At 53.2% G+C, this 49,337-nt stretch carries 43 protein-coding genes and 3 tRNA genes; 19 read left to right on the top strand and 27 right to left on the bottom strand.

Annotated features, from left to right (window positions below; translation table 11 throughout):
- The 5 genes from Q0P86_RS09410 to dapF form a co-directional block, all read right to left on the bottom strand.
- The coding region (locus Q0P86_RS09410; RefSeq protein WP_295038998.1) for a hypothetical protein at positions 1 to 211 on the bottom strand (211 nt) is incomplete at its 3' end.
- A gap of 21 nt (positions 212 to 232) precedes the next feature.
- Entirely contained in the window at positions 233 to 628 is a 396-nt protein-coding gene (locus tag Q0P86_RS09405) for a hypothetical protein (RefSeq protein ID WP_291023288.1), read from the bottom strand.
- Positions 629 to 709: 81 nt separating this feature from the next.
- Positions 710 to 2,230 carry a sigma 54-interacting transcriptional regulator gene (locus Q0P86_RS09400; protein ID WP_295038995.1) on the bottom strand — a complete coding sequence of 507 codons (1,521 nt, stop codon included), beginning with the start codon at positions 2,228 to 2,230 and terminating at the stop codon, positions 710 to 712.
- A 148-nt stretch (positions 2,231 to 2,378) separates the two neighbouring features.
- Entirely contained in the window at positions 2,379 to 3,587 is a 1,209-nt protein-coding gene (locus tag Q0P86_RS09395; RefSeq protein WP_295038993.1) for an LL-diaminopimelate aminotransferase, read from the bottom strand.
- 117 nt (positions 3,588 to 3,704) lie between these two features.
- Complete coding sequence (gene dapF / locus Q0P86_RS09390; RefSeq protein WP_295038991.1) at positions 3,705 to 4,592, bottom strand: diaminopimelate epimerase; 888 nt, start codon at positions 4,590 to 4,592, stop codon at positions 3,705 to 3,707.
- 295 nt (positions 4,593 to 4,887) lie between these two features.
- On the opposite strand from dapF, the gene orn reads away from it, so the two are divergent.
- From orn to lgt, 3 genes are read left to right on the top strand one after another with little or no spacing between them, the layout of a single operon-like run.
- Positions 4,888 to 5,442, top strand: coding sequence for an oligoribonuclease (gene orn, locus Q0P86_RS09385; RefSeq protein ID WP_290991195.1), 555 nt, complete (start codon positions 4,888 to 4,890; stop codon positions 5,440 to 5,442).
- Between the two features lie 13 nt (positions 5,443 to 5,455).
- Entirely contained in the window at positions 5,456 to 6,853 is a 1,398-nt protein-coding gene (locus Q0P86_RS09380) for a penicillin-binding transpeptidase domain-containing protein (RefSeq protein ID WP_295038989.1), read from the top strand.
- 1 nt (position 6,854) lies between these two features.
- A complete protein-coding gene (gene lgt, locus Q0P86_RS09375) occupies positions 6,855 to 7,730 on the top strand; it encodes a prolipoprotein diacylglyceryl transferase (RefSeq protein WP_290991200.1) in 876 nt (291 codons plus the stop codon).
- Positions 7,731 to 7,886: 156 nt separating this feature from the next.
- On the opposite strand, the gene Q0P86_RS09370 is transcribed toward lgt, so the two are convergent.
- The 4 genes from Q0P86_RS09370 to Q0P86_RS09355 all read right to left on the bottom strand — a co-directional run bounded on the left by Q0P86_RS09370 (position 7,887) and on the right by Q0P86_RS09355 (position 11,297).
- On the bottom strand, positions 7,887 to 9,215 hold the full coding sequence (locus tag Q0P86_RS09370) for a TldD/PmbA family protein (RefSeq protein ID WP_291023231.1): 1,329 nt from the start codon (positions 9,213 to 9,215) through the stop codon (positions 7,887 to 7,889).
- A 26-nt stretch (positions 9,216 to 9,241) separates the two neighbouring features.
- The gene (locus Q0P86_RS09365; RefSeq protein ID WP_290991204.1) at positions 9,242 to 9,484 is read right to left on the bottom strand and encodes an XRE family transcriptional regulator; all 243 of its coding nucleotides are present in this window, start codon (positions 9,482 to 9,484) and stop codon (positions 9,242 to 9,244) included.
- Positions 9,485 to 9,573: 89 nt separating this feature from the next.
- Complete coding sequence (locus Q0P86_RS09360) at positions 9,574 to 11,178, bottom strand: hypothetical protein (protein ID WP_295038986.1); 1,605 nt, start codon at positions 11,176 to 11,178, stop codon at positions 9,574 to 9,576.
- Positions 11,179 to 11,224: 46 nt separating this feature from the next.
- Positions 11,225 to 11,297: transfer RNA gene (locus Q0P86_RS09355), tRNA-Arg, on the bottom strand.
- 308 nt (positions 11,298 to 11,605) lie between these two features.
- Here Q0P86_RS09355 and Q0P86_RS09350 point away from each other — a divergent pair.
- The 3 genes from Q0P86_RS09350 to purF all read left to right on the top strand — a co-directional run bounded on the left by Q0P86_RS09350 (position 11,606) and on the right by purF (position 16,973).
- Positions 11,606 to 12,883 carry a GTP-binding protein gene (locus Q0P86_RS09350; RefSeq protein WP_295038983.1) on the top strand — a complete coding sequence of 426 codons (1,278 nt, stop codon included), beginning with the start codon at positions 11,606 to 11,608 and terminating at the stop codon, positions 12,881 to 12,883.
- 187 nt (positions 12,884 to 13,070) lie between these two features.
- A complete protein-coding gene (locus Q0P86_RS09345; RefSeq protein WP_294984273.1) occupies positions 13,071 to 15,344 on the top strand; it encodes an aconitate hydratase in 2,274 nt (757 codons plus the stop codon).
- Positions 15,345 to 15,587: 243 nt separating this feature from the next.
- Positions 15,588 to 16,973 carry an amidophosphoribosyltransferase gene (gene purF / locus Q0P86_RS09340; protein WP_295038981.1) on the top strand — a complete coding sequence of 462 codons (1,386 nt, stop codon included), beginning with the start codon at positions 15,588 to 15,590 and terminating at the stop codon, positions 16,971 to 16,973.
- An 80-nt stretch (positions 16,974 to 17,053) separates the two neighbouring features.
- Here purF and Q0P86_RS09335 read toward each other — a convergent pair whose 3' ends face one another.
- Complete coding sequence (locus Q0P86_RS09335) at positions 17,054 to 17,974, bottom strand: NAD(P)-dependent oxidoreductase (RefSeq protein WP_291023225.1); 921 nt, start codon at positions 17,972 to 17,974, stop codon at positions 17,054 to 17,056.
- A 173-nt stretch (positions 17,975 to 18,147) separates the two neighbouring features.
- Positions 18,148 to 18,408, bottom strand: coding sequence for a 30S ribosomal protein S20 (rpsT, locus tag Q0P86_RS09330; protein ID WP_072978925.1), 261 nt, complete (start codon positions 18,406 to 18,408; stop codon positions 18,148 to 18,150).
- A 102-nt stretch (positions 18,409 to 18,510) separates the two neighbouring features.
- On the opposite strand from rpsT, the gene Q0P86_RS09325 reads away from it, so the two are divergent.
- The 6 genes from Q0P86_RS09325 (at position 18,511) to Q0P86_RS09300 (ending at position 28,046) form a co-directional block, all read left to right on the top strand.
- A complete protein-coding gene (locus Q0P86_RS09325; protein ID WP_295038979.1) occupies positions 18,511 to 19,629 on the top strand; it encodes a DegT/DnrJ/EryC1/StrS aminotransferase family protein in 1,119 nt (372 codons plus the stop codon).
- A gap of 87 nt (positions 19,630 to 19,716) precedes the next feature.
- Positions 19,717 to 21,015, top strand: a complete 1,299-nt coding sequence (gene hisS, locus Q0P86_RS09320; RefSeq protein ID WP_294111770.1) for a histidine--tRNA ligase — start codon at positions 19,717 to 19,719, stop codon at positions 21,013 to 21,015.
- Complete coding sequence (locus Q0P86_RS09315) at positions 21,012 to 22,595, top strand: GDSL-type esterase/lipase family protein (protein WP_294111768.1); 1,584 nt, start codon at positions 21,012 to 21,014, stop codon at positions 22,593 to 22,595. The genes hisS and Q0P86_RS09315 overlap by 4 nt, the downstream gene beginning before the upstream one ends.
- Positions 22,592 to 24,334, top strand: a complete 1,743-nt coding sequence (locus Q0P86_RS09310) for a GDSL-type esterase/lipase family protein (RefSeq protein WP_294984285.1) — start codon at positions 22,592 to 22,594, stop codon at positions 24,332 to 24,334. The genes Q0P86_RS09315 and Q0P86_RS09310 overlap by 4 nt, the downstream gene beginning before the upstream one ends.
- 62 nt (positions 24,335 to 24,396) lie before the next feature.
- A complete protein-coding gene (locus Q0P86_RS09305) occupies positions 24,397 to 26,247 on the top strand; it encodes an MBOAT family O-acyltransferase (RefSeq protein WP_295038976.1) in 1,851 nt (616 codons plus the stop codon).
- A gap of 266 nt (positions 26,248 to 26,513) precedes the next feature.
- Positions 26,514 to 28,046, top strand: coding sequence for an RNA methyltransferase (locus Q0P86_RS09300; RefSeq protein ID WP_295038974.1), 1,533 nt, complete (start codon positions 26,514 to 26,516; stop codon positions 28,044 to 28,046).
- 351 nt (positions 28,047 to 28,397) lie between these two features.
- Here Q0P86_RS09300 and Q0P86_RS09295 read toward each other — a convergent pair whose 3' ends face one another.
- Positions 28,398 to 28,934 (bottom strand): DUF5662 family protein, encoded by a 537-nt coding sequence (locus Q0P86_RS09295; protein WP_294111758.1) that lies wholly within the window; start codon positions 28,932 to 28,934, stop codon positions 28,398 to 28,400.
- A gap of 111 nt (positions 28,935 to 29,045) precedes the next feature.
- Between Q0P86_RS09295 and ilvD the strand changes: the two genes are divergently transcribed.
- The 4 genes from ilvD (at position 29,046) to trmFO (ending at position 33,995) form a co-directional block, all read left to right on the top strand.
- Complete coding sequence (ilvD, locus tag Q0P86_RS09290) at positions 29,046 to 30,905, top strand: dihydroxy-acid dehydratase (RefSeq protein ID WP_295038972.1); 1,860 nt, start codon at positions 29,046 to 29,048, stop codon at positions 30,903 to 30,905.
- A 41-nt stretch (positions 30,906 to 30,946) separates the two neighbouring features.
- Positions 30,947 to 31,999 carry an IMP cyclohydrolase gene (locus Q0P86_RS09285; protein WP_290991243.1) on the top strand — a complete coding sequence of 351 codons (1,053 nt, stop codon included), beginning with the start codon at positions 30,947 to 30,949 and terminating at the stop codon, positions 31,997 to 31,999.
- Between the two features lie 9 nt (positions 32,000 to 32,008).
- On the top strand, positions 32,009 to 32,464 hold the full coding sequence (locus Q0P86_RS09280; RefSeq protein ID WP_290991246.1) for a hypothetical protein: 456 nt from the start codon (positions 32,009 to 32,011) through the stop codon (positions 32,462 to 32,464).
- A gap of 157 nt (positions 32,465 to 32,621) precedes the next feature.
- Positions 32,622 to 33,995, top strand: a complete 1,374-nt coding sequence (trmFO, locus tag Q0P86_RS09275; protein ID WP_295038970.1) for a methylenetetrahydrofolate--tRNA-(uracil(54)-C(5))-methyltransferase (FADH(2)-oxidizing) TrmFO — start codon at positions 32,622 to 32,624, stop codon at positions 33,993 to 33,995.
- Positions 33,996 to 34,901: 906 nt separating this feature from the next.
- On the opposite strand, the gene Q0P86_RS09270 is transcribed toward trmFO, so the two are convergent.
- Positions 34,902 to 34,975: transfer RNA gene (locus Q0P86_RS09270), tRNA-Pro, on the bottom strand.
- A gap of 364 nt (positions 34,976 to 35,339) precedes the next feature.
- A tRNA-Lys gene (locus Q0P86_RS09265) sits at positions 35,340 to 35,412 on the bottom strand.
- A 125-nt stretch (positions 35,413 to 35,537) separates the two neighbouring features.
- On the opposite strand from Q0P86_RS09265, the gene Q0P86_RS09260 reads away from it, so the two are divergent.
- Entirely contained in the window at positions 35,538 to 36,548 is a 1,011-nt protein-coding gene (locus tag Q0P86_RS09260; RefSeq protein ID WP_290991251.1) for a hypothetical protein, read from the top strand.
- Positions 36,549 to 36,557: 9 nt separating this feature from the next.
- Positions 36,558 to 37,319 carry a hypothetical protein gene (locus tag Q0P86_RS09255; RefSeq protein ID WP_290991253.1) on the top strand — a complete coding sequence of 254 codons (762 nt, stop codon included), beginning with the start codon at positions 36,558 to 36,560 and terminating at the stop codon, positions 37,317 to 37,319.
- A gap of 51 nt (positions 37,320 to 37,370) precedes the next feature.
- Here Q0P86_RS09255 and Q0P86_RS09250 read toward each other — a convergent pair whose 3' ends face one another.
- Genes Q0P86_RS09250 through Q0P86_RS09220 form a run of 7 tightly spaced genes read right to left on the bottom strand, consistent with a single transcriptional unit; the run spans position 37,371 to position 42,622 of the window.
- Complete coding sequence (locus tag Q0P86_RS09250; protein WP_290991254.1) at positions 37,371 to 37,832, bottom strand: hypothetical protein; 462 nt, start codon at positions 37,830 to 37,832, stop codon at positions 37,371 to 37,373.
- Positions 37,829 to 39,601 (bottom strand): NrfD/PsrC family molybdoenzyme membrane anchor subunit, encoded by a 1,773-nt coding sequence (gene nrfD / locus Q0P86_RS09245; RefSeq protein WP_295038967.1) that lies wholly within the window; start codon positions 39,599 to 39,601, stop codon positions 37,829 to 37,831. The genes Q0P86_RS09250 and nrfD overlap by 4 nt, the downstream gene beginning before the upstream one ends.
- A complete protein-coding gene (locus tag Q0P86_RS09240) occupies positions 39,601 to 40,542 on the bottom strand; it encodes a 4Fe-4S dicluster domain-containing protein (RefSeq protein ID WP_295038965.1) in 942 nt (313 codons plus the stop codon). Before Q0P86_RS09240 ends, nrfD begins: the two co-directional genes overlap by 1 nt.
- Before the next feature lie 16 nt (positions 40,543 to 40,558).
- Positions 40,559 to 41,095: a cytochrome c3 family protein gene (locus Q0P86_RS09235; protein WP_295038963.1), complete on the bottom strand. Its 537-nt coding sequence runs from the start codon at positions 41,093 to 41,095 to the stop codon at positions 40,559 to 40,561.
- A 53-nt stretch (positions 41,096 to 41,148) separates the two neighbouring features.
- Entirely contained in the window at positions 41,149 to 41,484 is a 336-nt protein-coding gene (locus Q0P86_RS09230; RefSeq protein ID WP_291025604.1) for a hypothetical protein, read from the bottom strand.
- Positions 41,485 to 41,500: 16 nt separating this feature from the next.
- On the bottom strand, positions 41,501 to 42,085 hold the full coding sequence (locus tag Q0P86_RS09225; protein WP_290991260.1) for a hypothetical protein: 585 nt from the start codon (positions 42,083 to 42,085) through the stop codon (positions 41,501 to 41,503).
- A gap of 12 nt (positions 42,086 to 42,097) precedes the next feature.
- Positions 42,098 to 42,622: a sulfurtransferase TusA family protein gene (locus Q0P86_RS09220; RefSeq protein ID WP_290991262.1), complete on the bottom strand. Its 525-nt coding sequence runs from the start codon at positions 42,620 to 42,622 to the stop codon at positions 42,098 to 42,100.
- 136 nt (positions 42,623 to 42,758) lie between these two features.
- Between Q0P86_RS09220 and Q0P86_RS09215 the strand changes: the two genes are divergently transcribed.
- Positions 42,759 to 44,318 carry a glycosyltransferase gene (locus Q0P86_RS09215; RefSeq protein ID WP_295038960.1) on the top strand — a complete coding sequence of 520 codons (1,560 nt, stop codon included), beginning with the start codon at positions 42,759 to 42,761 and terminating at the stop codon, positions 44,316 to 44,318.
- On the opposite strand, the gene Q0P86_RS09210 is transcribed toward Q0P86_RS09215, so the two are convergent.
- The 6 genes from Q0P86_RS09210 to Q0P86_RS09185 form a co-directional block, all read right to left on the bottom strand.
- Complete coding sequence (locus tag Q0P86_RS09210) at positions 44,308 to 44,568, bottom strand: PilW family protein (RefSeq protein ID WP_290991265.1); 261 nt, start codon at positions 44,566 to 44,568, stop codon at positions 44,308 to 44,310. The genes Q0P86_RS09215 and Q0P86_RS09210 overlap by 11 nt on opposite strands.
- Positions 44,550 to 44,882, bottom strand: coding sequence for a type II secretion system protein (locus Q0P86_RS09205; protein ID WP_290991266.1), 333 nt, complete (start codon positions 44,880 to 44,882; stop codon positions 44,550 to 44,552). The genes Q0P86_RS09210 and Q0P86_RS09205 overlap by 19 nt, the downstream gene beginning before the upstream one ends.
- On the bottom strand, positions 44,879 to 45,799 hold the full coding sequence (locus Q0P86_RS09200; protein WP_295038958.1) for a hypothetical protein: 921 nt from the start codon (positions 45,797 to 45,799) through the stop codon (positions 44,879 to 44,881). Before Q0P86_RS09200 ends, Q0P86_RS09205 begins: the two co-directional genes overlap by 4 nt.
- Complete coding sequence (locus Q0P86_RS09195; RefSeq protein WP_295038955.1) at positions 45,792 to 46,898, bottom strand: hypothetical protein; 1,107 nt, start codon at positions 46,896 to 46,898, stop codon at positions 45,792 to 45,794. The genes Q0P86_RS09200 and Q0P86_RS09195 overlap by 8 nt, the downstream gene beginning before the upstream one ends.
- Positions 46,895 to 48,625: a type II and III secretion system protein gene (locus Q0P86_RS09190; protein ID WP_295038953.1), complete on the bottom strand. Its 1,731-nt coding sequence runs from the start codon at positions 48,623 to 48,625 to the stop codon at positions 46,895 to 46,897. Before Q0P86_RS09190 ends, Q0P86_RS09195 begins: the two co-directional genes overlap by 4 nt.
- A gap of 142 nt (positions 48,626 to 48,767) precedes the next feature.
- Entirely contained in the window at positions 48,768 to 49,280 is a 513-nt protein-coding gene (locus Q0P86_RS09185) for a GNAT family N-acetyltransferase (RefSeq protein WP_294111727.1), read from the bottom strand.
- Positions 49,281 to 49,337: the final 57 nt, after the last annotated feature.

Below are 49,337 nucleotides of genomic sequence, written 5' to 3'. Positions count from 1 at the left end.
GAACCCTGGCTCTCTGACACCGGACTCGTGGCTCAACATACCCCGGAATAATCACACATCTTAAATAAATTGACATCTCCAATCTATCAGGATGTTCTTTCAAAACTTCTGAACATCCATCATGGATATTTCCCACAGTCGAAAACAATTCAGAAAAACCGCAAGAACAAAAAAATACAAAAGATCCAACAATCCAAAAATTACGATTCATACAAAGAATATTCCTTTCTTTCTAATGACGTAGCAAGATGATGTTAGCTGGCAAATAAACAGAATTATGTTTCCGAGAAACAGCGGAGCCATCTATTTTTTTGTAGGAAAAACTCTTTCGAGAAAGTGTCACTGACTCAAGTTTTACTTCGGTTCCATTTTCTTCAGTTATTAAGTCACCGTCTAAAATAAAACCAAGGCCAGTGTTCCACTTGGCGTCGGAAGATTTTACGAACATTGTAATTGCAGAAGATTTTCCTGATCCTGTGCACTCACTTTTGGGAACAGCATCGCACAATTCAAACATTTCATTCAATGGAGGGACTACCAAACGTTTATTTTTTGCCTTATTTTCAAAACACTGACTATTCTTAGGACAATTTTCAGCCAACAACACCGATAGGCCCAATTTTTTCATACGATAGTCCTTCTTATACACTATCGTATAATAAAAATCTTCTCTTATTTCGTCAAGCAACAAACAGGGTTTCAGAACAGATCAATGTCCGGACTTGATTCCGAGTTTGTTCATGCGATAATTCATCATACGCGGAGACACGCCCAGGTCGCGGCCAGCAGCAGAAAGGTTGCCGTTGTTGCGCTTGATGGCCTCGGTGATGATTTCCCGTTCATAATTGTTCATCATGACATCCAGAGGAGCCATCTTCGAAGTCACCGCGCCGACCGTTCCCGCACTCAGGCTTGTCTGCAGCGAAGGCGGCAAGTTGTAGCTGTGAATGCAGTCGTCGCTTGCGGTAAGCACCGCGCGTTCCATGCAGTTTTCCAGTTCACGCACGTTGCCCGGCCAGTGGTAACTCATGAGCAAGTTGATCGCCGTCGTCGAAAGGCGAACAATCTTCTTGTTGTAGCGAAGGTTCATCTTTTCGATGAAATGTTCCGCCAGCAAGATGATATCGGACTTACGCTTTGCAAGATCCGGCATGGTAATCGGGAAAATGTTCAGGCGGTAGAACAAGTCTTCGCGGAACTTGCCCTGTAAAATCAGCTCTTCCAGGTTACGGCTCGTGGCCGCCAAGAAACGCACATCGGAATGGAGTTCTTCGTTGCTACCCACACGGCTAAAGGTGCGCTCCTGCAAGAAACGCAAGAGTTTCACCTGCGTTTGCATCGTCAGGTCGCCAATTTCGTCGAGGAAAAGCGTTCCCCCGTCGGCAGCCTCGGCGCGACCGATACGGCGGTTCATCGCCCCCGTAAAGGCGCCCTTCTCGTGGCCAAAAAGTTCGCTTTCTACAAGGTTCTCGGGGAGGGCTGCGCAGTTGAGCGTAATGAAGGGCTTGTCCTTTCTTGCAGACAAATTCACAATCGCGCGGGCAATCATTTCCTTACCCGTACCGCTACCGCCGCGAATCAAGACAGTCGCATCGCTCGAAGCCACCTGGCGTACCTGTTCGTAAATCTGCTGCATTTCGCGGCAATTGCCCACGAGTTCGCCGGGGTTGTTCGAAAGCATATCGCGAAGCTTGCGGTTTTCTTCAAGCATGGCCTCGCGTTCATTGTGCAACTCAATGCATTCGTTCGCCGCATCGCCGGTGATGTTTGCGATAATTTCAAGGAGCGCCACATCGCGATCCAAGTCCGTAGAACCGTCTACCGGGCGGTCAATCGAAAGAGTCCCGATGACCTGGCCATCGTGAATCAGGGGCACGCAAATAAACGCCACCTGGGAATCATAATGACGGCTACCCGTGCGGTTCAAGAAGCGGGAATCCTTGCGCAAGTCCGGAATCACGTGACTGATGCCGCGTTCTGCGACATGGCCCGTAATACCTTCGCCCATACGGTAAAGGCCCTTTTGCTTTTCGGATTCGTCAAGCCCGCGGGAGGCTTCAATCTTCAAGGTATCACCAAACAGAAGCGCGAACGTTCCGCGCAACATGCCAAGTTCGGATTCCAGAATGCCAAGGACGTTTTCCAGCAACTTTTCCACATTGCGTTCGTGAATAATCGCGACGCTAATCTTCTGGATGACAGAAATTTCGGAACCTATTGGAGATGGCATGGACATAAGATAGCAAAAGAGGTTTGAGGTGTGAGGACGTGCCTACGGCACTTTGAGGTACGAAAACGATCAGTTATTTTTTTTTGCTCAGAGTGAGCCGACAAGGCGAACGACCTCATAGCTCAAAGCCTTGCATAGCAAGGCGAGCTCAGAGCCTTTCCTTTATTCGCTGGAGAGCGACTTTCGTGCGCTCGTAGTCACCGAAGGCGGTCAAGCGGAAGTATCCTTCGCCGCAGGGGCCAAAGCCGCTGCCCGGGGTACCCACGACTTCGCAGGAGGCAAGCAGGCGGTCAAAGAAATCGAAGGATTTTTCGCCGTCCGCGATTTTCCACCAAATGTACGGGGCATGTTCGCCACCGAACACCGTGTAACCGGCGGCTGTCAGTTCCTTGCGGATTACGCCTGCGGTACGCATATATCCCGCAATGACTTCTTTTGTCTGTAACCAGCCCACCGGCGAATAGATCGCCTCGGCAGCACGCTGGGTCACGTAGCTTACGCCGTTGAACTTGGTGCACTGTCTGCGGTTCCACATGGCACGGAGTTTCGAAAGTTCGTGCGGAATCACCGTATAGGCGCAGCGCACGCCCGTAAAGCCGGCCGTCTTGCTGAAACTGCGGAATTCAATGGCGCAAGTGCGCGCCCCCGGAATTTCAAAGATGGAATGCGGCAGGGTTTCGTCCTGGATGTAGCAGTTATAGGCGCCGTCGAACAGAATCAATGCTCCGTTTTCGTTTGCGTAGTTGACGAACTTCTGCAAAGTTTCGCGGCTAAGGACTGTACCCGTGGGGTTGTTCGGGCTGCAAAGGTAAATCAGCTGCACCGGTTCCTTGGGCAAATCCGGCTGGAAATTGTTATCGGCGGTAGAAGCCAGGTAGGTTACCTTAGAAAAATGTCCGTCACTTTGCAACACGCCAGCACGGCCAGCCATCACGTTGGAGTCCAAATAGACCGGGTAAACCGGGTCCGGAATCGCAATCTTTACATTTTCTGTAAAAAGTTCCTGGATATTTGCCACATCGCACTTGGAACCGTCGCTCACGAAGATATCGTTCGGGTCCATTTCGATGCCGCGGGCGGTGTATTCGCCACGAACAATCGCCTCGCGAACAAAATCGTAGCCCTGCTCGGGGCCGTAACCGCGGAAAGTTCCCTTTTCGGCCATTTCGTCCACGGCCTTGTGCATGGCCTTGATGACTTCCGGGATCAAGGGCGTGGTCACGTCGCCAATACCCAGTCGAATGATGTCTGCATCGGGCTTTTTCGCCTGATATTCTGTGATTTTCTGGGCGATCGTCGAGAAAAGGTAGCTGCCAGGCAGCAAGTCGTAGTTAGTGTTGATGATTGATGAATTCATATTTTTTCCATTACGTCATTCTCGACCGAAGGGAGGGAATCCAGCACTGGATCCCGTCTCCCCTCCGCTACGCTTCGAGGATGACACGCTCCAGGATGACAGATCCGAATAACACATTTAAATAGTTCCTTTAAATACTTCTTCTGCGGGGCCAGTCATCAGAACGGGGCCACCTTCTTCGTGCTTGATGTGGAGAACACCGCCGTCGAGGATTACGTCGGCTTCGACGCCCACGCGGCCCGTGCGCTGGGCCGCAACGAGGGTTGCACAACTGCCGGTGCCGCAGGCCATGGTGACTCCGCAACCCCGTTCCCAAACCCGCATGCGGATTTGGGTGGGCGCCGCTCCCGCAGCGGGGATCACCTGGGCAAATTCAATGTTGCAACGGTCGGGGAACTGTTTATCCACTTCTAGAATGCTCCCCCACTTTTCTAGCTGAATCTTTTCGATGTCATCCACGAAAATCACCGCGTGCGGATTCCCCATCGAGACCGTCTCGGCGGTAAAGTCGAAGCTGTCTGCCGTGAGCTTGATCGAGCCCAAGAAGTTTCTCGGAAGTCCCATATCCACGCACACGCGACCGTCATCTAAAAGCGCGGGCTTCACCAAGCCGCTTTTGGTATGCAAATTAAACACTTTAGTATCAACGTCTTTTGCAAGACCGCGGCTGCGAATGTACTTTGCCACACAGCGAGTGGCGTTTCCGCACATGGCCGCTTCGGAACCATCGGCATTAAAGATGCGCATTTCAAAATCAACACCGTTCGGTGCTGATTTCGCAGCAGGCCCCACGCTAGCTCCGACGCCCGTACCGCCGAGCACCAGACAACCGTCGTTATCCATCGGAGTTACAATCACCACTCCATCGGCACCGATACCGAAGCGACGGTCGCAAAGCTTGACGACGCGATCTGTAAAGGCGGCACCGTATTCAGGAGTCTGTCCCGGTTCATACAACACGAAATCGTTACCCAATCCGGTCCATTTTGAAAAATTCAATGACATATATTACTCACCGTGTATTTTGTTCGCACTCTATTTTTATTCGCCCCCTATTTGCAAAAAATGTGCCAACTTTACAAAAATTGTTAAATCCATTCAAAACCGCCATTTTCAGCACAAATAAGCTAATTTCAAAAATTTTCTAATTTACATTTATTGTAAAATCCACACCCTTATTTTACATATTTTGTAAAATACTTTGTCATAGTATGTAAGTCTCCGTTCTAGACACCCAGGGGGCGACGCGGCAGATTCTCACTTAATCAACCCCAGCCCTTTTTTCTAAATTACGCGCATTATGGCAAGAATTAAAAGCGCACCGAACCTCGTCTGGATGGACCTCGAAATGTCGGGGCTCGAGCCGGAGAGGGACGTTATCCTCGAAATTGCGACAATCGTCACAGACCCAAACCTGAACATATTGGCCGAAGGACCCGTCTTGGCGATTCACCAGACCGAAAATGTCTTTGAGGGCATGGACGACTGGAATAAGCGTCACCACACCCAGAGCGGACTCGTGGAACGTTGCCGTAAGTCGACACTCAGCATGGCCGACGCCGACAAGATGACCCTCGACTTTATCAAGCCCTTCACCACCGAACGCGGGAACGTGCTCTGCGGAAATTCCATTACGCAGGACAGGCGTTTTCTGTACAAGTACATGCCGCGGATTTCAGGCTGGCTCAACTACCGCAATATCGACGTAAGCTCCATCAAGGAGCTGACTTTCCGCTGGTACCCCACGCTACCCGAATTCGAGAAGATGGAAAAGCACCAGGCCCTTGACGACATCCGCGAAAGCATCGCCGAACTCGAATACTACCGCAAGACGATTTTCAAGACAAGTTTATAAGTTTTTTTTCAAGATGGATTTCAACAAGTACCCCCGTCACAACTACAAGCCGATTGAACGGCTCCCCTACGCCGTGAGGATGCGTAACCGCATTATTGTTTTTGCAATCTTCATGGGAATCTGTGCCCTGCTGGGCACCTGCATTTTCGGTGGTCACGAACCCGAGAAAATCGAAAACGACACGGAAATCACAACCGAAAATACCAACGGCGACATCGAAGGTTCCCGCACAGACGCCCCCCGCACCGAAGCCGGTGAACAGCAGACACAAGGGGAAATCCCGACCGGGCTATTCCCTAAAGCCGACTCCGAAGACATCGCGAACATGCAGAGTGCCATTGCCGCTTCCGTCGCGCCGACCGAGATGCCCCCCGAAGTCGAAACAATCGACAGCACGCATATCAAAGCGCAGGCCGACGTGTTCCTGGCCGAAAAGATCGACAACCTGTTGCGCCGTTTCCGCCCCGAGCACGCCATCATATTGATGGTGGATCCGAAGAGCAACGAGATTATTGCCTGGGGAGAACGCCGCGACAATCACGTGCAGGAAAAACCGGACTATTTCATCAAGAACACCTTCCCTGCCGCGTCGCTTGCCAAGACGATTACGATTGCGGCCGCCATGGAAAGCAACCGCTACTCGCTCACGAGCCAGATTCCGATGATTGGCGCAAGCCACACGCTTTACCGCAACCAGCTGCGCGTAAGGGACGGATTCAAGGGACCGTTCATCGAGATGCAGGACGCCTACGCAAAATCCGCTAACCCGCCGCTCGCCCTGATAGGCATGAACGTGGGAGCTGACCGCCTGAAATCGGCAGCCAAGAAACTCGGCTACAACATGAATTTTCCCGCCGGGCTTCCCGGGCGCTCCACATACGCACCGCCCGATACCGGCTACGGACTCGCCGAGGCCAGCTGCGGTTTTACCGAAGCGACGACACTCACGCCGCTCCTGGCCGCCGCCCAGGTTCGCGCCATTCTCACGAAACAGCCTCTGGAAATTCCCTGGGCAAAGAACCTCGACAGTTACGCACCCAAGAGCCGTATCGCCCTCGATGTCGGCAAGTTCACCGAAAACACCTACTACGGGCTCCGCGAAGCGATGGTCCGCAGCGTGACCAACGGAACCGCCCGCAAGAACATATCGACCAAGCACATGGCCCGCAAGAATTTCAACGCACTCACCATCGGCGGCAAGACAGGCTCCCTCGACGGACACGACCCATACGGACGCTACGAGTGGTTCATGGGTTTTGCGCAGTCCAAGGAAAACCCGAACAAGGCGGCGGTACTCGTGATTATGCAGGTGCACGACTTGCAGGGTATGCGTTCGCAGCCGGCAACACAGGTCGCCGCGATGCTCTTTAACTACTGGGCTCACCAGAATCTCCCCAAACAAGGAAAATAAAATGGAACCGACTTGGTGGAACCTCATCCCTTCTTATTTTGACGGAACAGCCTTTACGCTCGGGAGCTTCCCGGTGCGCTGGTACGGCATCATGTACATTTTCGCCTTCGTGACGGGCTACCTCACGCTGATGCACGTGAACAAGAAAGAAAAGCTGGGCTACACCAAGGACCAGTTCGACAGCCTGTTCACCTGGATTATCGCAGGCATCATTATCGGTGCGCGCCTCGGCTACGTGTTCTTCTACAAGCCGGGCTACTACCTCGCGAACCCGACCGAAATCATTTTCCCGATGACCCACGATGCGCTCGGCTACCACTTTACGGGTATTTCGGGAATGAGCTACCACGGTGGCATGATCCTCGGAACGATTTTCACCTACATCGGCCTCAAGCGCAACAAGATGAAGGTGTGGGAAGGGTTGAACCTTTGCTTTATGCTTGCTCCGCTCGCCTACACCTGGGGCCGCTGGGGCAACTTCATTAACGGCGAACTTTTTGGCGAAGTCACCACTAGCGGAATCGGCATGTGGTTTCCGCTCGCCCACGACAGTCCCATTACCAACCCGATTCTGCACCATCCGAGCCAGCTTTATGAGATGCTTTTTGAGGGTGTTATCTTGTTTGCAATCTTGTACAACTTAAGGCGCATTCCGCTGTTACGCGACAAGATGCCCTGCCTGTATCTGATGGGTTACGGTTTCTTTAGATTCTTTATCGAATTTTTCCGCAGGCCCGACGCACACCTCGGCCGCATAGACCTGTTCGGCATGAGCCGCGGACAGACGCTTTGCAGCGTCATGTTCCTAACGGGCTTAATCTGGCTGATTGTGCTGATTTACAGGCAGAAGAAGAACGTAGTAGACAGTAGGAAGTAGGACAAATGCGTAAGGCGAGAGCCGCGCTCAAGTTTACTTGAGCATGGCCGAGCCGAGCATTTGGTACTTGGGCGAAGCGACGCCCCCCCCCCTAGATTCCCTCCCGCGTTACACTTGGTCGAGTATGACTTAAATACCAAGAAAAGCGATAGAGTACTAGCAACTCACTGCAAGTTCGCTGATGGCGAGCGCAGGCACCTTCACGCTAGAGAACGGATTGTAGTATTCGTTGCCGACACCAACTACATTCTGAATAATGTCGAAATAGTTTCCGGACAACGTAACGCCATCGACGGGGTGTTGAATCACGCCATTTTCGCACCAGAAGCCATGGGCCCCTATACTGAGTTCACCACTCACGGAGCTACAGCCCGAGCCGCCTTCGAGGCGCACCACCAAGAGACACTTGGGGAAAAGCTTTAAAAGGTCTGCCGACGAGAACACCCCAGCCGGAACGAGCATGTTCCAGAACGCCGTAGACATCTTGGAGCCGAAGTTGCGGGCTCCGTTGCCCGTTGTGGCACGGCCTGCCTTGGCGGCCGTTTCCAGATTATAGAGAGCTTCATTAAAGACGCCTTCCTTGATGACTTCGACACGACGCGTCAAGCAACCTTCGGAGTCAAAGAATACCCTGTGGCAGAAGTTTTCACCCAGAGGATCACTCCAAAGAGAAAGCTTTTCGGAAGCAATCTTCTGGCCTTCTTTACCAGCAAGGCGCGAAGTTCCTTTCTGCATAGATTCCGCAATATACGGCGATCCATACATTCCTATGAAACGTCCCGAAACTCGTTCCGAGAACACGACCGGAATCTTGCCACCTTCAATTTTCTTTGCACCGAAAAGTTCGGTGGCATAAGTGGCGGCCTTGTCGGCGATTTCACCCACGGTGAATTCACTCCAGTCGCGACCACTCTTGACAAAGTTGCCTAGTTTGCTGATTCCACCGCGCACGGCGACCGCACCCGCACCGACCGATACGGAATTATCCTTTTCGGTATAGAAAAGTCCCTTATGGTTAGCGACAATCGAAAAGTCACGATTCAGGTCGGCCCCCAGGTACGGAATATTCTTGATGTCGGCAGAACGCGCAAACGTTTCTTTTTCGAGTTCGATGCAGAAGTCCTTTAGGTCTGCCAATGTAAGCGATTCCAGTGCCGGATTATAATCGTGGCAATCTTCCGGAATCTTTGCAGGAGCAGGAAGTTCAATATCAACTTTTTCGGTCCACTGCGTATGGCAAACCGCATCCTTGATGGTCTGCGCAATAGCCTCTTTCGTCAAGCGTTCCGTATGCGCATAGCCCGGACGACCATCCTTGATGACGCGAATACCGAGTCCTACGGAATCAGAGATTTCAGTATTCTGCACCTGGCCCTGAAAAACAGACAAGCCCTCGGAATGGGAATTCGAGGCAATCACATCAAACTGTTCCGCCTCGCCCTTCGCGAGATCGCACATACAAGAAACAGCATCGGTAATATTCATAGTAAACAGTGGTTAGTGGTTGGTGGCTAGGATTGAGAGACGCGTTTTGCTTTCGACGCGAGCATGCGCCAGTAGGCGGCGGGGCTCCCCGTTACGGATTCAAGCGATTCGGCAAGTTCACGGGTAATTTCAACCGTTCCCGCAATCAAGCCCTCTAGAGTTTCCATCGGAACTCCGATGCGGCGGGCAAATTCCGCCTTGTCCATCTTGAGCCATTCTATGCCTTCTAAAATCGCCTGCCCCGGAGTGGGCGTTCCATGCCTTGCCATACTTTTGCGCCTCCAGCGCAGTTGGTAAAACTTAGTGGATAGAACTTAGAAAATTCAGCATCTAAGTTCTAAGATCTAAGTTCTAAGTTCTAAAAAATTACGTCCTTCCAGCCTTCGGCACCAAAGCGAAGGTCGCGTTCCACAAATTCCCAAATCAGGAGTTTCTTGCCCTTGAGTACGCCCGCCTTGCGGGCGAGTTTTTCACGCACAAGTGTAGAAGCGCCGCCATCGCTCACAATTGAGGACACCGGTCGACTGATATTCCTAGCAAAATGAGCAATCCAGCCAGCGTTTACAGGCGCATCCGTCTGGTAAATACGGCTAAAACTGTCGCCTAGAATCAAAATCTTTGACTTGCGGAAGTCGTCCTTGAATGGAGTCATGGTCGTATCGATTTCAAGCGCCACCGAATCGTCTACATCCAGAAGTCTCGACGCCAGAATACGTTCGTCCATCGCCTGTTGGTACACCACATGGCCCGTTACCTGCTGCGGCTTAAACACATCAAACTTGTTGAGTCCACTCATTTCGCCAATATCGCCCATGCGATCCGCCGAGCTATCGACCGGCACATAGCGCAACGCGCCTGAACCTAGATCAATCACTCCTGCCGCATTCATCTGTAAGACCGAGCCCGCAATTACCGCCGCCGCAAGTTCGGCCCCGCGCGGAGTCCAGTGCGTATCGTCGTCCAAGTACAGCGGGCCAAAACGCTCGTCGTATTTTTTAGCGGCCAAAAACGGCGTATACAAGTCAACCGTATTCAGCCCAAGCGAGGTCAACGAATCAAGAATCATCTTGCCGTGTCCAGGCGCCACAATGGAATCTACGATTCCGGTCAAACGTTCCGGATAAATACTCGGCTTGCCCGGAGTAACGACCACCAGGAGTTCTACGCCCTTCGCCTTGAGTTGATCCCGGAACTTGAGAATCGCCTGAATCGGGTTATCAAGCTTTGCGCTGCGCACATCCAGCGGCGACGGCTGCACCAGGAATTCCACGTCCTGCCGGTAGAAAAGCCAACGGCCCGGACGCTTAGCACAATTATTCTTTTCGGAATCGCAATCGGAACCTAGCACCACCTTTTCACCGGGGTCATTAAAAAGTTTCCAGACGGCGAGCTGGTACTGCGGCCTAAACTTGAGCACTAGCGCATTTTCGTCTTCAACCTTTTTTTCGAATGCTCGCAGGTAACGGCTTGTCCACACGCCATAATGCTTGACGCCACAAATCGCGCGCCAAACCGACAAATGACCAAATTCAGCCACCACAGCCTTCAGCGTTGAATCCACCATCTTGAATGATTCCGGTTCATCTTCAAGGGCGGCCAGCAAGGTATCAGCCAGTTTTAACAACTTGTAGTCAGCCTCGGCCGTATCAAGTTCAGCATAGTTGTTCACCGAAAGCGCAACGGCTTCTAGATCGGAAAGTGCACTGACCACGCCTTCCAGCGACTCGCCCACATCGCCACCACCGGCAATGGATTCACGAGCGGCAAGCCAGGCATCGTTCAACTTGGTGGACAAATCCACCATCCTAGATTCACGCACAAACGGCGTATAAACGATGTCCTTGAAAATATCTAAGCTAACGAACCGTTTTTCGCCGCGTAAATCAGCAACCGTCTGCACCGAAAACGGCAACAACAATAAAACTGCAAAAACGACGACAAAAAAGATATAGATTTTTTTCACAAAAGAAAAAATAAAAAAAAGCTGGCAGCCGAAGCTACCAGCGATATACCCGGATCGCGATTCGAACGCGAGTCTGATCCTTAGGAGGGACCCGTTCTATCCAACTGAACTATCCAGGCAACTAACTATTGGTTTCAATAGAGCGGGCAAAATATAGCAAACAAGCAAAAAATCATCAACTGACCTTTTTTTACATAAACGGAACTTTTTGTACCATTCATTTATTCCAAATCACATAAAAAAATCGCAAAATAATAATTTTGCAAGTTTTTTTTTAGCGGGGAAACACTTGCCTAGACTCAAAAATTTTATATTTTATTTCATAGAACTCTTTGTTCTCCTCCTAACCCCCAAAAAACTAGTCCGGCTCCGCTGGGCTAGTTTTTTTTTGCCTAAACAACCTTTTTTTTGCTATTTTTAAGACATCATGAAAAAGTCAGTACCTATTACGCTGCTCACCGGCTACCTCGGAGCCGGAAAAACAACCCTCCTCAACTTTGTACTCAACAACCAGCAAGGTTACCACGTCGCCGTGATTGTCAATGATATCGGCGAAGTGAATATCGACCAGACGCTCATCGAAAAGGGCGGAAACATCACTAAAGAAGACTCCGGCAAGGTGGTGCCGCTTTCTAACGGTTGCATTTGCTGCAGCCTGAAGACCGACCTTTTGGAACAAATTGCCGAACTTCTGGAAATGAACAAGTTCGACTATATTCTGATTGAAGCCAGCGGCATTTGCGAACCCATTCCTATCGCACAAACTATTTGCATGGCCGCTGCCCATCTCCAGAGCCGCGACGGCCGCCCGTTCCCCTTCCGCCTGGACAACATCGTTTCCGTGGTAGATGTGGCTCGTCTAGCCGACGAATTCGCCGGTGGTCAGAAGCTTTTGTCCAAGGATCTCGAAGAAGAAGACATTGCGAACTTGCTCATTCAGCAGATCGAATTCTGCAACACCATCGTGATGAACAAGGTTGATAGTTTGTCTAAAACCGACCTTGAACACGTGAAGGCCGTGGTTCGCGCCTTGCAGCCCGAAGCCAAGATGATTGAGACGAACTACGGCAAGGTCGACATGAAGGATATCTTGGACACCAAGCAGTTCGACTTCGAAAAGGTCGGCAACTCCGCCGCCTGGGCCAAGGAACTCATGAAGGAAACGTCGCCTGAAGACGATGACGATGACCACGACGAGCATGAGCACCACCATCATGACCACGATGACGACGAGCACGAACATCATCACCACGACCATGAAGATCACAGCCACTGCGACCATGAACACGGCGTGTGCCACTGCGGTCACCACCACGACAAGGATCATCCGCATGGTGACGAATACGGCATCAGCACGTTCGTGTACGAACGCCGCCGTCCGCTGTTTCGTGAACGTTTCAAAGTGTTGCTCGACGACTACCCGACCAGCATTATCCGCACCAAGGGTCTCGTGTGGTTCGAAGACGAACGCGATAACAGCTACCTGTTCGAACAGGCCGGCAAGCAGGCGTCCGCACAGAATTTCGGCCCCTGGTTCGCCAGCGAAAGCGAAGCGGAACAAAAGCGAATTCTGCGCGAAAATCCGGACCTTCTCAAGGTGTGGGACGAAAAGTACGGCGACCGCATTATCCGCCTCGTCTTTATCGGCCAGCACATGGACAAGAAGAAGATTATCGCTGCAATGGATTCCTGTCTCGGAGAATAAATACCGTTCGGCTCTATTGCAGATCAAAATGTGATATCGCCTCACTCGCGCCTCCGCCCCTGTTTAATAACAGGGGCTTTGTGGCTCACATAATAGACCGGACTGGTACACCATCTATTAGAAGAAATCCGCGCCTGAATGAAGCGGATTTTTTCTATCTTTACGCGCGAAAAATTAAGAGGTTATTATGCTTTTCAATTTCGACATGATCCAGGGCGTCTATGCCCGCATTCCCGCCCGCGTTGAAGCAGCCCGCAAGCAGCTGGGCCGTCCGCTCACCCTCGCCGAAAAGATTATCTACAGTCACCTGATCGATGGCGCCGAGAACAGGACTTACGAACGCGGCAAGGATTTTGCCGAATTCCACCCCGACCGCGTGGCCATGCAGGATGCAACCGCCCAGATGGCACTCCTCCAGTTCACCACCGCCGGTAAGGCCCGCGTGGCAGTGCCGAGTTCCGTGCACTGCGACCACCTGATTATCGCCCGCGAAGGTGTCGAAAAGGACCTCCCCCGCGCGAAGGAAGAAAGCAAGGAAGTGTATGACTTCCTCCAGTCCGTGTCTGCCAAGTACGGCATTGACTGCTGGCTCCCGGGTGCTGGTATCATCCACCAGGTGGTGCTCGAAAACTACGCCTTCCCGGGCGGAATGATGATCGGTACCGACTCCCACACCGTGAACGCCGGCGGCCTCGGCATGCTCGCCATTGGCGTGGGCGGTGCAGACGCCGTGGACGCCATGGTCGGCCTCCCGTGGGAACTCAAGTACCCGAAGATGATCGGCGTGAAGCTCACCGGCAAGCTCCAGGGCTTCGCTACTGCTAAGGACATTATCCTGAAGCTGGCTGGCATCCTCACCGTTAAGGGCGGCACCAACGCCATTATCGAATACTTCGGCGAAGGCGCTCGCAGCCTCTCCGCAACAGGCAAGGCGACGATTGCGAACATGGGTGCCGAAGTGGGCGCAACATGCTCCACCTTCAGCTACGACGATTCCATGAGCCGCTACCTGAAGGTCACTGGCCGCGCCGACGTTGCCGCCGCCGCCGACAAGATTGCAGAACACCTGAAGGCCGACCCCGAAGTGGAAGCTGAACCGGAAAAGTACTTTGACCGCGTCGTGGAAATCAACCTGAGCGAACTAGTGCCGCACTTCAACGGCCCGTTCAGCCCGGACCGCGCTTTTGCCGTGACCGACATGGCAGAAAGCCTCAAGGCCACCGAAACCAAGCCGGAATCCACTCCGGTCGTAAGCGCCGCCCTCATCGGCAGCTGCACAAACTCCAGCTACGAAGATTTGTTCATGGCCGCCAACATGATCAAGCAAGCCCTCGCAAAGGGTCTTAGCCCGAAGTGCCCGCTCCTCATCAACCCGGGGAGCGAACAGGTGCGCTACACCGCCGAACGCGACGGCCTCATCGACTTGTTCAAGCAGTTCGGTGCAACGATTATGACGAACGCCTGCGGTCCTTGCATTGGCCGCTGGGACCGTGCAGGTGCCGACAAGAAGGAACTCAACACCATCGTCCACAGCTTCAACCGCAACTTCGCCAAGCGCGCCGACGGCAACCCGAACACCCACGCCTTTGTGGCTAGCCCGCTCATGGCCGTGATTGCCGCCCTCTCTGGCGACATCCGCTTCAACCCGATGACCGACACCCTCGTGAACAAGGTCGGCAAGGCCGTGAAGCTCGACCCGCCGGAACAGTGCGAACTTCCGCCGAAGGGCTTCGAAGTCAAGGACGCCGGTTACCAGGCTCCCGCCGAAGACGGTTCCAAGATTACCGTTTCCATCAACCCGGAAAGCAAGCGCCTCCAGGCCCTCGCACCGTTCGCGGCTTGGGACGGCAAGGACATCGCCGGTGCCCCGCTCCTCATCAAGGCCAAGGGCAAGTGCACCACCGACCATATCTCCATGGCCGGCCCGTGGCTCAACTACCGCGGTCACCTGGAAAACATTTCCAACAACATGCTCATCGGCGCCGTGAACGCATTCAACGGCGAAACCAACAAGGTTCTCTGCCAGTGCGGTGAATACAAGGAAGTCCCCGAACTCGCGAAGATTTACAAGGCCAAGGGAACGGGTTCCATCGTCATCGGTGACGAAAACTACGGCGAAGGCTCCAGCCGCGAACATGCCGCCATGGAACCGCGCTTCCTCGGCGTGAAGGCCGTGATCGTGAAGAGCTTCGCCCGCATCCACGAAACGAACCTCAAGAAGCAGGGCATGCTCGCCCTCACCTTCAAGAACGCCGCCGACTACGACAAGATCCAGGAACAGGACGTGTTCGACATCGTTGGCCTCACCAAGTTCGCGACCGGTTGCGAGTTCACCCTCGTTGCCCACCACAAGGATGGCTCTGTGGATAACATCGCGCTCAGCCACACCTACAACGAACAGCAGTGGGCATGGTTCAAGGCGGGTTCCGCCCTCAACCTCATCCGCGCGAACAACAAATAAGTTTATCGAAAAATTTTTTCGATTTACACCTCATGTAAAAGATTTTCGCCATTCGCGAAAATCTTTTTCATATTATGTTAAACTTGGCGAAAAGGCTCAAAAAAAATTTTTTTTGACAGCTTTTTTAACCTATCCAACAAATAAAGTCCTTTTTATATTTGCCTTGTCCGCTTTCCCGCTTGCACCCGTACAGGTGGGCAATGACCATCGAGGTAAGGAAAGCACACATTCCAGAGAGGCGTTATGCTCGACGAATTGCACGAAGAATGCGGCGTCATCGGCATCTATAATGGCGATACCGTCGTAAGGAATATTACCATGGGGCTTTACGCCCTGCAACACCGCGGTCAGGAAAGTGCCGGATTCGCAGTCACCGATGGGGAAAAGATCCGCGTCCGCAAATCCATGGGACTTGTATCCACCCTGCTCCGCGAACACAATATCGACGAATTCGACGGTTTTGCAGGCATCGGACACGTGCGTTACAGCACCACCGGAGCCTCCACGCTCGCCAACGCACAACCGATTCTCGTAAGTTGCAAATGGGGCCAGATTGCAGTCGCCCACAACGGCAACATCACGAACGCCGCCGAGCTCCGCGCCGAAATGGAAGCCGACGGACACATTTTCCAGACCACCTCCGATTCCGAAATTCTTCTACACGAAATAGCACGCACCCAGGCCGATGACCTGGGTGAAGCCATTAAGAAGGCTATTGCAAAATTTACCGGTAGCTTCTGCCTCGTCTTTATCAGCAAGGATTCCATGTACGTGGCCCGCGACGGCTTCGGTTTCCGCCCGCTCTCGCTTGCCCGCATGGGCAAGGCCTGGTGCGTTGCCAGCGAAACATGCGCCTTCGACCTGCTCGGAGCAAACTACGTTCGCGACATCCAGCCCGGTGAACTCCTGACGATTACAAAGAACGGGCTCCATTCGGAACGCTTTACGCACAAGGACCGCCTCGCCCACTGCATTTTCGAATACATCTACTTCAGCCGCCCCGATTCCAAGATATTCGAGCAAAGTTGCGACAAGATCCGCCGCAAGATGGGCAAGCAACTTGCCAAGGAATGCCCCGTCGACGCCGACATCGTCATCTCCGTTCCCGACAGCGCCACCACGGCGGCATTAGGTTATTCGCAGGCCAGCGGCATCCGCTTCGAAATCGGATTGCTCCGTAACCACTATGTGGGCCGCACCTTCATCGACCCGACACAAAATGTGCGCGAGCAGAAGGTCAAGCTCAAGTTCAACCCAATCGAGGGCGTCCTCAAGAACAAGCGCGTCTGTGTCGTAGAAGATTCCATTGTACGCGGCACGACCCTCAAGATTCTTTCCAGGATGCTCCGTGACGCGGGCGCGCTCGAAGTGCATATCCGCATCGCATCGCCACCTGTCGCACACCCGTGCTTCTTCGGTATGGATTTTCCGAGCCAAGGCGAACTCGCCGCAAGTTCCATGACACCCGAAGAAATTGCGAAGATGCTCGGCGTCGAAAGCCTCGGCTACTTAAGCGTCGAAGGCATGAAGGAATGTACCGGCGAAGGCGAAAACTACTGCGCCGCCTGTTTCGACAACGACTACCCCGACTACATCGGCAGCGATTCCAGCAAAACAAGGTGCGGGTAAAAATTTACCGTTAAAAAATAAAAGGCGAGAGATTCATTCTCTCGTCTTTCTTCTGTAGTTACAAAGAGCCGTTCTTTCGTCTAAATTTGGTTATAAGTCCACCTGACGTGATCCATCATGAAATCATGCGCATCGAAGGCCAGTCCGAACTGGTCCTTGATTTTGCTGACATCGAAAAGCATCGGTTCATCACCCCAGCCCAGATCCGTTTCGACAATCTTCGACTTGCAGCCGGGCTTCTGGGAAATCATCATTTCGGCGATTTCCTTCCAGCTCATCCACACTTCACCGAGACCGAGGAAAATCTCCTCATTCTTTTCGGATTCAAGCAAGCTCAGGTAAAGCTGCGCCTGCTGACTGGCATGGATAAACTGCGTACCGTCATTCTTGATGACATTGATATCCTTGTTTTCCTTGACGGCCTGAGCCATGGCAAAGAATCGGCGGTCCGGTTGGCTACAGCCATCGGGCCAGGCGGGATTGCCAAACGTGTACCCGGGGCGAATAATGTTGCGGGTCATCTTGACTTCGGGGAACTGCGTCCCGTAACCGTGCGTAAAGCCGAGGACAAAAGCTTCACCCGCGGCCTTGGTAGCACCATAAAGATCCATCGGCAGGTTGCTCGTGATTTCGCGCATCGTAGGACGCATACGGCCCATGGCAGCGGTGCTACTCGTGTAAATAAACTTCTTGCAGCCGGCCTTTGCTGCATTTTCAAGAAGCATAACCGTCGCACGTGTATCGTTCATCATCATGGCACTCGGGGTATCGCCCCAGCCGAGCGCAATATGGATACAGGCGTCACAACCATGCAGGCCCTCGGCCATGGCATCGAAATCAGTCAGTGCACATTCTACAAAAGAAACATTGGGCATCGCCATGAGCGTGGGCACCTTGTTCGGATGCCTCGTGGCAATAACCACCTCATGGCCTTTTTCCAGAATGGCCTTGACGACGTAGTGACCAATAAAACCTGTTCCACCAGTAACGAATACACGCATAACAACCTCTTTTTCCCTAAAATACAAACCTTTTAGGATCAAGGCAACCCTTTTTTTGTGCAAGATTTCTAAACCCGCCAAGCAAAGGGCACACCTTATAAAACACGAACAAACCGACACACTCAGTGTATCGGCCTATTCAAAAGTTTCGGCAACTTGCCGAGATTCGCTAATTAAGCGAGGCTGTTGACGACCTTAGCGGCCTTAGCCTTGTAGTTAGCGGCGCGGTTGGCGCAGAAACCGGCACGACCCTTGGCGGCAGCCTTGTCAAGCATGCTGAACAGAGCCGGCATAGCCTTGAGGGCTTCTTCCTTAGAGGTTGCAGTACGCACAGCCTTGAGTGCGGTACGGATAGCAGAACGAGTCGAACGGTTCATGGCGTTGGCCTTTTCAGCCTGACGCAGACGCTTTTTGCAAGATTTGTGTTGAGGCACCTTATTATCTCCGGGTGAAAACCTACTTAAAAATGTTGGCACAAAGTTAGTAAATTATTCAAAGATTTCAAGGGGTAGTCAAAAAATTCTAACTTTGGAGGCATGATTCCCTTCGTAAACCTCACCGGACAGCGCGAAAAATACCGTTTTGAACTCGAAAATGCCGAACAGGCGGTGCTGGACAGCGGATGTTTTATCGGAGGGCCACAGGTCGAAGCCCTGGAAAACGAGCTTTCGGACTTCCTGGGCGGGTGCCACGTCCAGACCTGCGCAAGCGGGACCGACGCCCTGACGATAGCCCTGACGGCACTCAGACTACAACCGGAAGACGAAGTCATTGTTCCCGATTTTACCTTTATCGCTCCCGCCGAATGTGTCGCCTTTCTTGGAGCGACCCCGGTATTCGCCGATATTGACCGCGAAACCCTGCAAATTTCCCCCGAAAGCGTCCGTTCGCTGATCGGATCGAAAACCAGGGGTATCATCGCCGTTGACCTTTTCGGACAATGCGCCCCCTTCGAGGAATTAAGGAAAATCGCCAACGAGCACGGGCTTTGGGTTATAGAGGATGCCGCCCAAGCCTTCGGCGCCACCGTCCGTGAAGCAGGAAACGCCAGCAAAGCATGCACCTTCGGCGACATATCCATCACAAGTTTCTACCCGAGCAAGCCCCTCGGCTGCTACGGGGACGGCGGGGCACTCTTCACCGCGAGCAAAGAGCTCGCCGACAAAATGCGCATGATAGCGAACCATGGGTCTTCGGGTAGGTACTGCCACGAAATCATCGGGATCAACAGCCGATTGGACGCCCTGCAAGCAGCCGTCCTCCGGGTCAAGCTCGGGCACCTATCCGAGGAACTCCCCGTTAGACAGCAGAACGCGCAAAAATACGACCATTTTTTCACGGTTTACAACCGAACTGCACCTGACGGACAAAAGATTCTGTTGCAGAAAATCGCCCCAGGCAACACGAGCACTTACGCGCAGTACACCGTGCTCGCCGAAGACCGTGATTCGTTCATTGGCAAGATGAAGCAAGCCGAAATCCCCTACTGTATCCATTACCCCATGCCGCTGCACAAGCAGCCCTGCTTTTCGAAGGGGAACGAGCAACTCTGCTCAAATGCGGAATGGGCTTCGAAACACGTCGTGAGCCTCCCCGTCTGCGCCTTTACAGACGTAATCGGTATTATAGACAAATTAATACCAAATTTTCAATAAACAGTTCAAATCCGCCTGCAATTTAGGGCGTGAATCGCAGTAGGTTTACTATAGATAGCCCTAATATTTTCTAAATTGCGTGCCACTATGAGTATTTCTATCCCTCAGTTGCCCAAGGGCACACGCGATTTTTACCCGGAAGCCGAGCGCATCCAGAACTACATTTTTGACACCTGGCGTAGCGTCGCCGAATCTTTTGCCTACGAAGAATACGAAGGCCCGATGTTTGAACATCTGGAGCTTTATACGGGCAAGTCCGGCGAAGAAATCGTAAGCCAGCTTTACAACTTTAAAGACAAGGGCGACCGCGAAATCGCGCTCCGCCCCGAAATGACCCCGACGCTTGCACGCCTCGTAATCCAGAAGGCCCGCGAACTCAAGAAGCCTTTCAAGTGGTTCAGCATGCCGCGCCTGTTCCGTTACGAAAAGGCGCAGAAGGGCCGCCTCCGCGAATTCTTCCAGCTGAACATGGATATTATCGGCACCGAAAGCATTTACGCCGAAGCCGACCTGATGGCAGCCATTGCTACCATGCTCCGCAAATTCGGCCTCAAGGACGGCGAATTTGCGATCGGCGTTTCTAGCCGCAAACTTTTGGCCACCTACCTCGAAGAAATCGGCGCCCCGAATCCGGCGCTTGTTTACCCGGTGCTTGACCGCCGCTTAAAAATCGGGCCCGAAGCGTTTGCCAAGGCATTGGCCGATGCAGGTCTCAGCGAAGACCAGGTGAAAAAACTCGACGACTTCATGAGCTGCAAGAGCATCGAAGAAGTCAAGGCCAAGGTGCATAGCGAAAACGCGACTGCCGCCCTCGCCGAAATCGAAGACCTGTTCGCAACGCTTACCGCTGCAGGCTACGGCGAATGCGTGAACCTGGACCTCAGCATTGTTCGCGGCCTCGCCTACTACACCGGCATCGTGTTCGAAGTGTTTGACAAGGGCAAATCCATGCGCGCCATCGCCGGCGGAGGCCGTTACGACAGCCTCACCGAAAAGCTCGGTGGCGAACGCATCCCCGGAGTCGGATTCGGCATGGGCGACGTGGTGCTCGCCGACTTGCTTGCCGAGCACAAGTTGCTCCCGAGCCCCAAGCAGAGCGTAGACTTCTACATTGCAAGCTTTGGAAACGACATGAAGAAGGTGTTCGAAACCGCCCAAGTGTTCCGCAACGCCGCAGGTAACACGAACGCCAAGCCGTTCTCGGTCGCACACCCGCTCGCCGCCATGAAGATGGGTAAGCAACTGGACCAGGCCAACTATCAAGGCGCCAAAATCGTCGTGTACGTAGACGGTTCCAAGGCCGCCGAAGGTGAATTCGAATACAAGGACATGCGCACCGGCGAAATGTTCGTCGGAAACGTTGCAGCGATTATTGACCGTCTATGATGTCCCCTTTAAAAGTTCTCTTATCCATCATCAGCCTGTTCGCCGTGCTGGGGCTAATCGCCCTGATTTACCCCGACGGCGGCATCCATGTCGGAGATTACACGCTCCGTTACCCGAAGCTCACCGAAATCTTCGAGAAACAGAACTCCGCTACGGGGGATTCGCTTGCGGATTCTTCGGCGGCGGACCCCGAAGATGCCATTCGAGAAATGATGGAAGCGACCAAACGGAAGGAATTTGCAGCCTTCAGCGACTCGCTCAAATTCTACGAGGACTTTTTTAGAAAGGGCAAGACCCGTTTCGACTTGCCGAACAACGATCCGACTTGGTTCGACCGTTTCTTCTTGCATCTGGAATTGGCGAGCCTCGATTCGAACGTGGTCCACATCGTGCACTACGGCGACTCGCAGCTCGAAGAAGACCGCATTTCGGCGACCATCCGCGAAGACTTGCAGGACGAGTTCGGCGGCGCAGGCCCCGGCATGATGCCGCCGATTATGACCGTACCCTCGATGACGACGAGCCACTCCAATTCCGGAGCCCTTTCGCGTTACATCCTGTTCGGCCCCAAGGAAGATGAAGCGGACCACAGCCGCTACGGACCGCTAGCCCAGCTCGCGAAACTCGAAGGCGAAGCCGCGATTACAATTCAGAAGCGCAAGGAACGCAAGAACGCGTTCAGCCACGTAGGCGGCTACAGCACCGTCAAGATTCTGATGAACAAGGGCGCGCACCTCAAGGCGAAGCTCAACGTGAACCAGACTTTTGTAGAAGTCATCGGTGAAGATGACGAAGGCAACCCGAAAGAAAAGCGCACGACCAAGGTGGTCGACGCAGGCGAGCCCACCGTCGAGATCTACAACAAGCTGAAGGTCTACACCTGGAAACTCAAGGACACGACCTCGATTGCCAAGATGTACCTTTCCGGTAACGCCGAAATCTACGCCATTGCGGCAGACGGAGCCTACGGTGTCGCGGTTGACAATGTCGCCATGCGCGGATCTTCGGGCACGATTTTCCACCGCATTGACTCGGAACTTCTTGCGGAATCTTACAAGGCGATGAACGCCCGCCTGATTATCATGGAATACGGCGGCAACCTCGTTCCGGGCACGAATTCCGGCAACATCGAATGGACAAAGAAAATTATCACCCGCCAGATTCAAGCCATTCAAAAGGCGAACCCCGATGCAGACATTCTTTTCATCGGCCCCGCCGACATGGCACGCCAAAAAGACGGGCAATGGCAAACTTACGCCGGGCTTAACATGACCATCAAGGCACTCCGCGAAGTGGCCCTTGATAACGGCGCCGCCTACTGGGATATGCACCGCGTCATGGGTGGAAACGGATCGATGATCAAATGGGTCAACAAGGAACCCGCACTCGGTTTCACAGACCACATCCACTTTACCCGCAGGGGTGCGGCCTACATGGGAGACCTTTTCTGCGCAGCACTCCGCATGCACTACGACTACTTCAAGTTCCGCGATCGCCATCACATCAGCGACGAAAAACTGAAAGACATCCACGAGTGGAAAAAAAGCGAAAAGGATAGCGCAAAGGAGAAAAGCAAGTGAAGCGTCTCTTCCTTCTTGTGATATTCATCGCATTGGTCGCCACGAACGCCCTCGCAGGCGAGACAAAGCAACCAACCGCACCAGGAGCATATTCCATTGACCTGTCACGCTACGACTTTATCGATTCTTCGCTGAACGTAATCCAGTACCCCAAGGGGAACGCCGCGTTCACGCCGTTTTTCAATAAGTTGGACACGCTTGTATTCGAAAATAAGGGACAAGTCCGCATCTTGCATGTCGGCGGTTCGCACCTGCAGGCGGACGTGATTTCCGGACGCATCCGCGAGCACTTTATCAAGGAATATCCGGGAGCATCCGCCGGTCGCGGTTTCGTATTCCCCTACTCCGCGGCACGCACCAACACGCCCGCCAGCTACGCCAGCTACTATAAAGGCATCTGGGACATGAACAAGAACGTGCAACGCGAAATCAAGAAGCCGCTCGGACTTCTCGGCATCGCAGTCAGCACCTCCGACCCGCGCGCCGAAATTTCAATTCTTCTGGACAAGTACAATTCGACACCGCTCTGGGGCGAAACCAAGTTCCGCCTGTTCGGCTATAGCGACGCAGGCGATGTCATTCCCGTGCTGCGGGTCGATTCAACCGATATCTACGGCACGCTGGATACCGCAAGTCAAAGTTACATGTTCACCTCCCCGCGACCGATTGATTCCATACAAATTGCATTTCGCTGGATGGATTCGTTACAGCAGGCGACTGTTGCGCAGTTTATTACCGACTCCCTGTTGCAGGATTCCATCGCCCGCGCCGTCGAGGACTCGTTGAAAAAAGCGAATGGAGACACACTCGCAAACGACAAACGTGGTTCGGCAGGCTCGCCGACCTCAAAAATCGAAACCGATGCTCCTGCCAAGATTCCCAACAACATAGCGATACCGCAACCTGATGTTGCCCGAGACTCCATGTTCCAGGGAGAATGCGACGTTCTCGACACAGCCTGCCTCGCTCTCGAAGAAGCGAAGAACAAGGCTGCAAGCAACGGTTCCCGCAGCTGTGCCAACATGGCGAAGAAGTCCTCCGTCAACTACGCCGAAGGCGAACTTGATTCCACGAACATCGCCGAAGAGCACTGCATCGCCGACACCATCGCCGTTCCCGATTCCGTGAAAAAGAACGCCCGTCCGCGTTTCACGCTCACCGGCATTCTCACCGAAACCGACGCTCCCGGCATCACTTATACGGCCGTGGGAATCAACGGAGCCAAGGTTCATGACTATTTCGAAGAAGTCTGCCCGCTGTTCGAAAAACAACTCGCCTACTACAAGCCCGACTTAGTCATTTTCGCCATCGGCATCAACGACGCCAACGTGCAGCACTTTAACGACAAGCAGTTCAAGGACGATTATGATAAGCTGATTGCCCGCATTAAGAACGTGAACCCGAACGCAGCGATTATCTTCGAGACCAACAACGATATGTACCGCAAGGTCAAGAAGAAACGCTACGTGCAGCACCCCAATGGCGACATCGCCCGCAAGGCGTTCTTTGCACTCGCCGAAAAGCACCAAGCCGGCGTCTGGGACAAGTTCAGCATCATGGGGGGCTTGGGTTCCATGGCCAAGTGGGAAAAGGCGGACCTCGCCAAGGCCGACAAGGTTCACTTCAAGCTTTCGGGCTACAACCTGCTCGGAGACCTGTTCTACAAGGCTATCATCAACAGCTATCAGGAACACATCGCAAATTTACCCGCAGAACCTAGACGAGAGAACGCGCCATAGGCGCTGACGAATGTTGAGAGGAAAAAACTCTGAACTCCGAATTCTGAAATCCGAATTAACTTATGCTTGACTATTTAATACCATACCTCACTCGCACTTTCTCGTTTGACCCGAACAGTCCGCTGCTGTTTACGCAGTTCTACTTCTGGGGTTTCTTCGCTGTCGTCTTTGCTTTCCTCACCCTCGTCAAGAACCGCATCCTGCTCCGCAACGCCTTCCTGTTTGCGACCAGCATGTTTTTCTACTACAAGACGAGCGGCAGCTATGTTTGCATCCTGGTATTTTGTGTCATCGCGAACTTCTTTATAGGCAAGTGGATTGAACGCGCCGAAGAGCATTGGAAAAAGAAGCTCTGGATGATCATCATCGTCATTATTGACCTGCTTGTATTGTGCTACTATAAATATTCCTACTTCTTCCTGGACGCCCTTTACGACTTTACCGGCATCGAGCTCCACGTCTACAATTTCTTTGCTGCCGCCAGCAACAAGCTGTTTGGCACGAATTCCCTCGTCGACACCATCATCTTGCCCGTAGGCATTTCGTTCTTCACCTTCCAGGCGATCAGCTACTGTATCGACATTTACCGCGGCAAAATTTCGGCCGTCAAGAACATTCTCGATTTCGGATTCTACCTCACGTTTTTCCCGCAGCTGGTCGCAGGTCCGATCGTTCGCGCCGACAAGTTCGTTCCGCAGCTTTACCGCAAATACTTCCTGCCCCGCCGCACCTTCGGCATCGCCGTCTTCTGGATTCTAAACGGACTTGCCAAGAAGATTATCTTGAGCGACTACCTCGCCACCAACTTCGTAGACCGCGTTTTTGATACACCGCTTCTGTTCACGGGACTTGAAAACCTGATTGCCCTGTTCGCCTACTCGCTGCAGGTTTACGCCGACTTCTCCGGCTACACCGACATCGCCATCGGCGTCGCCCTCCTGATGGGTTTCCGCCTACCGCAGAACTTCAACAGCCCCTACAAGGCTCTCAGCCCCACCGAATTCTGGCGTCGTTGGCACATTTCCCTTTCGAGCTGGTGGCGCGACTACCTGTACATTCCGCTGGGCGGCAACCGCAACGCGACCCTCGGCACCTACTTCTGGATGGCCTTCTTGAGCCTCGTGGCCATTCTCCTTTCCGGTAGCGTCTGGGTCGGCATCGCCCTCGGCCTGTTCTTCCTCTACATCGCTATTTATGCTTATTTCAAGCCGGATTCCCGCAAGTTCATCACCACCAACATGAACGCCATGTCCACGCAGATTGTGGGCGGCTGGTGGCACGGAGCGAGTTGGAACTTTATCATCTGGGGCGGCCTCAACGGTTTCGGCCAGGTATTCAATAAGTTTTGGGTCAAACGCAGCAGGACGTTCCGCGCCTCGGCAGCCTTCCTGCTTTTCGCCGCAAGTGCAATCATCTTCAAGCAGACGCACACCGCCATCTTCGCGATTACCGCGGTCTATTTCGGCGTTCTCTTTGCAGGCATCTACGCCGTCATGATTTTCCGCCTGTTCAGCGACAAATACTTCCACGGCCTTTACGTTGCCTGGAACGTCACCCTGACCTTCGTGTTCATCACGTTTACGCGACTTTTCTTCCGCGCCGGTTCAAACCTCGACCCCGCCGAAGCAAACGAAGTCGCCTGGAACACCGCCAAGAACATGGTGCAGCAGATGGGTACCGCCTGGAAATGGGACACGCTCGGCACCATCGCCTGGGAACACATCAACATCATCCTCGTGTTTGTCGCGGGCATGCTCATCCACTGGGTTCCGAAAAAGTTCAAGAGCCGCTACCGCATCGCATTTGCGTCGCAACCGGTTCCGCTCATGGTCATTTCGACGGCATTCATCATCTTCGTCATTTACCAGTTCATGAGCGCAGACAGCTGCCCGTTCATCTACTTCCAGTTCTAGCACATTGAAAAAATTCACCTCGCGCAAGGTGAATTTTTTCAATGCCCTTGCCAAATGTTCAAAAAAGGTGTTTTCTTTGACATCTTTTGAAAAATGACGTCTTTTTAAGGGTCTTTTGAGGCGGGCGGGCATATAAAACCGTCCGTTTCTCGATTTCATATGCTTTTGCCCATACAGGGAAAGTTAATTTACTCAAAATAAGCATATAAAAGAGACTTTCTCCGCAATTTATATGCTTCGGCATTCGTAAAAGTTATATTTGGGGTGTGATTCACACTCCGGCAACAAATTCCGCTTTCGAAAAGCGCATCAAGCGGCAAGTCATCGGCAAGCCGCACCGATTTCAGGCGGTCGTCCCGCTCGGTTTTGAAAAAACGCTCGCCCACGAACTTAGCAGCATCTTAAAAAACGGCGCTTCGGTCAAGACCCCCGACACCAATTCTCTCCCGCACGTCACCGGAGACGGTAAAGCAGAATTCACCGCGAAAATCACCGACGCGTGGAAAGCGGTCGCCTGCAGCCGCATTGCCAACCGTATCCTGATGCACATCGCCGACTTCAAGGCTGAAAACTTCCGCGATTTTGAAAAGAAAGCCGCCGAAATCCCTTGGGAACTTTATTTAGACGAGAGAACGGGTTGCGCCCAACAGGCGATAGACGAGAAATCAAATCCTACTAATTCAAACAACGTAGCTCGTAACACCATCAACATCCACGTTACCTGCAGGCATTCACGCCTTTACCACAGCGAAGCCATTGCAGAAAGGCTACTGAATATTATCGAAGGGGGACGCCGCCTCGCTCCTGCCGTCACGGCATCCGCTACCCCCTCTGCGGGGACACCCCACAACACCCCGTTCAAAGTCATCCTCGCAAAGGCGGGGATCTCCAACCCAATAAAAAATTTCGAACAACATTTATATGTCACCTTCCTCGATGATCGTTGCACCATTTGGCTAGACCTCGCCGGAGAAGAGCTCTATAGACGCGGCCACGAACGGTTCGTCAACGATGCCCCGCTCAAGGAAACCATCGCTGCAGCGATGATCTTTGAAGCACAAAGTATCGCCCTCGGTCCTTCAAATCAGTCTCATCACATTTTCACACAGGACACCCCCTTCCGAGCAACCCTTTTCGACTTAATGTCCGGCAGCGGCACCTTCAGCCTCGAAGCCGCGTACATGTCGAACGGACTCATTCCCGGCATCTGCCGCGATTTTGCACTCAAGTACCAGCCCGCCTTCAAAGAAGCGACATGGAGGTTCTTAACTAGACGAGAGAACGGGCTATCCCCTACAGATGAAAGACAAGAGGTGGTAACCGCAACAATCGCTAAAATTGTCACAAGCGATATTTCGGAACGCGCCATCGAAATTATCAGGCACAACATAGAGTGCAGTCCACTCACGCAAATCAAGCCTGCACCCATCACCCCGCAACTCCGCGACTTTTTCAGCTACACCTCAAAAGAAATTGCAGACCTTTGCGGCGATACCTCACCCATTCTCGTGTTGAATCCCCCCTATGGCAAGCGCCTCGACTTTGACGCCCCGAAACTTTATACTAAAATCGGGCGTCATCTCGCTTCGCTCGCAAGCGGATTAAAGCTACTCGGCAAGACTCTCACCGTCGCTATCCTTGCCCCGAAAGACGATACACGCGATGGCGCCAGATACACCTGCACCGCAAATCTTTTACGCGAATGCCCCGCCCTTTCGCCGGAGAACAACGCTGCAGCCAAACACATCGTCACAAGCCACGGCGGCCTTACGCTGAATGTGCTTATTGCAAAAATCTAGTGACATTCACAGGCGCAGACCATTTTTCGCCAAAGCATTTTTAAATAGAGCTATTTTACCTATAAACCAAGCTAAAGCCAATCTTTTATAGGTACGTACCCTAAGCAAATATAAAAGTGTACCTATAAAAGACTCAAAATAAGAATGTTCATAGGTAGTCGGCCTTAAATCACAAACAAACTAAGTAAATGTTTTTCATCATTTTTATTATTTTTACCTATAAGACCCTATTTAAACAAACCGTTATAGGTACAATGCCCCAAACATCAACCAATTACAGAAGTAAAAAAAGGCATTTCGTACCTATAAACTTCATTTTTCCCGATGTTTATAGGTACACCTAGCGAAAAACTACTCTGTCGGCAACACCTTCGTGCGGCGCATAAACGCAAGCGTTTCTTTTTCGCCCTTTTCGGCAAGCATCTTTAGCAAGTAAAGCAACTTTTTGTAAGTCGTCTCCGTCATCTTTTCACGGGCGGTACTTTTTGTCAGGTAAAGTAAAGGGGATTCTTGCGTGTAATTTAATTTGTTATAAGTCTTGGAAGCAGCCACACGATCGCAAAACATTTCCTTGATGTATCGGTCGGGCATATCGATGGGCACCAACTTCTTGGTTGCCATTTCGTAGTCGTACCAGAATTCAAAATGGTGTTTGTTGCGGCCCTTGTGGTGCATCCATGCGAGGCTGTAGCCCTTGTCGTTGCGTTCGCCGTTATTTGGCGACTGGTCACCCAAATAATACTTCGCCCCGGGAATAAACTCCATCGGACTGTACTTGGACAAATCATGGAACAGGCCCTGAAAGCCAATTCCCGCCTTAAAGCAAAGTCGAATCACCTCGTTGCGGTGCTTAGTTATCGTCAAGAAATGTTTTATTGGGTGAAACATAGCACGCATAAAAATAGAATTTTCTACATTTTCATTCGAAATTTGGCGTTTTCATCCGTAATTTTTTACGGGTAGCGTCGCAGAGCTTAAAGACACAAAAAGAGGATTATTATGCCGAAACTTCGTTCGCTCAAGACTATGGAAGGCCGTGAAATGGCCGGTGCACGCGCCCTGTGGCACGCAACAGGAACCAAGGTGGAAGACTTTGGCAAGCCGGTGATTTGCGTGGTGAACAGCTATACCCAGTTTGTTCCGGGCCACGTTCACCTGAAGGACTTGGGCCAGGTGGTCGCCCGAGCGATCGAAGCCGCCGGCGGTGTCGCGAAAGAAATGAACACCATCGCGGTCGATGACGGTATCGCCATGGGCCACGACGGCATGCTTTACAGTCTCCCCAGCCGCGACCTGATTGCGGACTCCACCGAATACATGGCAAACGCCCACCGCGCAGACGCCCTCGTGTGCATCTCCAACTGCGACAAGGTGACTCCGGGCATGCTCATGGCCGCCATGCGCCTCAACATTCCGGCAATCTTCGTCTCGGGCGGCCCGATGGAAGCTGGCCACATTACCACGAAGGACGGCAAGGACCGCGCCCTCGACCTGATTGACGCCATGATTGATTCCGCCGACAGCACCATCAGCGACGAAGAAGTGGCCGCCATCGAAGCGAACTCCTGCCCCACTTGCGGTTCCTGCTCCGGCATGTTTACCGCAAACTCCATGAACTCCCTGACCGAAGCCCTGGGCCTCAGCCTCCCCGGCAACGGCACCATCGTTGCCACCCACGCCGAACGCAAGAAACTCTTTGAAGCTGCCGGTAAGCGCATCGTGGAACTCTGCCACCAGTATTACGATTTGAACGACGACAGCATCCTCCCGCGTAGCATCGCCACGAAGGACGCCTTCGAAAACGCCATGCGCCTCGACATCGCCATGGGCGGTTCATCCAACACCGTGCTCCACTTGCTCGCCGTGGCCCAGGAAGCAGGCGTGGACTTCACCATGAAGGACATCGACCGCCTTTCACGCAACACGCCGTGCATCTGCAAGGTGGCCCCCACCGTTCACAACATCCACATCGAAAACGTGAACCGCGCAGGCGGCATCATGGGCATTCTCGGTGAACTGGACCGCATGGGCCTCCTCCACAAGGACGCAAAGACCGTCCACGCAAAGACCATGGGCGAAGCTCTCGAAGTAAACGACCTGAAGCGTAACCCGAGCGAAGAAGCCAAGCAGCGCTACCTCGCAGGCCCGGGCCGTAAATACAACCTGGTCGCCTTCTCGCAGAACTTCATGTACCCGGATTACGACCTCGACCGTGCCACGGGCGCTATCCGTGACGGCGAACACGCCTACACCAAGGACGGCGGCCTCGCCGTTCTGTACGGAAACCTCGCAATTGACGGCTGCATCGTGAAGACCGCCGGCGTCGATGAATCCATCTTCAAGTTCACCGGTCCCGCCGTGGTGTTCGAAAGCCAGGAAGATGCCGTGAAGGGCATTCTCGACCCGAACGTGGTGAAGGCGGGCGACGTAGTCGTTATCCGCTACGAAGGCCCGAAGGGAGGCCCCGGCATGCAGGAAATGCTCTACCCGACCAGCTACCTCAAGAGCCGTCACCTGGGCAAGTCCTGCGCACTGCTTACCGACGGACGCTTCTCCGGCGGTACGAGCGGCCTCTCCATCGGCCACGCTTCTCCGGAAGCCGCCAACAAGGGTAACATCGGCCTCGTGCACACGGGCGACGTCATCGAAATCGACATCCCGAACCGCAGCATCAACGTGCAGCTCACCGACGAGGAGCTGGCCGCCCGCCGGAAGGTTATGGAAGCCCGCGGTAATAAAGCATGGCAGCCGGAACACCGCGACCGCGTTGTCAGCAAGGCCTTGCAGGCATACGCCGCCATGGCATCGTCTGCTGACAAGGGTGCAGTCCGCGATTTGAGCCTCATTGGTGTGAAGTAATCTTCACCCCCACAGCAATTTTAGACAACAAAGGAAAAATCATGTCCGAAGAACTCGTTTTGAAATTCGTTGACCCGAAGCCGATGCGCTACGGTGAAAACTCCCACCAGTCCGCAGTGTTCTACCGCGACCCGACTTGCAACGAAGCAAGCCTCGCTACCGCAAAGCAGCTCTGGGGTAAGGAACTTTCTTACAACAACATCGTGGACGCTGACGCCGCCCTCGAAATGGCCCGCGAATTCAGCGAAGGCAGCGCTGTCGTGATCGTGAAGCACATGAACCCCTGCGGACTTGCTACCGGCGAAAGCCTGCGCGAAGCCATGGAAGCCGCTTGGGCAGGTGACCCGGTGTCGGCCTTCGGTTCCGTGATTGCAGTGACCCGCAAGGTGGACCTCAAGACCGCTGAATTCCTGAAGGGCCGCTTCGTGGAAATCTTGCTCGCTCCGGCATTCGACGACGACGCTCTCGAATTCCTGAAGAACAAGTCCAAGGACATCCGCCTCCTCGAAGTCGGCGAAATCAAGAAGGCGACCCACTGCAAGGTGTACAAGCACGTGATCGGCGGCATGCTCGTTCAGGACCGCGACGTGGACACCTACGAAAAGTTTGAATGCGTGACGAAGGCCCAGTTCCCGAAGAACAAGGAAGACCTCGCCCGCTTTACCTGGCTCGTGACCAAGCACACCAAGTCTAACGCCATCGTGATGGGTTACGAATACAAGCCAGGCTACTTCCAGGTGATGGGTCTTGGCCCCGGCCAGCCGAACCGCATTGACTCCAACCTCCGTCTTTGCCAGCCGCGCGTGCGCGACAATGTCGCCCGTATGGAAGAAGCCAAGGCTTTCTTTGACGAAAACGGCAAGTGCATCAACGAAGCCGGCCTCAAGGCTCTCGAAAAGAAGGTCTTCGGCGAAGTCGTGATGGGTTCCGACGCCTTCTTCCCGTTCCCGGACAACGTCGAAGCCGCCCACGATGCAGGCGTACGCTACATTGTACAGCCGGGTGGATCCAAGAAGGACGACCTCTCTATCGAGAAGTGCGACGAATTCGGCATCGCCATGGTGTTCACCGGCATGAGGCACTTCCGCCACTAAGGGTCGCCTATGGTTCCAACTTCTCAAAGGGAAATCAACCAGCGGGAAAAGGACCTGTACTACACGGTCCTTTCCTTCCTGAAAAAAATTCGCAAGGCGGGCAAGACTACAGCGAAGGAGTGGGACGAATACCGTTCCGCTATCAAGAATGTAGCCATGACCGCCGATATGGGTAAGGCAGCTGACTTGTGGACCATGGACAACCTGGACCAGTTCAGCCCCGACAACACGCAGCTTCCGCCGCTCAACGACATGGAATACGTGGCACGTGTGTCACCGGAATTCTTGTCACAGCTCATGGAAGCTCTGTATTACGGGATGCTGAACCCGACACAGGCGAACATGATTTCCGACGAGATTCAGGACGCCGATCCGGAATACGTAACTTCGGCCTCGCTCGAGGAACTGCTCGTAAAACTCTGGATCGGTAACGCCAAAAGCTACCGGAAGATGATAGCAAACTAGGTATGAGGTTTGAGCCCGGTCGCGATGCTCCCTCGGAGGTCTGAGTAAAGAGGGGCAAGTTTTCCCCTCGCTCGCACTTCGTAGCTCGCTACCCCTTCTCCTAGGGGACACCCCTAAAACCCCGAATCTAGCAACACAAAACCTGAAAGCGAATGAAATGAGCGACCTCATTACTCAAAGGGGCGAAGCCCCGACCTCAAAGCCTCAACGTGTACGTGTAATTGGTGGCGGCCTTGCTGGCTGCGAGGCGGCTTTGCAACTGGCGAGCCGCGGTTTTAAGGTCGATTTGTACGAAATGCGCCCGGTGAAAAATACACCTGCGCACAAAGACGGCCATCTCGCTCAATTAGTTTGTTCCAATAGCTTTAAGGCTTTGGGCATTGCATCTGCCCACGGGCTCCTGAAGCAGGAACTCACCATGCTCGGGAGCTTCTTGCTAGATTCCGCCCGAGAAGCTGCCGTTCCTGCAGGCGACTCGCTCACCGTGAACCGCGATATTTTCAGCGAATCGGTTGAAAAAAAGATTGCAGAGAGCCCGAACATTACGCTCCACCGCGAAGAAGTCACAAGCCTCGAAGGCGACTGCCCTACGCTCGTTGCCGCGGGCCCCCTGGCAAGCGACACGCTCGCCGATGACATATTCAAGCGCCTCGGCAGCAACCGCCTGCATTTCTTTGACGCCATCGCCCCGGTTGTCGAAACGGACAGCATCGACTTTGACCACGCCTTTTACCGCAACCGCTGGGAAAAGGGCGAAACGGCCGACTTTATCAACTGCCCGCTGGACAAGGAAACTTACGCCGAGTTTGTACGCAAGCTCTGCGAAGCCGAAAGCACCGAGCCGCGTCCGTTTGAAAAGAACGAACTGTTCGAAGGCTGCTTGCCAGTCGAAGAAATGGCGCGTCGTGGCTACGAAACATTACGCCACGGGCCCATGCGCCCGATAGGGCTTGGGCTTGGAAACGACGGTCATTTGTGGTATGCCGTGATTCAGCTCCGCGCCGAAAACAAGCAAAAAACATTGTTCAACATGGTGGGTTTCCAAACGCGCCTCAAGTGGGGCACGCAAAAAGAAATCTTCACCATGGTGCCGGCGCTCAAGAACGCGAAGTTTGCACGCCTCGGCTGCATGCACCGTAATACCTTCATTGAATCGCCCAAGTTCCTGGACAAGACGCTTCGCCTGCGCCCGGACCTTGAATGCGCCAAGGGCATTCCGCCCACATGGTTTGCGGGCCAGATTACCGGCAGCGAAGGCTACACCGAAGCGGTCGCCACCGGCTGGTACGCCGCCTGGAACATGGCACAGACCCTTTTGCACGGGCATGCCGACCCGCTCCCCGACGAAAGCTGCATCGGGTCCTTGATGAACCGCCTGGTCGAAGAAAACGAAGACTTCCAGCCCATGAATTTCAACTTCGGGCTGCTCCCCCACCACGAAGGTTTAAAGAAGAAGAACAAGAAGGAAATTCTTGCCGCCCGCGCCGAAGAAGCCGTGCGCAAATGGATTGCGGACAGAAAATTGGTATAAACTAATATTCTTTTCGTTGAAAAAATTTTATATTAATTCTTGTTAGGAGAATTAACACGGTTACTTTTCTTCGTAAACTTCTCTGCGTTCTAACAGCCCTCTTCTGGTCCAATCGTCCCAAGTGGTTTGCCGGAATCGCCACAAGCTTCTGGGCCATACAGCATATCGCCTAAGCCTATGGCCCTGACGACGGCCGCGAACCTCTTGAAACCTGTACCCCGATTTACGACTACGACCTACTGGCAGAAGCATCCCTTTCAACCGAGAATTACTCGGAATGCGAGCAAGCGCTGACCGAAGCTCTAGTTTATCTGGGACAATGCGACAAGCCCTGCGAAAACAATGTCTACATCCCCACCATCTCGCCAATGGACTCAACCAAGACCGTCATTGCGAATCATTGTCTTGACGAGGGCCGCCCCGACTGTTCTGTAAAAACTCTTTCAGCTAAATCCAGCACTATCCGCGAAACGGAATTCGAATGTTGATGCAGCACCCGCTTCAAACACATAATAGCCGACTCTCTGATAACGGGATTCAACAGCGACGGCGAAGAAGTATCTGTGGAAGAAGGCCTACAACGCGGACAACTCGGCGCCAACAAATCCTTATAGAGGGAGAAGTCTCTCCCTGGTTCGCACTCTGTTGCTCACCACCCTCTCTAGCGGGGACACCCCACCCTGGTGGCCATGCGCACTAAAGAGCTTTGCTCTAAGTGCTGTCCGTCCGCAACGCCCCCACCCCGAAAAAAACGTCAACCATAAGTATCGGGGTAACCAGATTGCAGCGCCGGCTTCGGTTTCGCTTCGCTCACTGCCCGGCTTGCCCTTCGGGCTTCACCTTCGGTGAAGCTAATCTGGTTACCTATGATACAAGAAAAGCCCCCAAAAGGGGGCTTATCTTGTATCGGGGTAACCAGATTCGAACTGATGACATTCTGCTCCCAAAGCAGACGCTCTACCAGGCTGAGCTACACCCCGAGTATAGGGCAAATATAGCAAATTATTTCAACATTTTGGAAAGTTATTTATAGTTTTTATTCGGTCCTGACGGACCGGGGTAACCAGATGGCCAAAATTCTCACTTCGTTTCGTATTTTGCCCTTCGGGCTTACTTGAACTTCGTTCAAGATAAGGCCTAGAATCGTCATGTTCGCTTCGCTCGCGACGATTCTAGTCGAACTGATGACATTCTGCTCCCCAATAAGACTGCAAAGTCCTACAGACTTTGCTCTCGCAACCACCCTCGGTTTACTCTCGAGGGCGTGTTGGCTCACGACAGACGCTCTACCAGGCCGAGTCTTAAAAAGAAAAACCGATTCTAGAAAATCTAGAACCGGTTTCCTGAGCTACGAAGGGCTCGAACCTTCGACCCACGCCTTAAAAGGGCGTTGCTCTACCAACTGAGCTAGTAGCCCGAACGCACCCAAATATATTAAACCTTTCGCCATTTGTAAAGGCGAAACTCGCCTTTACCCCAAAAAACATCGCATTTTTCTGCATATTTCACATATCCGAACCACATTATTTGTAAATTTCAACTATGAATTTCAAACACTTTTTGACTTCGGCACTAGTGCTGCTCGCGATACCTGCAGCAAGCCACGCCTACTTTACCCAGGGCGACGCCGGACAAGAAGTTTTTTCCTTCATCAACACGTTCGACAGCCCCCGAAACGCCGCTCTCGAAAAGTCCGCCGGCGCAGGTCTTTCGAACGACCCGACCATTACGCAGCTAAACCCGGCCGCCTTTGTCATGCCCGAAAACAAGGACCACGTGGCATCGGCTCACTGGCAAACGGGTGACATGGCCGACAACCAGGGAAGCCTGTTCTACACGGGACATTACGGCAAATACATTTACCAGATTTCCTACAACTGGCTCTCCTACGGTACCATCGAAGGCTACGACGAATATGGCGAGGCTACGGGCAAGGACTACGAACCGTTCAGCCAGTTGGCAACGGCGACCTTCGCCTTTCCGCTCAAGCATTTCCGGTTCGGCGCCACGCTCAAGTTCGCCGCAGACAAATTGACAGACGATTCCGGTGACCGTACAGCCCTAGGTGCCGCATTTGACTGGGGTATCGCCTGGCAAGCCGAGAGCAAACTTTACGGTTTCGCCTTCATGGCCCGCGACTTCGGCTGCCTGTTACGTGACTATGTCGACGACGGCGAAGACAAGTATTACCCGATGTCGCAAACTTTTGCGATTTCGACCTACTTCCGTCCCAGGCTTCTTCCCCGACTCACGGTCTTTGTCGACAGCGACTTTCCCCGCTACCAGGAAGCGTTCCTCAGTCTAGGTGGTGAATATGCCATCGGGCAGCATTTCTTTGCACGCGTCGGTTTCCAGCGCACCTGGCTTGACCTCTCCCGCGACTTCAAGGAACTGTTCGCCTCCGAAGACCGTCCCGACGAGACCAACAATGCCCACATGCTGAGCGCAGGCCTCGGTTACGCCATGGACCTTTTCGCGCTGGATTACAGTTTCTCGTACCTTGCCGAAGGAATGGGGCATGAGCACCGGCTCGGTTTACGGCTGAATTTCTAGGCAGTCAAGATGCGTCAATTCGACGTTTTTGTTTTCGAAAAAGACTCTCCCCGCTTTGAGCAATGGAGCCCATCCTTTGAAGATCCGGCGCTCGGCTGGTTTCACGACTCCGACTGGAACCGCCCGTTGCATAATATCGATGCCGAGTGGGTCGTGTTCGCCCACCCCGCCGTTACGGTCGACCGCAACTTCCTGAACAACCTGGCTCAAGTTATCGAAGGGTTTCCGATGGTTGATGCCTTCGCACCCAGGGTAAAATTCAACGGGCATTTTTATGGTGGATTGCAGCTCAACAAGGGGAAAGAATTTGCACCCATTTCAGAAAACGAGACGATGCGATTTGTCGCAGCACCGAATCCGACAATAGCCGTCTTTTCAAGCAGAATTATACAACGCACGGGGCTTTTTGACCTGGACCTGCCACCTGAATTCAGACTCCTAGATTACGCACTCCGTATGGCACATGCGGGAGGCAAGATGTTCAACGTGCCGTACCTGGTAGCCTCATTGAACGAAGGCGATTTTACCGGACTATTGACGGGGCAATTTATGCACGAAAAGCAGGCAATCGCCCCACTGTGGGAGATTTATTACAAGACACTCCCCGTTGGCATGCTATCTGCCTTCACGTTCCGCCATTTGACCATGCTCCCAAAATTCTTGGGGTTTGACAAAAGCAAGAAACACCGTCAGTTCAAGCGCGACAAGGCCACGGCACTGTCGAAACTCAATGCGGATTACCTGAAAGAAATATCCTCAAAAAATGTGTAATGAATAATGTGGAATGAAAAATAAATCACCACTCATTCCACATCGCCCATTCTAAAAGAACACCCAGACCGCAATCCAGAACACCATCAGGCAAAATTCCATTTCCTTCGATATCTTGGAAAGGAACGTACTGCAAAGCGTCATGCCAAGAATTGCCAAGATTCGCATCCAGGCGATATCGAACCCACGATAAAAAAGCGCTATTCCACCAAAGAGTTCTATCCAGAGCCACAGCGCTTGCGCTAGCACCAGGTAACGCCTGCGATACAGTGCGAGCGATGTCGTCGAAAAGCAAAGGCTCAGAGCCATCATGCGGAACGGGTAATGTTCCAGCATCGGATCGGCAACGCGGGCATCGAACATTTCGCCGCCGAAATAGGTGAACACGCTGAACAGCAACAAGGAGCCAGCAAGTAGGGCTCCGTTGCGGTACGGCGAAGACCCATTCTTCCATAAGAAAGAGGCGCAGCCAAGCGCAATCAGGCAGGCGAGCGCATTGACAAGCGGATTCATCTTGCACCCTCCCCAGAATCACGTGCCGCAAGCGACCGCATATAGTTTACCAGACCGAATGCTTCGGCAGGAGTCAACCGATTCGCATAAGCACTCATATTTACCCTGCCATTCAAAATAACCTTGACCAGGGAATCCTCTCCAAGGCTATCGAGTCTCTGCAAATTCAATTTCGGCGGGACCGGATAATATTCACGCACAAATTTTTCGTTGAACTTTCCGTCTGCTCCATGACAAGTGGCACACCGGGCGTTCCACACCAAAGCCGATTGAACGAGGTCCACTGAGGCATTTTCATTGAGGCCAGCCGCATCAACCGAAGCACCCGATGTCTCAGAAGCTCCCCCCGCAAAGAAAGTTCCCGCGCACGCACCCGTCAAAATCAGGATGGCAACCCCCAGGATTTTTTCTAGGCGGTGCAGCACAAGGGTCTTTTCGATAAAGTAAATCCGCACAAGCAACGTCATCACCGTCGCCAGGGCAATTACCGGATAAATCAGGGGCAGAACATTGGCTAAAGAAAGTTCCACATTCGCAAAAGGGAACTGTCCCCAGGCCCAGACCACAAAAATCAACGCTACGGCAATCCCGACCAGCAGCGGAAACCGCAGAATGCGATATTCCTCGGAAGACCACGGCTGGATGTAGAACCCCTTCTTCGATTTTTCAACGCCAAGTCCTGAAGCGGCTTCGCGTTCAGCCTTCTCCGCTTCTTCCACTTTCGCCATATCGCTGCCATCGACTTCGCCAAAGTAAGCCCCTGTGTTTTCCGCATAGCGGTTCAGCAGACGACGCACGCCGAAAAACAGCAGCATAAACCCGCCGACAGAAAAAGCGACGAGCCCCAAATCGACCCCGCCGAACGATGACGAAGTCCCATACTCCGGCGATACAAGGTAGAAGCGTTCAAGGAACAAGCCGAAAAGCACACTCACCGAAAGTGCGGCTCGTCCCCAACGGTTTTCACGGACGACCGATACCAGGCGAAGCTGAGGCAGAACACCCGCAAAAATAAAAGCCGAAGCAAAGAAAGTTCCCTTGAGCAAAAAATCCCAGAACCAGATGACGCAGAGAATCCAGGAACAGGTCAGCTGCAAGCGTTCCAGAAGACGCACGCGGTAACCTTCGGTACAAAGGAGCAAGTTCACGAGCGCAATTCCCGAGAAAATCGCCCCCGCAATAAAGTAAACCGGGAAAAAGGCTCCACGCCACTCGGGCACAAATGTCGTCGCAAAATCGAGGCTCACCACCGTATGCACCCAGAGCACTAACGGGAAAAGAATCCACGCCATGGGCTTGCGGTACTTGTCCAAAGCAGGATTTACCCGCGCCTTCAGGTGCACCCCAAAGAAAATCAACGAAAGGACTGCATAGACCGCGATGCAGCAGAAATCCCAGACGAGCGGCGAACCCACATTCGCAAAGTTTCCCCGCGCATCGAGAAATGGAGCCACCATATAGAAGTTTTGAAGATATCCCAGATGCATCAGCGGGAAAATTCCCGCAAACACGAGGCTTGCAAGTGTCGAAAGTTCCGCAATCAAGGCCGTGCGACGGTCCAACTTGACATCGAGCGCCAAGAATACGGCCGACAAGAGTGTCCCCGCATGGGCAAGCCCCACCCAGAACACAAACAAGCTAATCGGCGTACCCCAGAAGGTTCGCGAATCGAGCATCCACGCCGAAGGTCCTTCGTACAGCGAATAGCCCAAGGCACAAAGCCCCGGCAAAAACAGCGCAAGCCCCGCAAGCATCAGGTAACAGAACATCAGCGCCTCCCCCGCATAAACACGACGGACGGATCCAGGTCGGCGATTTCACGCGGCACGTACAGGACGCGGTCCTTTGTCAACTGGACCAGCGGAGATTCTTCGTCGAGCCAGTTGCCAAAGATGATCGCACGCCTCTTGCAGGCGTCCGAGCATGCGGTGGTCACACCGCGACCGCGCCATTCCGAGGCGTTTCCCGCGGCATTTCCCGAAGCGTTCTTCACCGACGCCCCCCCGATTCCTTCCGCGACCGAAAGTTGCGTCTTGAACTTCAGCCGGTCATTCTGCAGGCGATGCAGACAGAGGCTGCATTTTTCCATGACGCCCTTGTCACGGAGCGGGACTTCCTTGTTGAACTTGCGGGCAAGTCCCAGTTTCTGGGCATCGTTAAAATTGAACTTGCGGGCCTGCACGGGGCAATTCGCCCCACAAAAGCGGCTCCCGGCACAACGCTTATACACCATCGCCGAAAGTCCATCGGGCGTATGGTTCGCCGCCCCCGTCGGGCACACGCGTTCGCAAGGAGCCTTACCGCAGTGGGCGCACATAAACGGCGCTCCGCTACGCATATCGACCCAGTGCATAAAACGTCCACGAGCCGCATCGTCTGCGGGTACCAAGGGCACATTGTTTTCCTGGTTGCACGCCAGAATACATTCGCCACAACCATCGCAAAGGTCCAGGTCTATTGCCATCCCGAACCGGTTCACCGGCGATGCCCCCGGAATACTCAAGGATCCCGGACGCGACACCTTCACCAAATCCAGTTGCTTTTTCGCCTGTGAAACCGCAAGCTTCACCTCATCTTCGAATTGCTTGAGAGTCGGACCATCGCCCAACCTCGCCACCTCGTCGAGCGGCAGCTTGCGGCAGCCAAACAGTAACCCCATCACAGCCACCAGCGAGCAACTTTTAATGAATTCGCGACGATCCATTCCCATAAGATACCTTCACGCCTCAACGGTGGCAAGCGGCACAATAAGTCGCCGCCGGTTTAAAACCACGCTCCCTGAAGGTTTCCCCTCGATGGCACTTGATGCACGACTGCATGTCGAACTGTTCGCCGCCATAACGATTCTGCCGGTAACCCGATCCATGGCAATCCGAGCAAGCGACCCCCGCCGCCGCATGGACCCCATGATGAAACACGACATGGTCAGGCAAATGGCGCCTGTGCGACCAGGGCTTTTCAGACCGATCCGCCTGCATTTCTTCTTCGGCAAGTTTATCGTTCATCGGGAGCCGATGACAGTCCATACAATCCGCCATCGAAGGCATATAGGCATTCGCCGTGGCCCGTGCCCCTGTATGGCAAGCGGAGCAGTCCAGGCCTATCGAATCGCCGTGAATGGCGTGGTCAAAAGGAAGCGAGGACATTCCCCGTTCGGGTACCGCCGGTTCCCCCATCAGAAAATCGGCGAGGAACAACGAAGATACAACCGCAAAAAGGACGACCGCCCAACGGAACGGCCCCCCTTTCAAAAGCCCAGGCATTTTAATGCCCGAAAACCTCATATCACCAAGAACAGAAATCCCTTAAAAGGCGACTAGAGCAGTCCCTTCTTGGCCGAACGCATCAAGTTCCTGATTTGCTTGTTGTTCAGCTTAGGCACCTCGGCATCCTTCTGGGCACGGGACTTCGGGGCACAGTCTTCGCAAAGGTGTTTCGTCACCGTGCCAAAACTGGCGGCGCCGTTGCTCACGGACGTTTCCTTGAAACGGTAGGAGCGAAGCAGGGCTTCCTTCTTGCACTTGTCGCAAATACCCATCTTGGGAGCGGCAGCCTCATGCGAACGTTCCTTCTTGGGAGCGTCGCTCGTTTCTTCCCAGGCCTTGCTCTGGGCTGCAATCTTGCGTGCGAAATGATCGTCTGTCAAACTCATATTTACCCTTCCTTTTTTATTTCAATTCTTTCTTTACAAAGTCGTATAGGAACAGCGAGAGGAACGTGTTGCATATCGATGTCGGCAAGCCGTCGTCCGTATACAGGCTACGCCCGAACTTTCCTCTTTCCAACTGCTTTTCCTTGAAATCCGCCACATAGGCGGCAAAATCCATAATCCGGACACGCTTGTCATCCTGGGCGGCAAGTCCCCGGAGCAAATCGTTCAAGGCGACCACCTGCGAAGGGGCCTGCGGAAACATGTCCTCGGGAACCGTCAAGAAATGAACCGTCGCGAGCGTCTTGCTCAAGATTTCGTGGGCAAGGGCCTGGTACAGGGTAAATACCCCATTATAATCAGTTCCGCCCCGTTTCAGTTCCTTGAGTCCGAGCCCGAGGATAATCCTTCCCGCCTTCTTGCCAATAATGTCGGCCGAGGCGCGGTCCAAGAGCTGGCGCAAGCTCTGGGGCGCAGGTGCGTTAATCGAAAACTGTACAGGTCTGTTGGCTTCCCGACAAAGGAGAATTTCGGCAAAGCGGTTGGCAGCCTCGCCCTGTTCTCCGAGAAGTTCGTCGCCGATAATCAGAATCCTGTTTTCCATTACATATATAATCTACACTCTTGAAGGGCGTTTGACCACCGAAAGTAACCAAAAATTCTCTTTTTTTTGCCTTTTTTTGACAATATGGCCATCGGCGACTAGGGCTCCAGGCACATTCTCGATAGGAGATCCATCATCCAGGTAAATGTCGAGAGAAGCCCCTTCCGGAAGCCCCGCCATCACGAGACGACTCCGCATCGCATTATTTGGACACACTACGCCACGCAGGTCCAGGTGTTCCGGAAACGTTCCTTTTAAAGCCTTCGGCAAAGGGGCAATCTTTGTTTTTTCGCAAAAATCGGCAATTTCAGGGGCAAACCTCGCAGGCGAGTCCAACCAATTTCCGAGAGGATATTCCGGCATATCTGTCGCAAGGACTCGCGCGAGAGCCTCTTCCGGAGCCACCGCGACCAGATTTTCGCGACGGAACCATTCCGCACAGGCATACGAAACCAGTTTCCGGAGTGCAGCATCAAACTCAGGATTTCCCTTTTGGGCCTCGATCCACTTTTCTAGGGGACTTTTATCCTTATCCATAGCCGTTACCCAAGTTTATTTGATAAATTTTTGTGAAAACTCGGTTAACAATGTAGCAAACTTTGTATAGGGTTTCTATATTTGGCCGCAAGTTCCGAAAAGGGGCAAAAAGTTTTTAAATAGGTTATACGGTTTTATGGCAATCAGTACAATCCTACTCGACATTATGTTCGTCGTCTACGTCATCGCAGGCATCGGACTGGTCATCTATGGTTTCAGCTGTTACTATAGCATCTATCTCTTCCTGAAGAATAGCCGCACCACGCGACTTTCCGACAGGAAAAAGATCCTGCAGTTCTATCGAGAACATTCCATGGACGACCTTCCGCAGGTCACCACCCAGTTGCCGGTCTTTAACGAAGCGAACTGCGTCGAGCGCCTGCTCGAAGCCGTGTGTGCCATCGACTACCCCAAGGACAAGCACGAGATCCAGGTGCTGGACGACTCCACCGACGAATGCTACGAAGTCGCCAAGAAGAAAGTCGCCGAACTAGCCGCCAAGGGTTACGACATCAAGTTGATCCACCGCACCAACCGCTCGGAATTCAAGGCTGGCGCCCTTAAAGAAGCCATGGAAGTGGCCAAGGGCGAATTCCTCGCGATTTTCGACGCCGACTTTGTCCCCGAGAAGGACTTCCTCCTCAAGACGATCCCCTACCTGGTGATGGACGAACAGATTGGCCTGGTCCAGGGTCGCTGGGGCCACTTGAACCGCACCGAATCCGGTCTTACGCTCGCACAGTCTATCGGTATTGACGGCCACTTTGTGGTGGAACAGTCGGCGCGCAGCTGGGGCAAGCTCTTCATGAACTTCAACGGTACCGCAGGTGTCTGGCGCAAGCAGGCCATCTACGGCGGTGGTGGCTGGGAAGGTGACACCCTGACCGAAGATATGGACCTTTCTTACCGCAGCCAGCTCGCTGGTTGGAAGATGAAGTTCGTGTTCGACGTGATCGTTCCGGCCGAACTCCCCAACGACATCAACGCCTTCAAGGCACAGCAGTTCCGCTGGGCAAAGGGTTCTATCCAGACGGCCATCAAGATTCTGCCGCGCGTGCTCAAGGCCAAGGTCCCTCTCCGTGTAAAGATTGGCGCAATCCTCCACACGACGCACTACTCGATTCACCCCTGCATGTTGTTTACCGCCCTCTGTGCTTGGCCGCTGCTCGCCTTCTTTGAACCGGTCACACACCTGCCGACCTGGGCCTACACCGTCGGTTTCAGCTTTATCTTCCTCGCCGCAATCGCTCCTTCTGTTCTTTACTTCGTGGCTCAGCGCTGCTCCGGCTATACCGGCTGGAAAATTCGCCTGCTCAGCCTCCCGATCCTCATGGCTCTCGGTGTCGGCATTGCAGTGAGCAACTCCCGCGCCGTGTTTTCTGCCGTGATCGGCGCCAAGGGCAGCTTTGTCCGCACTCCGAAGAGCGGTGGTTCCAAGAAGAAGGCCAAGAGCCACTACGCCCAGAAGTTCCCGTGGCAGGCTGTTGTCGAACTGGGAGTCGGTGTCTACTGCATCTTCGGTCTTCTGGAATACATCGGTGCGCAAAAGTTCATTATCGGACCGTTCCTCGCCCTCTATTCCGTCGGTTTCCTCTCGGTGAGCGTGCTGAGCTTCATGCACTACATCGGCAACCTCATCGAAATGCACAAGGCCCGCACCGCAGAAAAGGCTGCTGAAAAGAAGGCTAACGCCTAAGGCAAGTCCCCGATTCATACGGATTTATCCGCCGCAGTTCATTGAGAATTGCGGCAGTTTCTTTTTGGTAGCCGCCGCACAGTTGCAGATAGAGCCTGTAATAGCCTGAATAGACGCCAAGCGCTCCAATCGAGATGACTGAAGACGCCACGACGGCCACCAGAAGTTCGACCAGCGTAAAGCCGTGGTTCATCCGATTTTCCGCGGGATACAGCGGATTTTTTGCGGGTCCTAGCGGATTTTTTCGCACCGGACAAGCCTCCGCAGTTCAACCTCCCGCCTTTTCACCGAAGATACCTCGACCCATGCCAGCTGCTTTACGCCGGGAACCGCATTCAGGACAACCTTCACCTCGTTACGGACAAAAGAGGAATCCCTGCAGCGAGGCGGTTTTCGGACAAGTTCTTCTACAGTTTCACCCACGGCGACAACGGATTTCGCCTTAGCCCACTCCAAGGCCCGCAAGCGATTGAACCCATCCAGGAAGCGTCCAAACACGAGTATGCCCGCCGAAAGTACGGCAAGGGCGATACCGACTTCCATCAAGGTAAAGCCTCTTTTCATTTCAAGCTCCATTCAAAAGGTTGCAACTGGCCTGAAATGAACGCGGGTATCAGCATCGAATCAAGCCCCAGGTTTCCGCTTTCGAGCGACATCGCAAACGAAGGGTACCGACGACGCACCTTTCGCGCCCCGTTCGGGAACAGCACCTCTCGGCGCGCCACGACAACACCCGAGAACTCAAGCCCCTGCGAAATTTCGATGCGGTCTTCGCTAAAAGCCTCTAGCCAGCGCGCACGGACATTTCCGCGTAAAGTAATCGGTCCTCGCGCATATACCCGCAACGTATCAAAGTTTACATTCCCCCGCACTTCCGCGGAACCATCGACCCTAAAGCGCCCCGATGAAGTCATTCCATCCAAATTCAGAGTCAAGTCGCCTTCCTGCACCCAAAGCGACATGGGCTGCATCCGCCCCAAAAAGCGACGGTTTCCCGACTTGACTTTCAGGGCGAGCGGCGGCTTCGCCATCGAGATTTCGCGGATCAGTTCCTGGCGAAACCCCTCGTATATTTCCCTGCGGCGTTCATAGGAATTCAGCAAGGAGCAAGCACAATCGCAGGGAACGCCCGCCAAGATTCGAATCCGCTTGTCGGCGCCACCCGAATTCGCAGATGACATAGGCGCCGACAAGACCGCCCAGGGGCCAAGACGCCCCCGATCTACTTTAGGGAGCGCCCTGTTCCATGGCGGGAGCTCAAAGAAATCCGCCGGCAACCCCGACAGGTTCGCAATCAGCGCCGATTCCGCATCGTAAATCCGCTGCTGTTTTTGCAACTGCCGAAGAGCACCACGCCGCACCCCTCCCGGCATCTGCAAAAGGGACGTCAGCAGGAGTGTTACCGCAAGGAGAATCCCCAGCACGAGCGGCAAAACTGCCCCCCGACGCCCCGCCACATAGCCACGCAAACAGTTACCCATCGCCGACTCCACGCACGACCACCGAATCGCCACAGACAAGACGAACGCCGGCACGGCCGATGTTTTCCACGGCAAAATCACCGAGAGAATCTCCCAGCGAAACGACACGAGATTCCGTCGCCACAGTAAACATCGCCAACTTTTCGCCAACCACCCCGTTCAAGCGGAATCCAGGCAACGAGCATTTTTTTCCAGCGACAGCCGATTCCACGCCAAATGCTTTTTCGACACTGCCCTTTTCTATCGGTTCCATTGATTTTGGCATCTCGGGAGTCGACAGCAGTTCCACCGGGGCGGCCTCGACACAGTTTTCACACGACAAGGAATCCGTTCCGCTGTACACCACCCCAAATTCATACAACAACGCCAAGCATAGGAGCGATACCGTTCCGAGCATTTTCCAGGGAATCTCCAAACAGAAATTTCGACGAATGCCTTGCAAATTCACCTCATTCCAGAGAAAACTCTGCGCCGACTTCTTGAAATTTCGCCTTTCAAATCGGGGCGGCAACTCAATTTCAGCAAAACGCCCTACCCGCGAAAAAAGCACATCCGTCTTCAGAAAACAACGGAACCGACACAAGTACGCCTCCAGGGAAGTCCCTTCTCTACCAATGCCGCTTTCCTCGGACCAATACGCCAATTTTCCCTCGAAAAACACCTGCGAATAGAGGACGCCATCCACCAACGCATAGCACCAGAAATGACCGTCATCGTCTTCCGTCGTATTCCGACAAACAAATTCTTCCGCTGCGGAATACAGTGCGATTTGACGCGGCAAAAGACGCCACCGCTTCGAAAAAATCCAAAAGCGATCCGGAAACTTCCTGTTTTTTGAAGCCCCCTTCGCTATCGTTTCTACATTTTCCGCAGCCCTCACCACAACAAGGCACCGCGAAACGGATTGATGCGATTCAACAAAAGAGACTAGCGGCAAGACGGCGAAGTTCCCCCCTTTTGATTTCAAATGCCAACTGGTTTCGGGAAACTCCCGCGCAAACGCAATTTCCGCATCCTGCGACGAAACGCACTCGCCATATTCCGCCGGGCAATCCCATGTAAAAATTCTTGCTTCTACTGGATGCACTCGCAACATCATTGCCCCTCCTTTTCTACATGCGGCGTAATGAATATCGCCAATTCATTTTCTTCTTCCTGTTCCGAAGTGTAACTGAACAATCGTCCAAGCAACGGGATACTTCCTAGGAACGGCACCGCCGAACGCACCTCGGACTTGCTCTTGCGAATAAGGCCTCCCAGACAAAGCGTTTCACCGTTTTCCAGCACCACGACCGTCTTCAGGTTCCGCGTACTGATGTCCCGGGGGCCGTCACCGGAGCTGCGGCCCGCCGTCTTGATTTCAGGCGACACTTCCAGAGTGATGCGTCCATCTTGCGTCACTGACGGCGTGAGTTCCAGCGAGATGCCGTCGTTGAACGAACGGTAATCCGTAATCGGGTAACCATCGGCAGAAACCTGGCTGACCAGATAGTAGACAGTATTCGTCACATTGAGTTCCGCCTTGTTGCCGTTGAGAGTCGTAAGGCGAGGACGTGCCAAGACCTCGGCTACATTATTTTCTTCCATCGAGGCAAGTTCCATTTCGAACCGATCGGGCAGCAAGCCGATTTTCCCGAACGCTCCCGACACGGAGAAATCCTTACTCATAAAATCAAGATAACCGCGCGCCCCGATATCCCGCTCGGACGTTTTCCGCGTCGCGCCACTATGAAGACCGATTTCGAAACCGCGCCCCCGTTTGAATTCCACCACGATACACGAAAGAGTCACCTGCATCGCGGGGAGGTCCACCTGTTTCAGCAAATCGACCGCCATCTGAATTTCGGAAAGCGAACCCGCCAAAAGCAGGGCGTTCTGTTCCTTGACTTCCGTCGAGACGAAATTCGCACTCGGCGAGACCTTCCCCAGATGAGCCAGCGCACGCTCCGAGTGGATATGGCGCAACGGATAAAGGCACGTCGTAGAAAGGGCGTTGCGCATTCCCCCTTCGGACACATACAAAGTATTGCCATCAAGTACATAGCTGTAGCGACGCCCCCTGAAAAGCGACTCCACCAAATTATCGAGAGTCGCCGAGTCAAACTTGAGGCGAACCGTTTCGTGAACGTCCCCGTAGACCGCCAAGTTGAGCCCCGAAAGATCCGCCAGTTCGTCAAGCACCTGCAAGAGTTCTCCTTCTGCGATTTCCGCCGAATACAAGTCGCCGTCGCGTTCCAGGCGAATGTTACCTGACGAAGTTCCGCCACGGTCATTCGCCCCGGCTTTCGCGCTCTGACGGCGCTTTTCTCCGATGCGTAGGCATTTTCCTTCGCGCCACACGCGAAAGCCGTGCGCCCCCATCAGGGCGCGGAACGCCTCTTCCGCAGGCATTCCCCTGAGAGTTCCAGTAATGCGCCCTTCAAGCCCCGGCGATGCCAAAATGTTCAGCCCCGAATTCAGCGCAAACTCACGCACGAAGTCATTCACCTCCTGCCCCTTGACCGAAAGCGTCACCAGCGAATCCTGCATACGGAATTCCGACTCGCCGCGCGCCCGTGCCCGCCGCACATGGAAAACAGAGCCTTCCTGCACAACCTCCAGGCCGTGTGCCGAACAAAGGGCCGTAAGTCCCTCCATGACGCCCACCCCGTCCAAATGGAATGTCACCCTGAAATTGAGCGAATCATCCACCAGCACCGGCGTATCGTAAGCGCGCGACATCGCCCGTATGACATCCGCCAAGGGCGTATCAACAAAATCAAGAGTCGCCCCCCTCAAGGACGAAAGCGGGAGCAACAAGTAAACGAAAATTTTAAGGAATCCCAAAGATTTGGACAAATGTCTCTCGGGATAGGCAATGACCCTGCCGCGGGATATACCAATAACCGCCACTTTGGCGGATAGTTCTAATATACAAAAATTTCTCGGTCAAGGCAAACGAGCTTTTTTCACGGAAAAAAAACATTAATCAGGCTTCCAAATCCATCAAGTCAAAATACATTAGCCGCGTATGCGGATCATCATCTTCTGAATTCATAAACCGAAATCCATTTTTTTGATAAAAAGGGACTGCTTTCAAATAGGCATCTACCGTCAAGAAACGGCACCCCGCCTTATTCTCGAAAAAGAACATTGATTTAATGTAATCCAAAACAGTCGTTCCGATTTGATGGCCTTTAGCTCGTTCATCAACACCCAAGCGACACAATTTAATCGCAGGGTAACTTTTCAGACGTTTTTCGTTCGGAAAACCTTGTTTCTTGCGAAAGCGGTTGAATTCCGTTTTATCCTTAAAATCAGTTACAGCCACTTTATCATTCGCCAAGCTACAATAGGCAAGCAATTGTCCAGAATCCGCATCTGAACAAGCATAACTTACTGACAGCCTATACTTATCAAAAAGTGTAGCTCTATTCAATATAAAATCATTTAAATCTTTGTCACCACAATCAAATTCTTTTATAGAATAAGTTGATCGCAACCGAATAAACTACCCTGCACTGAAAGTGCAGGGTTTTGTATGTCGTATGCGGATGGG

Origin of the sequence: uncultured Fibrobacter sp. (genome assembly GCF_946062555.1) — a bacterium.
GTDB lineage: Bacteria > Fibrobacterota > Fibrobacteria > Fibrobacterales > Fibrobacteraceae > Fibrobacter.
This window is presented reverse-complemented; position numbering and strand designations above follow the sequence as displayed.

Coding starts and splice junctions, on each gene's coding strand:
- Q0P86_RS09350 (WP_295038983.1), top strand. CDS start 11,606: ATGAAAAAGTCAGTACCTATTACGCTGCTCACCGGCTACCTCGGAGCC.
- Q0P86_RS09295 (WP_294111758.1), bottom strand. CDS start 28,934: ATGTTTCACCCAATAAAACATTTCTTGACGATAACTAAGCACCGCAAC.
- Q0P86_RS09400 (WP_295038995.1), bottom strand. CDS start 2,230: ATGCCATCTCCAATAGGTTCCGAAATTTCTGTCATCCAGAAGATTAGC.
- trmFO (WP_295038970.1), top strand. CDS start 32,622: ATGAGCGACCTCATTACTCAAAGGGGCGAAGCCCCGACCTCAAAGCCT.
- Q0P86_RS09370 (WP_291023231.1), bottom strand. CDS start 9,215: ATGAATATTACCGATGCTGTTTCTTGTATGTGCGATCTCGCGAAGGGC.
- Q0P86_RS09215 (WP_295038960.1), top strand. CDS start 42,759: ATGGCAATCAGTACAATCCTACTCGACATTATGTTCGTCGTCTACGTC.
- Q0P86_RS09255 (WP_290991253.1), top strand. CDS start 36,558: ATGCGTCAATTCGACGTTTTTGTTTTCGAAAAAGACTCTCCCCGCTTT.
- nrfD (WP_295038967.1), bottom strand. CDS start 39,601: ATGTTCTGTTACCTGATGCTTGCGGGGCTTGCGCTGTTTTTGCCGGGG.
- Q0P86_RS09200 (WP_295038958.1), bottom strand. CDS start 45,799: ATGGGTAACTGTTTGCGTGGCTATGTGGCGGGGCGTCGGGGGGCAGTT.
- dapF (WP_295038991.1), bottom strand. CDS start 4,592: ATGTCATTGAATTTTTCAAAATGGACCGGATTGGGTAACGATTTCGTG.
- Q0P86_RS09260 (WP_290991251.1), top strand. CDS start 35,538: ATGAATTTCAAACACTTTTTGACTTCGGCACTAGTGCTGCTCGCGATA.
- Q0P86_RS09250 (WP_290991254.1), bottom strand. CDS start 37,832: ATGAATCCGCTTGTCAATGCGCTCGCCTGCCTGATTGCGCTTGGCTGC.
- Q0P86_RS09235 (WP_295038963.1), bottom strand. CDS start 41,095: ATGCCTGGGCTTTTGAAAGGGGGGCCGTTCCGTTGGGCGGTCGTCCTT.
- Q0P86_RS09205 (WP_290991266.1), bottom strand. CDS start 44,882: ATGAAAAGAGGCTTTACCTTGATGGAAGTCGGTATCGCCCTTGCCGTA.
- lgt (WP_290991200.1), top strand. CDS start 6,855: ATGGAACCGACTTGGTGGAACCTCATCCCTTCTTATTTTGACGGAACA.
- Q0P86_RS09280 (WP_290991246.1), top strand. CDS start 32,009: ATGGTTCCAACTTCTCAAAGGGAAATCAACCAGCGGGAAAAGGACCTG.
- Q0P86_RS09345 (WP_294984273.1), top strand. CDS start 13,071: ATGCTTTTCAATTTCGACATGATCCAGGGCGTCTATGCCCGCATTCCC.
- orn (WP_290991195.1), top strand. CDS start 4,888: ATGGCAAGAATTAAAAGCGCACCGAACCTCGTCTGGATGGACCTCGAA.
- Q0P86_RS09335 (WP_291023225.1), bottom strand. CDS start 17,974: ATGCGTGTATTCGTTACTGGTGGAACAGGTTTTATTGGTCACTACGTC.
- Q0P86_RS09195 (WP_295038955.1), bottom strand. CDS start 46,898: ATGATGTTGCGAGTGCATCCAGTAGAAGCAAGAATTTTTACATGGGAT.
- Q0P86_RS09380 (WP_295038989.1), top strand. CDS start 5,456: ATGGATTTCAACAAGTACCCCCGTCACAACTACAAGCCGATTGAACGG.
- Q0P86_RS09365 (WP_290991204.1), bottom strand. CDS start 9,484: ATGGCAAGGCATGGAACGCCCACTCCGGGGCAGGCGATTTTAGAAGGC.
- ilvD (WP_295038972.1), top strand. CDS start 29,046: ATGCCGAAACTTCGTTCGCTCAAGACTATGGAAGGCCGTGAAATGGCC.
- Q0P86_RS09240 (WP_295038965.1), bottom strand. CDS start 40,542: ATGGGAATGGATCGTCGCGAATTCATTAAAAGTTGCTCGCTGGTGGCT.
- Q0P86_RS09305 (WP_295038976.1), top strand. CDS start 24,397: ATGCTTGACTATTTAATACCATACCTCACTCGCACTTTCTCGTTTGAC.
- hisS (WP_294111770.1), top strand. CDS start 19,717: ATGAGTATTTCTATCCCTCAGTTGCCCAAGGGCACACGCGATTTTTAC.
- Q0P86_RS09220 (WP_290991262.1), bottom strand. CDS start 42,622: ATGGATAAGGATAAAAGTCCCCTAGAAAAGTGGATCGAGGCCCAAAAG.
- Q0P86_RS09395 (WP_295038993.1), bottom strand. CDS start 3,587: ATGAATTCATCAATCATCAACACTAACTACGACTTGCTGCCTGGCAGC.
- purF (WP_295038981.1), top strand. CDS start 15,588: ATGCTCGACGAATTGCACGAAGAATGCGGCGTCATCGGCATCTATAAT.
- Q0P86_RS09285 (WP_290991243.1), top strand. CDS start 30,947: ATGTCCGAAGAACTCGTTTTGAAATTCGTTGACCCGAAGCCGATGCGC.
- Q0P86_RS09230 (WP_291025604.1), bottom strand. CDS start 41,484: ATGAGTTTGACAGACGATCATTTCGCACGCAAGATTGCAGCCCAGAGC.
- Q0P86_RS09405 (WP_291023288.1), bottom strand. CDS start 628: ATGAAAAAATTGGGCCTATCGGTGTTGTTGGCTGAAAATTGTCCTAAG.
- Q0P86_RS09315 (WP_294111768.1), top strand. CDS start 21,012: ATGATGTCCCCTTTAAAAGTTCTCTTATCCATCATCAGCCTGTTCGCC.
- Q0P86_RS09325 (WP_295038979.1), top strand. CDS start 18,511: ATGATTCCCTTCGTAAACCTCACCGGACAGCGCGAAAAATACCGTTTT.
- Q0P86_RS09225 (WP_290991260.1), bottom strand. CDS start 42,085: ATGGAAAACAGGATTCTGATTATCGGCGACGAACTTCTCGGAGAACAG.